The following is a 40,383-nucleotide window of genomic DNA, read 5'->3' as shown; positions in this document are numbered from 1 at the left end:
TGTGTATAAGAGACAGGACCTGATGTTGTTGCACGACAACAAGTCTGACGATGTGCTGCGCCACGTCGCCGACGGGCTGTGGTACCCGCTGTGGGACGCCAACGTTCGGCTCGACCACAGCGTGCGCACGGTGCCGGGCGCCCTGGGCGTCGCCAACAGCGACCTGGTGGCCGCGCTGGGCATGCTGGACGCGCGCCACATCGCCGGCGACGCGCAGCTGTCGGCGGAGCTGATCGACGGGGCGCGGCGCCAGTGGCGCAGCGCGATCCGGTCCAGGATGGACGAGCTCGTCGCGATGACTTACGAACGCTGGCAACGGTGTTGGCGGATCGCGCAGCGGGCCGAGCCGGACCTGAAGTCCGGCCGCGGCGGGCTGCGCGACGTCCAACTGCTCGACGCGCTCGGCATCGCGCAGCTCATCGACCGCCACGGCATGGGCCACCCGGACGCGCCGGGGGGCTCGCTGGACGCCGCATACCTGGCGCTGCTCGACGTCCGCACCGAACTGCACCGGGTATCGGGCCGCGGCCGCGACCAACTGCTGGCGCAATTCGCCGACGAGGTGAGCGCCGCGCTGGGCATCGGGGACCGATTTGCGTTGTCGCGCATGCTGTCCAGCGCCAGCCGCACCATCGCCTACCACGCCGAGACCGGGCTGCGGACCGCGCAGAACGCGCTGCCGCGACGCGGCTTCACCGCTTTGGTGCGGCGCCCGCGGCGGCGACCGCTGGACGAGGGCGTGGTCGAGTACGACGGCGAGGTGGTGCTCGCCCGCGACGCCCACCCCCAGACCGACCCCGGGCTGGTGCTGCGCGTCGCGGCCGCGTCGGCGGACACCGGCCTGCCCATCGGCGCCGGCACGCTCAAACGGCTGGCCGACAGCGCCGGCGACTTGCCGTCGCCGTGGCCGCGGGAGGCGCTGGACGACCTACTGGTCGTGCTCCTGGCGGGACCGACGACGGTGAACACGATCGAGTCGCTGGACCGAACCGGGTTGTGGGGCCGCCTCTTCCCCGAATGGGACGCGGTGCGCGACCTGCCCCCGCGTGACGTCTCGCACAAGTGGACCGTCGACCGCCACATCGTCGAAACCGCCGTCAACGCCGCCCCGCTCACCACCCGCGTGGCGCGATCCGACCTGCTTGCGCTGGGCGCCCTGCTGCACGACATCGGCAAGGGCCGCGGCACCGATCACTGCGTGCTCGGCGCGGATCTGGCGATCCCGATCGGCGAGCGGCTCGGCTTGTCGACCCAGGACACCGAGACGCTCGCCGGCATGGTTCGCCACCATCTACTGCTGCCGATCACCGCCACCCGGAGCGACCTCAACGACCCCAAGACCATCGAGTCGGTGGCCGCTGCCCTGAACGGGGACCCGCAGCTGCTCGAGCTGCTGCACGCGCTGGCCGAGGCGGATTCGAAGGCCACCGGGCCCGGGGTGTGGAGCGACTGGAAGGCGTCGCTGATCGAGGATCTGGTCCGTCGTTGCCGGTTGGTGATGGCGGGCGAGCCGCTGCCGGAAGCCGAACCGGTTGCGCCGCATTATCTTTCGCTGGCGGCCGGGCGCGGCGTGCATGTGGAGATCACACCCGGTGACCGCGAGCGCTTGACCGCGGTGATGCTCGCGCCGGACCAGCGCGGGCTGGTGTCCAAGGCCGCCGCGGTGCTGGCGCTGAACTCGTTGCGAATTCACTCGGCGCTGGCCAACATTCACGAGGGCGTGGCGATCGTCGAGTTCGTCGTGTCGCCGGTGTTCGGCTCGCCGCCCGAATCGGGCTTGCTGCGCCAGCAATTCAACGGCGCGCTGGCCGGCGACCTCGATGTCCTCGGCACGCTGGAGAGGCGCGACAGCGACGCCGTCAGCGCCGCCACCGCGCGGGCCGGCGAGATTCAGGCCGGTGTCCCCGTCACCCGGTCGACCGCCCCGCCGCGCATCCTCTGGCTCGACACCGCGACGGCCGGCCAGTTGCTCTTCGAGGTGCGCGCCATGGACCGCATGGGGCTGCTCGCGTTGCTGACCAGCGCGCTGGAACGCGCCGGCGCCGACATCGCCTGGGCCAAGGTGAACACCTTCGGGTCGACGGCGGCCGACGTCTTCTGCGTGACGGTGGATGCCAACGCCGAACCGGAGGCGCGGGCGGCGATCGAGCAGAACCTGCTGGGAGTGCTGGGCGGCCCCGCGGTCGAGGTGCTGCAGGAGCCGGTCGGCGACTAGTTCAGGAGTGCTCGGCGTTGAGCCGCCGCAGGGCCTCGATGCGGGCCTGAATCTGCTCGCGGCTCGCGGCGGCGATCGGCGGGCCCCCGCAACGGCGGCGAAGCTCGCTGTGGATCCAGCCGTGCGGCTTGCCGATGCGGTGGTGCGTGGCCGACACCAGCGTGTTGAGCTCGCGGCGCAGCTCCCGCAGCTGGCCGTGCATCGACGGCGGCGCGGAGACCGCGGCCGGCACCCCCTGCGCGGCCCGTCGCTGGAGCTGTTCGTCCTGGCGGCGGTGCAGCAGCGCCCGCATCTGCTCGGCGTCCAGCAGGCCCGGGATGCCGAGGTAGTCGGCCTCCTCGTCGCTGCCGGCCGGGGCCGCGGTGCCGAAGGACGAGCCGTCGAAGATGACCTGATCCAGCTCGGCGTCGGCGCCCAACGAGGTGAAGCCGTTGTCGGCTTCGGTTTTCTCCGTCTGCGTCCTGGTGGCGGGATCGCCGTCGAGGGGATCCTCGTCCGGGCGGTGCGGCTCCCCGAGCACGTGGTTGCGTTGCGCCTCCAGCTCGCTGGCCAGCTGCAGCAGGTTGGGCACCGACGGCAGGAAGATGCTCGCGGTCTCGCCGGGCCGGCGCGAGCGCACGAACCGGCCGATGGCCTGCGCGAAGAACAGGGGAGTCGAGGCGCTGGTGGCGTAGATGCCGACCGAGAGCCGGGGCACGTCGACGCCCTCGGAGACCATCCGCACGGCCACCAGCCAGCGGCTGCTGCCGGCGGCGAATTCGCTGATGCGAGCCGACGATCCGGGATCGTCGGACAGCACCACCGTCGGCGCCTCCGAGGTCAGCCTGGTCAGCAGGGCGGCGTAGGCGCGGGCGGCGGTGCGGTCGGAGGCGATGATCATGCCGCCCGCGTCGGGCACGTGCGCGCGCTTCTGGCGCAGCCGCTGGTCGGCGGCCGCGATCACCGCCGGCATCCATTCCCCGGCCGGGTCGAGCGCCGTCCGCCAGGCTCGCGCCGTGTGCTCGGCGGTCAGCGGCTCGCCGAGCCGCGCGGCGTGCTCCTCGCCGGCGCTGTCGCGCCAGCGCGCCTCCCCGGAGTAGGCCAGGAACACCACCGGCCGGACCACCCCGTCGGCGAGGGCCTCGGCGTAGCCGTAGGTGTGGTCGGCCCGCGACCGCCGGACCCCGTCGGCGCCCGATTCGTAGGCGACGAACGGGATCGGGCTGTCGTCGCTGCGAAACGGCGTGCCCGTCAGGGCGAGCCGGCGCGTGGCGTCGCCGAAGGCCTCGCGGATCGCGTCACCCCAGGTCTTGGCGTCCCCGCCGTGATGGATCTCGTCGAAGACGACCAGCGTCCTGCGCTGTTCGGTGCGCACCCGGTGCAGCGTCGGGTGCGCGGCGACCTGAGCGTAGGTGACCATGACGCCGTGGTACTCGCCCGACGTGTGGGCGTTGGAGTTGGAGAACTTCGGGTCCAGGGCGATGCCGTGCCGCGCCGCGGCCTGCGCCCACTGCACCTTGAGGTGCTCGGTGGGCACCACGACCGTGATCTGCTCGACGGCGCGCTGGCTCAGCAGCTCGGCGGCCACCCGCAGCGCGAACGTCGTCTTGCCGGACCCCGGGGTCGCGACGGCCAGGAAATCGCGCGGCCGGGCGGCCAGGTATTTCACCAACGCCCGGCGCTGCCACCCGCGCAGCGCCCGGCCGCTGTCGTCGACGCCGGCATCCGTGCGAGCGACCGGTTGCACGGACATTTCCCCCCATGGTGCAGTTTTCGACGAGGCCGGCGTGATTGAGCGGTGGCTGTGAAATCTAGCACGCCAACGCTTTTCGGCGCAGCAACGACTCGAGCGGGTTATCCCACCCGGCTCGCCAGGTCGCGCGCCACCAGCCACGCGTCGATGCGTCGGGCGACGTCGGCCCAGCCCGGCTCGAGCATCATGTTGTGACCCATGTCGAAGAATTCCGCCTCGGTCGCGTACGCGCGCGCCGTGGCGCGCACCGCGCCGACGCTGACGAAGCCGTCGTGGGTGGCGCCGAGCACCAGCATCGGCGTCGTCACCCGCTGCGTCTTGACCCGGCGGAACATCGGGTCGGTCATCGCCGCGCGGATGCTCTCCGGGCCGGCGCGGTGCCAACAGGATTCGACGATGTGCTCGGGCGTGTCCGCGCAGAACAAATACCCGCGCGCCAGCTTCTGCGTGCGCAGGAATCTGACCAAGGTGGGGTCGTTGAACGAGTGCACGGTCATCCACGGACGGCGCCGCCAGACGCGCAGCGAGGCCCCGAGCACACCCGACGGCGGCAGCGAGCCCACCAGCACGGCGGCCGGGGCGGTGCGGTCCTCGAGGTAGCGCTGGATCGTGTAGCCGCCGAGGGAATGGCCGATGAGCACCGGGGAGCCGCCCAGGTCGTCGGCGACCGTGCGGACGTCGTCGAGGTAGTCCTCGATCGAAACCTTGTGCAGCGGCTTGTCCGTCGGGCTGGCGCCGTGCCCGCGCAGGCTCATCGCGACCGCGCGATAGCCGGCGTCGGCGAAGTAGTCCAGGAAACCGTCGTCCCAGCACCACGCGGCGTGCCACCCGCCGTGCACGAACAGCAGCGGCACCGGATGGTCCGGGCTGCAGGCTCCCTTGTCGATCACCTCGAGCATGAGGCCATTCAAGCCCGCGCGCCGCTTCCTCGAGACTGAAACCACGCACACGTTCTGCGGCGTGTCGTGTGCGTGGTTTCAGTGTCGCGGTCGACGGGCCGCCGCGCTTGCAGTACCACTAGGCTGGCGGGGTGTTTGAATCGCTGTCCGACCGGTTGACCGGTGCCCTTCAGGGACTACGTGGCAAGGGTCGACTGACCGACGCCGACATCGAGGCCACCACTCGCGAGATCCGGCTGGCGCTGCTGGAAGCCGACGTGTCGCTGCCCGTGGTGCGCGCGTTCGTCACCAGGATCAAGGACCGCGCCAGGGGCGCGGAGGTCTCCGGGGCCCTCAACCCGGCCCAGCAGGTGGTCAAGATCGTCAACGAAGAGCTGATCGGCATCCTGGGCGGTGAGACCCGCCAGCTCGCCTTCGCCAAGACACCGCCGACCGTCGTGATGCTCGCCGGCCTGCAGGGTTCCGGCAAGACCTCGCTGGCCGGCAAGCTGGCCGCCTGGCTGCGGGGGCAGGGCCACACCCCCCTGCTGGTCGCGTGCGACCTGCAGCGTCCCGCCGCGGTGAACCAGCTGCAGGTCGTCGGCGAGCGCGCCGGCGTCCCGGTGTTCGCGCCGCATCCCGGTGAGTCCCCCGAATCCGGTCCCGGCGACCCGGTCGCCGTGGCGGCGGCGGGCCTGGCCGAGGCGCGCGCCAAGCACCACGACGTCGTCATCGTCGACACCGCCGGCCGGCTGGGCATCGACGAGGAGCTGATGAGCCAGGCCGCCGCCATCCGCGACGCCGTCAACCCCGACGAAGTGATCTTCGTCCTCGACGCGATGATCGGTCAGGACGCCGTGACCACCGCCGAGGCCTTCCGCGAGGGCGTCGGCTTCACCGGCGTCGTGCTGACCAAGCTCGACGGTGACGCCCGCGGTGGCGCCGCGTTGTCGGTCCGCGAGGTGACCGGCGTGCCAATCCTTTTCGCCTCCACCGGCGAGAAGCTGGAGGACTTCGACGTCTTCCACCCCGACCGGATGGCCAGCCGCATCCTGGGCATGGGCGACGTGCTCAGCCTGATCGAGCAGGCCGAGCAGGTCTTCGACGCCGAGCAGGCCGAGGCCGCCGCCGCCAAGATCGGCACCGGCGAGCTGACGTTGGAGGACTTCCTGGAGCAGATGCTGGCCATCCGCAAGATGGGCCCGATCGGCAACCTGCTGGGCATGCTGCCCGGCGCCGGCCAGATGAAAGACGCGCTGGCCCAGGTCGACGACAAGCAACTCGACCGGCTGCAGGCCATCATCCGCGGCATGACGCCGCAGGAGCGGGCCGACCCGAAGATCATCAACGCCTCGCGGCGGCTGCGCATCGCCAACGGGTCGGGCGTCTCGGTGTCCGACGTCAACCAGCTGGTCGACCGCTTCTTCGAGGCCCGCAAGATGATGTCGTCGATGCTCGGCGGCATGGGCATTCCCGGCATGGGCCGCAAGTCGGCGACCCGAAAGGCCAAGGGCGGCAAGGGCAAGAAGGGCAAGAAGGGCGGGCGCGGTCCGACGCCGCCCAAGAACCGCAACCCGCTCGGCGCCGGGATGCCGAACATGCCGGCCGGCTTCCCCGATCTGTCGCAGATGCCCAAGGGCCTCGACGAGCTGCCGCCCGGCCTGGCGGATTTCGATTTGTCCAAGCTCAAGTTTCCAGGCAATCCGGGACGAAACTAACCCGCCGTGCGTATGCACGTGCGAGGTGTGGGGCTGCCCGACGAGACCCCAATCGAGCTGTGGATCGTCGACGGCCGCATCAGCACCGAGCCCGTCGCGGGGGCCGACACCGTCTTTGGCTCGTCTGGGTTTCAAGGCTGGATCGTGCCCGGCCTCGTCGACGCCCACTGCCACGTCGGCCTCGGCGAGCACGGCGAGATCCCGATCGACGACGCGATCGCCCAGGCCGAAATCGAACGCGACGTCGGTGCGCTGCTGTTGCGGGACTGCGGCTCACCAACCGACACCCGCAGCCTCGACCAGCACGACGATCTGCCGCGCATCATCCGCGCCGGCAAGCACCTGGCCCGGCCCAAGCGCTATGCGGCGGGCTTCTCGCGCGAATTGGAAGACGAATGGCAGCTGCCGCAGGCGGTCGCCGAGGAGGCCAAGCGCGGGGACGGCTGGATCAAGCTGGTCGGGGACTGGATCGACCGCAGCGTCGGCGATCTCGCCCCGCTGTGGTCCGACGACGTGCTCAAGGCCGCGATCGAGACCGCGCATGCCCATGGCGCCCGGGTGACCGCGCACGTTTTCAGCGAGGACGCGCTGCCCGGCCTGATCAAGGCCGGCATCGACTGCATCGAGCACGGCACAGGCCTCACCGACGAGGCCATCGCGCTGATGCTCGAGCACGGCACCGTCCTGGTCCCCACGCTCGTCAACATCGTGGAGAACTTCCCCGGCATCGCCGAAGCGGCCGCCGCGAAGTACCCGGTCTACGCCGCCCACATGCGCGACCTGCACGCCCGCGGCCCGGACCGGATCGCCGCGGCCCGCGAGGCGGGCGTGCCGATCTACGCCGGCAGCGACGCCGGCACCATGGTCGCGCCCGGACGCATCGCCGACGAGGTCGAGGCGCTCAAGCGCATCGGGATGGGCCCGACCGAGGCGCTGGGCGCGGCGTGCTGGGACGCCCGCCGCTGGCTGCGGCGGCCGGTGTTGGACCATGGCGCGTCGGCCGACCTGCTGTGCTTCGCCGACGACCCGCGGTCCGGCCCGGCCGTGCTGCGCCGCCCTGACCTGGTGATATTGCGCGGCCAGGTGTTCCGCCCGCAGGCGTAGACGGGGAAGGGCGACACGCCCTTGGCGAAAAAGATTGCGAGTGCTTGCTATCTATGTTACGGTCGGTTCCACCACGACGACCTGGAGGAAAAAGTGGCTTACGACGTGATCATTCGTGACGGGCTGTGGTTCGACGGGACCGGCGCCGCGCCGCGCACCCGCACGCTGGGTATCCGCGACGGCGTCGTGGCCACGGTGTCGGACGCGCCGCTGGACGAGGCGGGTTGCCCCGAGGTGATCGACGCGGCCGGCAAGTGGGTGGTTCCCGGCTTCATCGACGTGCACACGCACTACGACGCCGAGGTGTTGCTGGACCCGGGCTTGCGGGAGTCCGTGCGCCACGGGGTCACCACCGTGTTGCTGGGGAACTGCTCGCTGTCGACCGTCTACGCCAGCTCCGAGGACGCCGCCGACCTGTTCAGCCGTGTCGAAGCCGTGCCGCGCGAATTCGTCTACGGCGCACTGCAAAACAAGACCTGGTCCACCGCGGCGGACTACATCAAGGCGATCGACGCCCTGCCGCTCGGGCCGAACATCGGCTCGCTGCTGGGCCATTCGGACCTGCGGACCGCGGTGCTGGGGCTCGATCGGGCCACCGACGCCGCCGGCAAGCCGACCGACGCCGAGGTGGAGAAGATGGCGGCGCTGCTCGAGGAGGCGCTCGACGCCGGCGTGCTCGGCATGTCGGGAATGGACGCGCCCATCGACAAGCTCGACGGCGAGCGCTTTCGGTCGCGGGCGCTGCCGTCCACCTTCGCGACCTGGCGCGAGCGGCGCAGGCTGATCAAGGTGCTGCGCAAGCGCGGCCGCATTCTGCAGAGCGCGCCCAACGTGGCCAAGCCGTCGACCGGGATCCTGTTCTTTCTGGCGAGCAGCCGAATCCTCAACCGGGGCAAAGGTGTTCGCATGAGCATGCTGGTTTCGGCCGACGCCAAGTCGATGCCGCTGTCGGTGTACGTCTTCGGCCCGGGGACCCGGCTGCTGAACAAACTGCTGGGCTCGAGCGTGCGGTTCCAGCATCTGCCGGTGCCGTTCGAGCTGTACTCCGACGGAATCGACCTGCCGGTCTTCGAGGAGTTCGGCGCCGGGACGGCGGCCCTGCACCTGCGGGATCAGTTGGAGCGCAACGAGTTACTGGCCGACGAGGAATACCGCCGCCAGTTCCGGCGCGAGTTCGACCGCGTCAAGCTCGGCCCGTCGTTGTGGCACCGCGACTTCCATGACGCGGTGATCGTCGAATGCCCCGATAAATCGTTGATCGGCAAGAGCTTTGGCGCCATCGCCGATGAGCGCAAGCTGCACCCGCTCGACGCCTTCCTCGACGTGCTCGTCGAGAACGGCGAGCGCAACGTCCGGTGGACGACCACCGTCGCCAACCATCGGCCCAAATTGCTGGACGCGCTCGCCAAGGAAGGCAGCGTGCACATGGGCTTCTCGGACGCCGGCGCGCACCTGCGCAACATGGCCTTCTACAACTTCCCCGTGAAGCTGCTCAAGCGGGTCCGCGACGCCCACCGGGCCGGCGCGCCGTTCATGCCCATCGAGCAGGCGGTGCACCGCCTGACCGGTGAGCTCGGGGAGTGGTTCGGGGTCGACGCCGGCACGCTGCGCCAGGGCGACCGCGCGGACTTCGTGGTGATCGACCCGAGCGGGCTCAACGAGGCGGTCGAGGGCTACTACGAGGAAGAGGTGCCCTTCTACGGGGGCCTGCGGCGCATGGTCAACCGCAACGACGACGCCGTCGTCGCGACCGGTGTCGGCGGCGCGGTCGTCTTCCGGGCGGGCCAATTCCGCGACGGCTACGGCCAAACCGTGAAATCGGGCCGCTACCTGCGCGCGGGCCAGCGGCACCGGGGCCAGGGCGCCCTGAAAATCGGGGTGTGACATGGCCAGAACCCAGCAGCAGCGTCGGGAGGAGACCGTTGGCCGGCTCCTCGACGCGTGCATCGAGACCATCATCGAGGTCGGATACGCGCGGGCGTCGGCGGCCGTGATCACCAAACGCGCGGGGGTGTCGGTGGGCGCCCTGTTCCGGCACTTCGAGACCATGGGCGACTTCATGGCGGCCACGGCGTCCGAGGTGTTGCGCCGCCAGCTCGAGACGTTCACCAAGCGGGTCGCCGAAATACCGCCGGACCGCCCGGCGCTCGAAGCCGCCCTGGCGATCCTGCGCGACGTCACCGCCGCTCCCACCAACGCCGTGCTCTACGAACTGCTGGTCGCGGCGCGCACCGACGAAAAGCTCAGGGACACCTTGCAGCACGAGCTGCGCCAGTACTCCACGAAAATCCACGAGGCCGCGCGCGCGCTGCCGGGCGCCGAGAATTTCCCCCAGGACACCTTCCCGGTGCTCGTGGCGGTGCTGACCAACGTGTTCGACGGCGCCGCGGTGGTGGAGGGGGTGCTGCCGCAGCCGCAGATCGCCGAGCAACGGATTCCGATGCTGATGACGCTGCTGTCCGCGGCCGCCCCGGGCGCGGGCCTATAGCGAGCCGATGCTGGACTGCGGGTTGAGCGCGAAGCCCCAGTCGAACAGCGTCGCCGCCTGGTCCCAGTAGCTCGGGCCGCCGGTCTTCACCAGGCCGTACATCATGGCGATGACCAGCCGCCGGCCGCCGCGGGCGGCCGCCCCCACGAAGGTCTTGCGGGCGGCGTCGGTGAAGCCGGTCTTGCCGCCGATCGCGCCGGGGTAGCGCTGCAACAGCTCGTCCTGATTGGTGATCGGTGCATCGCCGTGGTCGCCGGGGAACATCGCCGACGGCTCGGCGGTGATCTGCGCAAACACCGGATTGGCCATCGCGGCGCGGAAGATGACGGCCAGGTCGTGGGCCGTCGAGGAGCCCGACCCGCCGGGCCCGTCCAGGCCGGACGGCGTCGAGGCGTGGGTGCTCGTGGCGCCCAGCGACGCTGCCTTGGCGTTCATCTTGGCGACCGTCGCCTCCGGGCCACCCAGCATGTGCGCCAGCGTGTTGGCGGCGTCGTTGCCCGAGACCAGCAGCAGGCCGTCGAGCAGTTGGCGCGCGGTGTAGACGTGGCCCGGTTTGACGCCGACGCAGTTGCACTCCACCTGGGTGTCGGCGGTGTCGGCGACCACGGTGGAGTCCAGGCTGACCTGGTCCAGCGTCACCAGCGCGAGCAGCACCTTGATGGTGCTCGCCGGCGGGTGGGCCACGTTCTGGTCGCGGCCGGCCAGCACCTGACCGCTGTCCAGGTCGGCCACGATCCAGGTCTGGGCCGGCCCGTCCGGGATCGGCACCGAGCCGACGGGCTGCATGGCGTCGGCCCACGACGTGGGGGCGGTGGCACCCGCACCGACCGTGAACAGGGCCGCGGCGGCGGCCATGAGCTTGCGCATGGGCCGAAAGTCTAACTTCCGGGCCACCCGGGTGCGGATTTTCAGTACTGTCCCTCCCATGTTGAGCCTGGCCGAGATTTCCGACCGCCTAGAGATCCAGCAGCTGCTGGTGGACTATTCGACCGCCATTGACCAGCGCCGATTCGACGACCTCGACAAGGTGTTCACCCCGGACGCGTACATCGACTACACCGCGCTCGGGGGCATCGAGGGTCACTATCCGGAGGTCAAGAAGTGGCTGTCCGAGGTGCTGCCGAACTTCCCGGTGTACGCGCACATGCTGGGCAACTTCTCGGTGCGAATCGACGGCGACACGGCCTCGTCGCGGGTGATCTGCTTCAACCCGATGGTGCTCGGCGGCGACAAGGAGCAGGTGCTGTTCTGCGGGCTCTGGTACGACGACGAGTTCCTGCGCACGGCCGAGGGCTGGCGGATGACGCGCCGGGTGGAGGCCAAGGTCTTCCAGAAGGTCATGTGACACGGCAAGATCGAGCCGGCTCAGCCATTTCGCTATGGGAGGCACCATGAGGCGCAGCATCGTCGGGGGACTGGCTGCCGCCTTGACGGCCGGTGGCTTGATCGCCATGGCGCCACCCGCCGGCGCCGGCTGCCTGTACGGCGGGTTGTCCGTCAGTAGGTGCGACGGACCGGTTTCTCCGGACGGCACCTGGCAACGCTGCGTGGTGTTCTACTCCGCCTATGGTGGGTCGGGTTCCCGCGGCGCCACTCGCTGCGACATGATGGGTCCTGACCTGCATCCATGGGGTTCCGAATTCAGCAACCCACCCACGCACATCGACGGCTGAGCGCAAATTTCTGCTTGGGCACGGCTGTCTGGCACAATGGGCGGCTGTCCGCGGCGCGATCACGATCGCGTCCCGGTCATCACACTCGAGGCAAAACCGGATCCGGGCATCCCGCCCCGATCGCTGAATTGCAGCGTGACACACACAGGAGAGTTCGCTTAACCATGGCTGTGAAGATCAAGCTCACCCGGCTTGGCAAGATCCGCAATCCCCAGTACCGCATCGCCGTCGCCGACGCGCGCACGCGCCGCGACGGTCGCTCCATCGAGGTCATCGGCCGCTACCACCCGAAGGAAGACCCGAGCCTCATCGAGATCAACTCCGAGCGCGCCCAGTACTGGCTGTCCGTGGGCGCTCAGCCCACCGAGCCTGTGCTCAAGCTGCTGAAGATCACCGGCGACTGGCAGAAGTTCAAGGGCCTGCCCGGCGCCGAGGGCCGGTTGAAGGTCGCCCCGCCCAAGCCCAGCAAGCTCGACCTGTTCAACGCCGCGCTGGCCGAGGCCGAGGGCGGCCCGACCACCGAGGCCGCGAAGCCGAAGAAGAAGGCGCCGGCCAAGAAGGCCGCGAAGGCCGCCGAGCCTGAGGCCGCCGCCGAGGCCCCCGCCGAGCCCGCCGCTGAGACCCCGGCTGAGACCCCCGCAGAGCCCGCCGCCGAGGGCGGCGAGCAGGCCGCGCCGAGCACCGAAAGCTGACGGACGTGAGCACGGTCGTCGTTGACGCGGTGGAGCACCTGGTCCGGGGGATCGTCGACAATCCCGACGACGTCCGGGTGGACATGGTGACCAGCCGCCGAGGCCGCACTGTCGAGGTCCACGTCCATCCCGACGACCTGGGCAAGGTGATCGGCCGTGGCGGACGCACCGCGACCGCGCTGCGCACGCTGGTCGCCGGCATCGGTGGCCGCGGCATCCGCGTCGACGTGGTGGACACCGACCAGTAGCGCTGATGGAACTCCGTTGGAGTTGACCGTCGGGCGCGTCGCGAAGGCGCACGGGATCGGCGGCGAGGTCGTCGTCGAGATTCGCACCGACGATCCCGCTGCCCGATTCGCGCCCGGTAACACTCTGCGCGGCAAGGCATCTCGCGGTGGCGGGGAACGCGACTTCGTCGTCGAGAGCGCGCGCGAACACGGCGGGCGCCTGCTGGTGCGGTTGGCCGGGGTGAGCGACCGCGACTCCGCCGACGCGCTGCGCGGCACGGTGTTCGTCGTCGATTCCGACGACTTGCCTGCCATCGACGAACCGGACACCTACTACGACCACCAGCTCGAAGGGCTGCGCGTGCGCACCGTGGCGGGCCGGGACGTGGGGGTCGTCGCCGAGGTGCTGCACACCGCGGCCGGTGAGCTGCTGGCGGTGCGCCGGGGCGACGGCGGCGAGGCGTTGGTGCCGTTCGTCGGCGCGATCGTGACGTCGGTGTCGCTCGATGACCGGGTCGTGGAGATCGACCCGCCCGAGGGCCTGCTGGATCTGGCATGAGGATCGACGTCGTCACCATCTTCCCGGCCTTCCTGGACCCGCTGCGGCAATCGTTGCCCGGCAAGGCGATTCAGTCCGGGGTGGTCGACCTGCGGGTGCACGATCTGCGCGGCTGGACGCACGACGTGCACCGTTCGGTCGACGACGCGCCCTACGGGGGTGGTCCCGGGATGGTGATGAAGGCCCCGGTGTGGGGCGAGGCGCTGGACGAGATCTGCTCGGATGCAACGGTTTTGGTGGTCCCGACGCCCGCGGGCCGATTGTTCACGCAGGCCGACGCCCAGCGGTGGAGCGCCGAAGCCCACCTGGTGTTCGCCTGCGGTCGCTACGAGGGGATCGACCAGCGTGTCATCGAGGACGCCGCCCGGCGGATGCGGGTCGAAGAGGTTTCGATCGGTGACTACGTCCTGCCCGGTGGGGAGTCGGCGGCGGTGGTGATGATCGAAGCCGTGGTGCGCCTGCTCGAGGGTGTGCTCGGCAATCCGGCGTCGCATCAACAGGATTCGCACTCGCCGGCCCTGGACCGGCTGCTCGAGGGTCCCAGCTATACCCGGCCGCCGAGCTGGCGCGGGCTCGACGTGCCCGAGGTGCTGCTGTCCGGTGACCACGCGCGCGTCGCCGCGTGGCGGCGGGAGGTTTCGCTGCGGCGCACCCGCGAACGGCGCCCGGAGCTGCTGGACCCGCGGGACTAAAGCCCGCGACTAGAGCCCGCGGCGCAGCGGGTCGGTCCGGCCTTCGGGGAATATCGTCTTCACCGCCCGGGTGATGGTGTCGCGGGCGGTGGCGTCGTCCGAGGGCTGCAGGGACTGCACCACCATGATGTAGCGGCGGTCGGCGCCGATCACGCCCGTCGACAGGTGCATCCAGTCGCTGCCGATGCAGCACATCCAGCCCTGCTTGACCGCCACCGGTTCGGCGTACAGACCGTCCGGGATGCCGAAGCGCTGCGGGTAGCCGTCGAGCCCGTTCGGGGTCGACCGGGCCAGGTCGTCGACGATGACCTTCGCCTTGTCGGCGGGCAACCCGCCCGATCCGTCGAGCAGCATGTCGTAGTAGCGGATCAGGTCGGTCATCGAGCTCATGGTGTTCCACCAGCGCCCGTCGCTGGGCGGGGTGGTCGATCCGAGCCCGTAGCGCGCCGCGACCGCCGTGATGATGGCGTTCTCGCCACCCTGGCCCCAGAACCGTTCGGCCGCACCGTCGTCGGATGACTGAAGCATGACGTCCAACGCCTGCCGGTCGTCCGCGCTCAGCGCGGCCTTGCCCTGGGATTCGTGCAGCAGCAGGTCGTCGGCGATGAACAGCTTGGCCACCGACGCGGTGCCGATGACCTGGCCGTTGCCCGTGGAGACCAGCTGGTGGGTTTTGCGGTCGAGGATCGCGACCGACAGCGCGGCCCCGGCGGCGGCGGCCTCGTCGGTCGCCTGCTGCACCCGCGCCTGCAGGCCGACGGGGCCCGGGATCGCCAGTTGCGGTTCCGGCTGCGGCGGCTTGACCGCTTCGAGCATCAGCTGGGCCGCCTGCGGGGTGGGTTGGCGCAGACCGCGGTCTCCGGTGACGTACACCGGGAAGTTGTAGGCCTTGGCCTGCACCTTTGCCTCGCACCCGGCGGCCACCACCAACGCCACCGCCGCAGTGGCGGTGAACAGCATCAGCGGCCGAACGCGCATTCCTCTCCTCTGACGTGGCTCCGGGGCGCCCGAGTGCACAGGCGCTGGGCTCGTCGCGCCACCTGCCCGGCCGGTCACGCAGGGCCCGGTAGGGCGTTCTGACCCCAGTCATATGTACCATTCACCAGCGATTTCGGCTCGCTGCGAACCGCCTCGGAAGCTGTGATTTTCATGGCAACCGCCCTATCTGGCACAATTGACCAGTTGTCTCCAGCGGTTGCCGGCCGGCCGGGCCGCTTCTTCCCCTGCTGCGAGATACGCCCAAGTTGCCCCAAACCATCGGCTTGGCGACCGCCCCGAGGGGCTGTTGCCGCAGGCCGCGACCGCAAGGAAGTGTCTTCTACGATGAACCGCCTGGACTTCGTCGACCAAGCGTCGCTGCGCGACGACATCCCGGTTTTTGGCCCGGGCGACACCATCAACGTGCACGTCAAGGTCATCGAGGGCGCCAAGGAGCGCATCCAGGTGTTCAAGGGCGTGGTGATCCGCCGGCAGGGCGGCGGGGTCCGCGAGACCTTCACCGTGCGCAAGGAGAGCTACGGCGTCGGCGTCGAGCGCACCTTCCCGGTGCACTCGCCGAACATCGATCACATCGAGGTGGTGACCCGTGGCGACGTCCGCCGCGCGAAGCTGTACTACCTCCGAGAGCTGCGCGGCAAGAAGGCCAAGATCAAGGAAAAGCGCTGAGCTGGCACGGCCGGGCGGCAGTCCCGGTCGGTTTACCGCGCCACAATCTGCGCTGGCTACTCTGATCTCGTGACCGATCCCACGGACTCGCCTGAGCCCCCGTCCGCCCAGTCAGAGCCGAAGGTCTCCACCCGCATCCCGGACCCGCCCGAGGGCGGGTCGGCGACGGTTCCCGAACCGGGACGGCCGGACGCGCCGGAGCGCGCCAAGCGATCGTCACTGCGCGAAATCGCGCTGCTGGCCGTGATCGCCGTGGCGCTCTACTACGTCATGCTGACGTTCGTGGCGCGGCCCTACCTGATCCCGTCGGAGTCGATGGAGCCCACGCTGCACGGGTGCTCCGGCTGCGTCGGCGACCGGATCATGGTCGACAAGATCACCTATCGCTTCCACGCGCCCGGCCCCGGCGACGTCATCGTCTTCAAGGGGCCGCCGTCGTGGAACCTCGGCTACAAGTCGATCCGGTCCAACAACACCGCGCTGCGCTGGGCGCAGGACGCCCTGTCGTTCATCGGCTTCGTGCCGCCCGACGAGAACGACTTGGTCAAGCGGGTCATCGCGGTGGGCGGACAGACGGTGCAGTGCCGGGCCGACACCGGGCTGACGGTCAACGGCAAGCCGCTCAAGGAGCCCTACCTGGATCCGGCCACGATGATGGCCGACCCGTCGGTGTACCCCTGCCTGGGCAGCGAGTTCGGCCCGGTCACCGTGCCGCAGGGCCGGTTGTGGGTGATGGGCGACAACCGGACGCACTCGGCGGACTCGCGTGCCCACTGCACCAGCGTCCCGGCCGAGGCCCTCAAGGGCGTGTTGTGCACGGGCGACCCCACATCGGGCACCGTGCCGGTGTCGAACGTGATCGGCAAGGCGAGGTTCATCGTGTGGCCGCCCGGGCGATGGGGTGGCGTGTCGTCGGTGAACCCGCAACAGCATCAGTAGCCATGGCCACGACGTGGCCGCCGCGGACGGTGATCCGCAAGTCGTCGGGACTGCGCACCCTGGAGTCGGCCCTGTACCGCAGCGGGCTGGGACCGGTGGCCGGCGTGGACGAAGTGGGCCGCGGCGCCTGCGCGGGCCCGCTGGTGGTGGCCGCCTGCGTGCTCGGGCCGGGGAGGCTGGAAAGCCTTGCGGCCCTTGATGATTCGAAGAAGCTCACGGAGAGCGCCCGGGAGAGACTGTTCCCGCTGATCCGTCGTTACGCGCTGGCCTACCACGTGGTGTTCATACCGCCGGCCGAGGTGGACCGCCGCGGCGTGCACGTCGCCAACATCGAGGGCATGCGCCGCGCCGTCGCGGGCCTGCCGCTGCGGCCCGGTTACGTGCTCAGCGACGGGTTCCGGGTGCCCGGGCTGGCGGTGCCGTCGCTGCCGGTCATCGGCGGCGACGCGGTGGCGGCCTGCATCGCCGCGGCGAGCGTGCTGGCGAAGGTCAGCCGCGACCGGCTGATGGTCGCCATGGACGCCGACCACCCGGGATACGGGTTCGCCGAACACAAGGGCTACAGCACACCGGCGCACAGCACGGCGCTGACGCAGCTCGGCCCCTGCCCCGAACACCGCCATTCGTTCATCAACGTCCGGCGTGTGGCCATAGGGTCAGGGGGATCGGGCAGCCGCGTGGTGGCCGAATGCAAAGGGGACCCTCCGCCCGCGCGTGGCGGATGTCGGTGAGGAAAGATGGGACCAGGATTCCCCGGGCGCAACGCCCGGAAGTGTTTCTCCGAGAAGGACGTCTGAACAGATGAGTGCCGAGGATCTCGAAAAGTACGAAACCGAGATGGAGCTCTCGCTGTACCGCGAATACAAGGACATCGTGGGTCAGTTCAGCTACGTCGTGGAAACCGAGCGGCGGTTCTACCTGGCCAACAGCGTGGAGATGGTGCCGCGCAACGCCGACGGCGAGGTGTACTTCGAGCTGCGCCTGTCCGACGCCTGGGTGTGGGACATGTACCGGCCGGCGCGCTTCGTCAAGCAGGTGCGGGTCGTGACGTTCAAGGACGTCAACATCGAAGAGGTGGAAAAGCCCGAGCTGCGGCTGCCCGAATAGCCGGCGCTAGCCACCCTCGGGCGGCTGCGTGTCTTCCGCCGTCGGAAGTTCGCCGCGTCTGTCGATGACCTCCCGCGCGACGTCGGCCAGCTTGATGTTGAGCGCCTGGGAATGCCGTCGCAGCAGGTCGAACGCCTGCTCCTCGGTCATGTCGTGGAGCAGCATCAACATGCCGACCGCCTTGCCGATCTCGCGGTTGCTGAGCAGCCCCCGGCGCAGGCTGGTGGCGTCCTCGCCCTTGGCGACCGCGTTGATGGCGACGCTGGCGAACGCGGCCAGCACCGCCGCCCGCCCGGCCGCTTCGGCATCGAACATGTTGGGGGTGTCGCTGAACAGGTTGAGCGCGGCGCCCTTGCGTTTGTCGACCAGCAGCCGAAAGCCCATCGCGCCGCGCACCGGGGTTTCCTCCACCAAGACCTTCGCCAGGCGCGGCCACAGCGACGGCGTGGTCAGGTCCGGGTCGATCTGCGGGGTTTCCTCCTCGATCGCGTCGATGCAGGGCCCGTCGCCGGAACGCCGTTCCAGGTCGTCGATCTGCTGGGCCAGCCGGTCGCTCGCGCCGACCGTGACGTAGCGGTCGCCGTCGCGCACCAGCAGGCTGGCGTGGTCACACCCGCGGACCACCAGGGTGGCCGCCACGCAGATGGCCGCGTACATCTGGCCGGCGTCCGAGCCCTGGTAGATGATCTCGGCCAGCGCGGCGAACACCGTGCCGGGGTCGGCCTTTTCCCCGCCGGGCGTCGGCCGGCCCGCGACCGTGGATTCATCCCCCATGCTGTGCCTCTTTCCTGCGCCGTGACCAGCCGACCCCTCGTTTCGATCGCCGTAGATTATCGGCTTTCGACCCGGGCCTCACACGCTGTTCGGCGCGATTGCGACGAATTCCACGTGTCTTGGCTATCCGCTCGCGGACGCGGGAAACGTCACCAGTTCGTGCCCGCCGCCCGGTGACGTTGCCCACCGGTGGTTTCGTCGGGGCCCGGGCTGGAAAAAGCCTTGGGATGGGAATTACCGTCGCGGTGACCGGGCCCACCGGAGAGATCGGCATCTCAGCGGTGACGGCGCTGGAGCGAGAGCCGTCCGTCGACGCCATCATCGGGATGGCGCGCCGTCCGTTCGACCCGGCGTCGCGGGGCTGGCTGAAAACCACCTACCAGCGGGGCGACATCCTGGACCGTGAGGCCGTCGACGCCCTGGTGGCACAGGCCGACGTGGTGATCCATCTGGCCTTCATCATCATGGGATCGCGGGAGGAGAGCGCCCGCATCAACCTCGAGGGCACCCGCAACGTGTTCGAGGCGACGGTCGCCAGTGAGCGGACGCGGCGCCTGGTGTACACGTCGTCGGTGGCCGCGTACGGCTACCACGGCGACAACCCCAGCCCCCTGACCGAGGACGTCCCGGCGCGAGGGTCCGCGGAGCACTACTACTCGGCGCAGAAGGCGGCCTGTGAGGCGGCGCTCGGTGAGATCACCAAGGACTCGCCGCTCGAGGTGTTCGTGTTGCGGCCCTGCATCGTGGCCGGGCCCAACGCCACCGTGCTGGCCGACGCGATGCCGTGGAACCAGCTGCCCGGCCCGGTGCGCGCCCTGGTCAAGGCGCTGCCCATTCTCAAGCCGGTCGTCCCGGATCCGGGTTTCCCGTTGCAGCTGGTGCACCACGACGACGTCGCGAGCGCGATCGCGCTGGCGGCCACCGCGCCGGCGCCGCCCGGGGCCTACAACATCGCCGGGGACGGCGTCGTGACGGTGGCCGACGTGGTGCGCGCTTTGGGGGGCCGCCCGGTGCGGGTCCCGGCGGTTGCGGCCGCGGCCGCTTCCGCCGCGCTGTCCCGGGTGCCGCTCGTCCCGTCCATGCTGGAGTGGCTGCACACAGCGCGCACGTCGATGGTCATGGACACCACCAAAGCGCGCACCCAGCTCGGCTGGCGGCCGGTGCACTCCTCGGCCGAGACCCTGACCGCGCTGGCGTCGGCGGTGTGACGGCCCGACAACCGCGGTACGTTGGCTGCGTGAGGCTCCGGCTGCCGGGCGACGGTGAAATCGGCTAGTGCGGCACGTAACCGCGCGCCGGCGGGTGAAGCATCTCACCGCCGGGAAGGCGACCACCCGGCCGGAGACCCTCGTCGTCGAGGAGCCGCTGGAGATTCGGGTCAACGGCGCGGCGGTCACCGTCACCATGCGCACCCCTGGTGCGGATTTCGAACTGGCGCAAGGCTTTCTGCTCACCGAGGGGGTGATCGGGGGCCGCGACGACGTGCAGACCATCCGTTATTGCGGAGGTGCCGTCGACGGCACGAACACCTATAACGTGCTCGACGTGACGCTGGCCGACGGGGTGGCGCCGCCGGCGCTCGACGTGACGCGCAACTTCTACACCACCTCGTCCTGCGGGGTCTGCGGCAAGGCGTCACTCGACGCGGTCCGGCTGATCGGCCGCTTCGCGCCGGGGGCCGACGCCGCGACCGTCGCGGCGAGCACGCTGGCGGCGATGCCCGCCCAATTGCGTTCGGCCCAAAAGGTTTTCGACAGCACCGGCGGGCTGCACGCCGCGGCGCTGTTCGGCGTCGACGGCACGATGTGGGCGGTCCGCGAGGACGTCGGCAGGCACAACGCGGTCGACAAGGTCATCGGCTGGGCGCTGGAACATCGGCGGGTGCCGCTGGCGGGTTCGGTGTTGCTGGTCAGTGGGCGGGCCTCCTTCGAGTTGACGCAGAAAGCGATGCTGGCCGGGATTCCGGTGCTGGCCGCCGTGTCCGCGCCGTCGTCCCTGGCGGTCTCGCTGGCCGAGGAGTCGGGGATCACGCTGGTGGCGTTCCTGCGGGAGGACTCGATGAACGTCTACACCAGGGCGGATCGCATCGGCTGATCGCCTTCGGCCGCGTTGTGCATGGACGCGGCACTGGGGATGACCGGTCGTGGCGCGAGTCGCCAAGGCCCGCCTTGTCGGACCAATCGCGCACCGTGGCCGCATGACCACCGAAACACCCATGACCCGGGCGCAGCTGGGGGCGATGGGCGAGGCGCTCGCCGTCGACCACCTGACCCGGATGGGACTGCGCATCCTGCACCGCAATTGGCGCTGCCGCTACGGCGAACTCGACATCATCGCGTGTGACGAGACCGCCCGTACGGCGGTGTTCGTCGAGGTGAAGACCCGCACCGGTGACGGCTATGGCGGGCTGGCGTGCGCGGTCACCGAGCGCAAGGTTCGCCGGCTGCGCCGCTTGGCCGCGCTGTGGCTGGCCGGCCAGGACACGCGCTGGGCGGCGCTGCGCATCGACGTGATCCGGGTGCGGGTCGGGCGGCGGCGCACCCCCGAGATCACGCACCTGCAGGGGATCGGCTGATGGCGCTGGGTCACGCGTTCTCGGTCGCCGTGCGCGGGGTGGACGGGCAGATCGTGGAGATCGAAGCCGACATCAGCAACGGGCTGCCGGGCGTGCATCTGGTGGGTCTGCCCGACGCGGCGCTGCAGGAGTCCCGCGACCGGGTGCGGGCGGCGGTGAGCAACTGCGGCAACGACTGGCCCATGTCGCGGCTCACGCTCGCGCTGTCCCCGGCGACGCTGCCCAAGATGGGGTCGGTCTACGACATCGCCCTGGCCGCCGCCGTCCTGTCGGCGCAACGGAAAACCCCGTGGGACCGCCTGGAGAAGACGGTGCTGCTGGGCGAGCTGTCGCTGGACGGTCGGGTGCGCCCGGTGCGCGGCGTGCTGCCCGCGGTGCTGGCGGCCAAGCGCGACGGCTGGCCGGCCGTCGTCGTCCCCGCGGAGAACCTGGCCGAGGCCAGCCTGGTCGACGGCATCGACGTCTGGGGGGTGCGCACGCTGCGGCAACTGCAGCGGTGGCTCGGCGGGTCCGCCGCCTTGGACGACAGGATCACCACGAGGGCCACTGAGCCGGAGCCCTCGGCGGATCTGGCCGACGTGGTCGGTCAGACCCAGGCGCGGTTCGCGGTGGAAGTGGCCGCGGCCGGGTCGCACCACCTCATGCTCACCGGGCCGCCGGGCATCGGCAAAACCATGCTCGCGCAACGGCTTCCGGGCCTGCTGCCGCCCCTGTCGGAGAGCGAGTCGCTGGAGGTCACCGCCATCCATTCGGTGGCCGGGCTGCTGTCGGGGGACACGCCGTTGATCACCACGCCGCCTTTCGTGGCGCCGCATCACACCTCCAGCGTGGCCGCGCTCGTCGGCGGCGGTTCGGGCATGGCGCGCCCGGGCGCGGTCAGCCGAGCGCACCGCGGGGTGCTCTTCCTCGACGAGTGCGCCGAGATCAGCGTCCACGTGCTGGAAGCGTTGCGAACCCCGTTGGAGGACGGGGAGGTTCGCCTCGCCCGGCGCGACGGGGTGGCGTGTTATCCGGCCCGGTTCCAGCTGGTGATGGCCGCCAATCTGTGCCCGTGCGCGCCCGCCGACCCGCAGGACTGCATGTGTGCGGCGGCGGTCAAGCGCCGCTACCTGGGCAAGCTGTCCGGGCCCCTGATGGACCGGGTGGACCTGCGGGTGGAAATGCACGGGGTGCGCGCGGGCGCGTTCTCGGGTGGCCAAGCCGAGTCGACGGCGCAGGTCCGCCATCGGGTGGCGCAGGCCCGCGCGGCCGCGGCCGCGCGGTGGCTACCGCACGGGTCTCGCACCAACGCGGAGGTCAGCGGGGCGCTGCTGCGCCGCAAGTTCCGTCCCGGCACCGCCGCGATGACCCCGCTGCAACAGGCGCTGGATCGTGGCCTGCTCAGCATCCGGGGCCTGGACCGCACCCTGCGGGTCGCGTGGACTTTGACCGACCTGGCGGGCGGGGTGGCGCCCGGGCCCGAGGAGGTCGCGGCCGCGCTCAGCTTTCGGCAGCCGGGAGCCCACCGATGAGCGCCGGCCGCCGGTCACCAGTACGCCTTCGTCAGCCAGTCGTTGTGGCCGCCCCGGACCGCGATCGCGACGGTCACCAGGATGGCGAAGGCCCGCGCGAACTGCGCCATCGCGCGGCCGGCCTCGCCGCGCCGTTCCATGTCGCGCAGCGCGACGCACGCGAGGACGCCGCTCAGGATCGGGATCGGCAGGCCGCACCAGCTGATCAGGCTCAGGGCGAACGCGGTGATCGCCCACGGGTTCACCGGCCGGGCGGGCGCGGCGAGCCGCGTCGGCGGGCAGATGATCATTGTTCGCTCCTTTCGTCGCCGGCTGCGCGATGGCGAATGGGGGGCCACGACAACACATTCGCGTATGGGGCTCAACGGATTCTTGGTGGATTCTTGGGACCTGGAGCATGGCGATGCTGACCGCGGTCGACGACCCTGCGCTGCGCGCCTGGGCGTACCTGTCCCGGGTGGCGGAGCCGCCCTGCGCCGAGCTCGCCACCCTGGTGCGACGCGTGGGCCCGGTGGAGGCGGCCGACCGCGTCCGCCGCGGGCACCTGGACGACGACCTGGCGCGGCACACCGAGGCCAGACGCGAAATCGACTGCGCAGCAGCCGATCTGGACCTGATTGCCGGGCGCGGGGGGCGGTTGATCACGCCCGGCGACGACGAGTGGCCGGTGCTCGCGTTCGCCGCGTTCGCCAGCGGCCCGGCGCGCGGCCGCGGTGGGGCGCCGCTGGTGTTGTGGGCGCAAGGCCCGGTCCGGCTCGACGAGGCCGCGCACCGCGCGGCCGCGGTGGTGGGAACCCGGGCCGCGACGGCTTACGGCGAGCGGGTGGCCGACGACCTGGCGGTCGGGCTGGTGCAACGCGACGTGGCCGTCGTCTCCGGCGGCGCCTACGGCATCGACGGCGCCGCGCACCGGGCGGCGCTGGCCGCCGACGGAATCACCGTGGCCGTTCTCGCCGGCGGGCTCGACATTCCGTATCCCAGTGGCCACTCGGCCCTGCTGCATCGCATCGGCCAACACGGGCTGGTCTTCACCGAGTACCCGCCCGGTGTGCGGCCGGCGCGGCACCGATTCCTGACCCGCAATCGCCTGGTGGCCGCCGTGGCCGGGGCCGCGGTGGTGGTGGAAGCGGGCCTGCGCAGCGGCGCGGCCAACACCGCCGCCTGGGCGCGCGCGCTGGGCAGGGTGGTGGCCGCCGTGCCCGGGCCCGTGACCTCATCGGCGTCGGCCGGATGCCACGCGCTGCTGCGTGACGGCGCCGAACTGGTCACCCGGGCCGACCACATCGTCGAGCTCATCGGCCGCATTGGCGAGCTGGCGGCCGAGGAACCGCGCCCGGCGACGGCGCTCGACGGGCTCGGCGACGCCGAGCGCCGGGTCTACGAGGCGCTGCCGGGCCGCGGCGCCGCCACCATCGAGCAGCTCGCGGTCGCCTCGGGGCTGGCGCCCGAGCGGGTGCTCGGGCCGCTGGCGATTCTCGAGCTGGCGGGGTTGGTGCGCCGCCAGGAGGGCAGGTGGCGACTTGTCCGGGCCACCGGCGGCCAAGCTGCGGTGACGGCGCGACTCGTATAGTCGACGGGGGTCGCAGGGAACAGGAGGACAAGTGGCGGGTCGACCTCTGCAACGCTTCGAGGTTGTCGATACCAAGGAGCTCACACCGCACATGGTCGCGGTCGTGCTGGGCAGCAAGGACTTCGACGCCTTCGTGCCCAGCAAGTTCACCGACTCCTACGTCAAGTTGGCGTTCGTCGCCGACGACGTCGACGTCGAGGCCTTGCCCCAGCCGTTGACCCTGGACAGCTTCGCCGGCCTGCCCCCCGAGAAGCGGCCGTCGGTGCGGACCATGACGGTCCGCCACGTCGACCCGGCGGCCCGCGAGATCACCCTGAACATCGTCGTGCACGGCGAGCACGGCATCGCCGGCCAATGGGCCGCGTCGGCCGAGCCCGGCCAGCGGATCTTCCTGATGGGCCCCGGCGGGGCCTACACTCCCGACCCGGCCGCCGATTGGCACCTGCTCGCCGGTGACGAATCGGCGCTGCCCGCCATTGCCGCGGCTTTGGAAGCGTTGCCCGCCAACGCGGTTGGCAAGGCGTTCATCGAGGTGGCGGGCCAGGAAGACGAGATCGGGTTGACCGCGCCGGAGGGCGTCGAGGTGCACTGGGTGTATCGCGGCGGGCGAGCCGACCTGGTCCCCGAGGACCGCGCCGGTGACCACGCCCCGCTGATCGAGGCCGTCACCACCACGCCGTGGCTGCCCGGGCAGGTGCACGTCTTCATCCACGGCGAGGCGCAAAGCGTGATGCACAACCTGCGGCCCTACATCCGCAAGGAGCGTGGCGTGGACGCGAGGTGGGCGTCGTCCATCTCCGGTTACTGGCGCCGCGGGCGCACCGAAGAGACCTTCCGGCAATGGAAGAAGGAACTGGCCGAGGCGGAGGCCGGGACCTCGTAGCGGGTTCGTCGGCCCGACCGCGGGCTGGCATCCTCTACTTCCATGGCGCATTTCGGGGACTACCAGAACGAGATCTACCTGCGCGGGCTGGGCGGAGTGGTGCCCCAGTTCCCGATGGCCTTCGCGGAGCTGGAGGCCAAGGCCGCAACGGCGCTGCCGCCGTCGGTGTGGTCCTACGTGGCGGGCGGCGCCGGCAACGAGCGCACCCAGCGGGCCAATTGCGAGGCCTTCGACCGGTGGGGGCTGATCCCGCGCATGTTCGTCGGCGCCGCCGAACGCGACCTGTCCGTCGAGCTGTTCGGCCTGACGCTGCCGGCACCGGTGTTCATGGCGCCCATCGGCGTCATCGGCATCTGCGCCCAAGACGGCCACGGCGACCTGGCCACCGCGCGGGCGGCCGCGGCCACCGGCGTCCCGATGGTCGCCTCCACGCTGACCGTCGACCCGATGGAAGACGTCGCCGCCGCCCTGGGCGACACCCCGGGTTTCTTCCAGCTGTACACGCCCAACGACCGCGAGATGGCCGCCAGCCTGGTGCAGCGCGCCGAAGCGGCCGGATTCAAGGGCATCGTCGTCACCCTCGACACCTGGGTGACGGGCTGGCGCCCCCGCGACCTGAGCACCTCCAACTTTCCCCAGCTGCGCGGGCACTGCCTGGCCAACTACACCAGCGACCCGGTCTTCCGCGCGAGCCTGTCACGCCCGCCCGAGGAGGACCCGCAGGGCGCCGTGCTGCGCTGGGTGCAGCTCTTCGGCAACGCGCTCACGTGGAATGACCTGCCCTGGCTGCGTTCGCTCACCGATCTGCCGCTGCTCGTCAAAGGCATCTGCCACCCCGACGACGCCCAGCGCGCCAGGGACGGCGGCGTCGACGGCATTTACTGCTCCAACCACGGCGGCCGGCAGGCCAACGGCGGCCTGCCCGCGCTCGACTGCCTGCCGGGCGTGGTCGAGGCGGCCGACGGCCTTCCGGTGTTGTTCGACTCCGGCGTGCGCAGCGGAGCCGACATCATCAAGGCGCTCGCGCTGGGCGCGACCGCGGTGGGCATCGGCCGGCCCTACGCGTACGGGCTGGCGCTCGGCGGGGTCGACGGCATCGTGCACGTGCTGCGGATGATGCTGGCCGAAGCCGACCTGATCATGGCCGTCGACGGGTATCCCGAGCTGAAAGATCTCACCCCGGACACGCTGCGGCGCGTCGACTGAGCGAAACCGGCGGCGCCTGCCAACGTTTCAGCTGTGGAGGCCGTCCTCGAGGAGTTCGACCAGTACCTGGAGCTGCAATGCGGCCGGTCGGCGCACACGCGCCGGGCCTACCTCGGCGACCTGCGCTCGCTGTTCGCTTTCCTCGAGGACCGCGGCGCCGGGCTCGACGGGCTGAGCCTGCTTCTGTTGCGGTCGTGGTTGTCGGCCGCGGCCACGGCCGGCGCGGCCCGCACGACGCTGGCCCGTCGCACCTCGGCGGTCAAGGCCTTCACCGCGTGGGCGGTGCGGCGCGGCCTGCTGACGGGCGATCCCGCGGCCCGGCTGCAGGTGCCGAAGGCGCACCGCACCCTGCCGGCGGTGCTGCGCCAAGACCAGGCGCTCGATGCGATGGCCGCCGCGAAATCTGGTGCCCAACAAGGGGATCCGATGGCGTTGCGGGACCGGCTGATCGTCGAGATGTTGTACGCCACCGGGATCCGGGTCAGCGAGCTGTGCGGCCTGGACATCGACGACGTGGACGCCCACCACCGGCTGATCCGGGTGCTCGGCAAGGGCAACAAGCAGCGCACGGTGCCGTTCGGGACGCCGGCCGCCGAGGCGCTGCGCGCCTGGCTGGACGAGGGCCGGCCCGCCCTGGCGACGGCCACCTCGGGGCGGGCCCTGCTGCTGGGCGCGCGGGGCCGGCGGCTCGACGTGCGCCAGGCCCGCACCGTCGTTCACCAGACCGTCGCGGCGGTGGACGGCGCACCCGACATGGGGCCGCACGGCCTGCGGCACAGCGCGGCGACGCACCTGCTCGAAGGCGGGGCCGACCTGCGGGTGGTCCAGGAGTTGCTAGGCCATTCCAGCCTGGCGACCACGCAGCTCTACACCCATGTCGCCGTCTCCCGGCTGCGGGCGGTGCACGATCAGGCGCACCCGCGTGCCTGAGCGCGGGCGGCGACCTCAGCCCCGCAACGGCTTGAGCCGGATCGGCGTCGACTTCACCAGGCCCACCGGATCGACGTAGTGGGCGCCGGACGCCGGACCCCACATCGCGCCCCAGTGCAGGCAGGCCGCGGCCGGGCAGCCCGCGTGCCCGGCGTCCAGCGTGCCGATCACGGTCGCCGCGGTCACCGACTGACCCACCGACACCGCCGCCCGGACCGGCTCGTAGCTGGTCCGCAACCCGCCCGGGTGCGCCAGCGACACCACCGGCCGGCCGGCCAGCTGCCCGGCGAACACCACGGTGGCATCGCCCGCGGCGTACACGCGCTGACCAGGCGCGCCGGGCAGGTCGACCCCGCGGTGCCCGGGCTTCCAGTCCGGTGCCGGGGCGTCGAATCCGCGGGCGACGGGCGGGGCGGGCCGCAGCGGCCAATCCAGCCGAGGACCGTCCGCAATTGCCGGCGCCGCGCTGAGCACCGCCAGACCCAGCAGCGGCCAGAAAACCCGTCGCATCGGCTCAGTTCATCGCCGGGCGGTCCCCCGCACCACTCAGCCCGCCCGGTGCTGTGCAAAACCACCTGCTGAGTCGGTGTAAACTGCTGGTCGCAGCTCGTTCGCGGGCTGACTTCGCGCGTCTGCACCGCGTCTCCCGTATCACTAGGAGTTCGCACCGCATGCCGAGCGGTCCCCTGACGGGGTTCGGCATCGCAGCAGGCGCCAGGGCCCGGCTTCACCCGACGCCGGGCGACAACCGAAACAAAGGAATGGCATCACCATGGCCGTCGTGACCATGAAACAGCTGCTGGACAGCGGCACCCACTTCGGGCACCAGACCCGGCGCTGGAACCCCAAGATGAAGCGGTTCATCTTCACCGACCGCAACGGCATCTACATCATCGACCTGCAGCAGACGCTGACCTTCATCGACAAGGCGTACGAGTTCGTCAAGGAGACCGTCGCCCACGGGGGGTCGGTGCTGTTCGTCGGCACCAAGAAGCAGGCGCAGGAATCGGTCGCCGCCGAGGCGACCCGCGTCGGCATGCCGTACGTGAACCAGCGCTGGCTGGGCGGCATGCTCACCAACTTCTCGACCGTGCACAAGCGGTTGCAGCGCCTCAAAGAGCTCGAGGCGATGGAGCAGACCGGCGGCTTCGAGGGTCGCACCAAGAAGGAAATCCTGATGCTGACCCGGGAGAAGAACAAGCTGGAGCGCAGCCTGGGCGGTATCCGCGACATGGCCAAGGTGCCCTCGGCCATCTGGGTCGTCGACACCAACAAGGAGCACATCGCCGTCGGCGAGGCCCGCAAGCTTGGTATCCCGGTCATCGCGATCCTGGACACCAACTGCGACCCCGACGAGGTCGACTACCCGATCCCGGGCAACGACGACGCGATCCGCTCGGCCGCGCTGCTGACCAAGGTGATCGCCTCCGCGGTCGCCGAGGGGTTGCAGGCCCGCGCCGGGGTCGGCCGCGGCGACGGCAAGCCCGAGGCTTCGGATTCGCTGGCCGCCGAGCCGCTGCCCGAATGGGAGCAGGAACTGCTGGCCTCCGCTGCCGCCAGCGCCCCCACCGACGCGGGCGCACCCGAATCGACAACAGACCCTTCATAGGAAGGTTGACCATTGGCCAACTTCACCGCCGCCGACGTCAAGAAGCTTCGGGAGCTCACCGGCGCCGGCATGCTCGACTGCAAGAACGCGCTGGCCGAGAGTGACGGCGACTTCGACAAGGCCGTCGAGGCGTTGCGCATCAAGGGCGCCAAGGACGTCGGCAAGCGCGCCGAGCGCGCCACGGCCGAGGGTCTGGTCGCGACCAAGGGCGGCGCGCTCATCGAGCTGAACTCCGAGACCGACTTCGTCGCCAAGAACGCCGAGTTCCAGAAGCTCGCCGACGACATCGTCGCCGCGGCCGCCGACTCCAAGGCCACCGACGTCGACGCGCTCAAGGCCGCCACGACCGGTGGCAAGACGGTCGAGCAGGCCATCGCCGACCTGTCGGCGAAGATCGGCGAGAAGCTCGAGCTGCGCCGCGTCGCGTTCTTCGACGGCACCGTCGAGGCCTACCTGCACAAGCGTGCGGCCGACCTGCCGCCGGCCGTCGGTGTGCTGGTGGAATACACCGGTTCCGACGCGGAGGCCGCGCATTCCGTCGCGCTGCAGATCGCCGCGCTCAAGGCGCGCTACCTGTCGCGTGCGGACGTTCCCGAGGACGTGGTGGCCAGCGAGCGCCGCATCGCCGAGGAGACGGCCAAGGCCGAGGGCAAGCCCGAGCAGGCGCTGCCCAAGATCATCGAGGGCCGGCTGAACGGTTTCTTCAAGGACGCGGTGCTGCTGGAGCAGCCGTCGGTGTCCGACAGCAAGAAGACGGTCAAGGCGCTGCTCGACGAGGCCGGGGTGAGCGTCACGCGGTTCGTGCGCTTCGAGGTGGGCCAGGCCTAAGCCCCGCGCCTAGGCGGGTTAGCGTCGATCCATGCGACATGTGCACGCGTTCGGCGACGACGCCCTCGGTGATCTGGACGCGGTCGGCCTCGCCCACGCGATACAAGCCGGCTGGGTCAGCAGGGCGGAGGTGGTCGAGGCCGCCATCGCCCGCACCGAGGCCGTCGACCCGTTGCTCAACGGCCTGGCCTACGCCGCCTTTCAGCAGGCCCGAACGGCGGCGCCGGCGCAAGGTTTCTTTGACGGCGTGCCGACGTTCCTCAAGGACAACGTCGACATCGCCGGCCAGCCGACGATGCACGGCACCGACGCGTGGACGCCGTGGAACGCCACCTCCGACGGCGAGTTCACCCGCCTGTTCCTGGCCACCGGGCTGGCGCCCGTCGGCAAGACGCAGCTGTCGGAATTCGGTTTCAGCGCGTCGGCCGAGCACCCCCGCCTGGGGCCGGTCCGCAACCCGTGGAACACCGATTACAGCGCCGGCGCGTCGTCATCGGGCTCGGGGGCCTTCGTCGCCGCGGGCGTGGTGCCGATCGCCCACGCCAACGACGGGGGCGGATCGATCCGCATTCCCGCGGCCTGCAACGGCCTCGTGGGCCTGAAGCCGTCGCGCGGGCGGCTGCCGCTGGACCCGCACCTGCGCCGGATGCCGGTGGGCATCGTCGCCAACGGTGTCCTGACCCGTTCGGTGCGCGACACCGCGGCGTTCTACCGGGAGGCCGAACGCATTTGGCGCAACCCGAAACTGGCGCCGATCGGCGACGTCACCGGCCCGGGCAGGCAGCGGTTGCGGATCGCGGTGGTGACCCGCTCGGTCCAGCGCGAATGCAGCCCTCAGGTGCGGGAGCTGACGCTGAAATCGGCCGGGCTGCTCGAGGAGTTGGGCCACCGCGTCGAGCACCTGGACGAGCCCCCGGTGCCGGCCAGCTTCGTCGACGATTTCGTCCTGTACTGGGGATTTTTGGCGCTGGCCCAGGTGCGCAGCGGGCGGCACCTGTTCGGCAAGACCTTCGACCGCACCCGGTTGGACAGCCTCACGCTCGGCCTGGAGCGGCACACCGCCCGAAACCTGCACCGGCTCCCGCCGGCGATCATGCGGCTGCGCCGGATTCGCCGGCGCACCGCGCGGCTGTTCGGCACCTACGATGCGGTGCTGACCCCGACGCTCGCCGAAGAGACGCCGAGGATCGGGTATCTCGCCCCCACCGACTACCGCCAGGTGATGGACCGGCTGACCGACTGGGTCGCGTTCACGCCGCTGCAGAACGTCACCGGCGAACCGGCGCTCTCGGTTCCGCTGGAGCAGTCAGAAGACGGCATGCCGGTGGGCATGATGCTCTCCGCCGACCTCGGCCAGGAGGCGCTGCTGCTCGAGCTGGCCTACGAACTCGAGCAGGCACGGCCCTGGGCGCGCATCCAGGCGGCGTGATCAGCCGTCGGAGCCGAGCTTGTCGAGCATCCGCTTGAATTCGCGCTGCTGAGGTTCGGTCAGCTTGGCCAGGATGCGGGCGTCGGCGGTGCGCACCGCGCCCTCCGCCCGCTTCAGCAACGCGCGGCCCTGGCCGGTCAGCGTGGCGGGCAGCGCGCGACCGCTGGACACCGATGTCGGACGCTCCACGGCGCCAATGTCTTCCAGCTTGCGCAACACCGTGTTCATCGCCTGCGGCGTGACGCTCGCCTGCCGGGACAATTCGGCGCTGGACATGCCCGGAGCTATGGAAAGCATTCGCATGCAGACGAATTCGGGCAGGGTCAGCCCGAGCGGGCCCAACACGGCGGAAACCTCGGGTCGCAGCAAACTCGCCACCCGGTACAGCAGGTAACCGAGCGGGGCGTCTTCGGCCTGAACCATGTCAACCATATTGACATACTTCGCGCGATCACTGGGACCTTCGGCGCACAAAGTCCTGATTGCCGGCCCGGCAGACGGGTAACCCAAGTTCTTATGCCCAAGACGACGAAAGGCGGCAAGCCGAAGAAAGACGAATTGCCGAGCACTTTGCGGCGTTCCAACGCCAAAGCGCAACGTACGTTCGCCAAGACGCATGACGCGGCCGCCGACGAATACGGCAGCGAAGAGCGCGCCCACCGGGTGGCCTATTCGGCCCTCAAGCACAGCTTCGAAAAGGTCGGCGACCATTGGGAGCCCAAGGCGAAGAAGGGCCCGTCCGACGAGCGCGCCAAGAGCGGTGGCCCACGCGCCTCGGGCGAGACCGCCGAGGGCGTGGACGCGAACGCCAGCAAGAAGCATCTGCTCGACCTGGCCCGGCGGCTCGAGATCAGGGGCCGGTCGACGATGAGCAAGGCGGAGCTGGTCGACGCGATCAAGAAGCACAACCGCAGGGTGCGCGGCCGCTGAGAAACGTGTCCTGCGACTCGTTTAGACCAAGGGCCACCGGGCATCCCGACAGCCATGGTTGCGTCCACCACCCGAAGTCAGTTGCGCCAGTGCCTCAACGATGTGGACTTCCCGGCGGACAAGCAGGACCTGCTTGACGCCGCCGGCCGCAACGGCTGCGACGACGACACGATCCGCACGCTGCGGGGCATTCCGCCCGAGACCTACAACAACGCCGCCCAGGTGGCCGCGTCGGTCACCATCGCCGACGATCGCGACACCCAGGGCAGGGCCGCGGCGCGTCGCACCCACACCAAGCCGGGCCTGGCCGAGAGCGCGAAGGACATCGGAGTCCAGAGCCCCATCGTCGAAGAACTCGGCGAGAACCGCGGCTCCTAATAGCCTGCCGCGCTAGAGAATTGGCCGCCCTCCGGTCACGGCCACCCGCGCGCCGGAGATGTAGCTGGCGTCGTCGCAGGCCAGCAGCACATAGACGGGTGCGAGCTCGGCGGGTTGGCCGGCACGCCCCAGCGGGGTGTTGTCACCGAACGATTCGACGCTGTCCGGCGGCATGGTCGAGGGGATCAGGGGCGTCCATATCGGACCGGGGGCCACGCTGTTAACCCGAATTCCCTTTTCGCCCAACAGCTGAGCGAGGCTGGCCGAGAAGTTCGCGATCGCGGCCTTGGTCGCCGCGTACGGCGCAAGCGTGGGGTTGGGCGTATCCGAGTTGACCGACGAACTGCCGATGATCGACGACCCTGCGCCCATGTGCGGCACGGCCGCCTTGGCGAGGTAGAAGTAAGCGCCGACGTTGAGCCGGAACGTGTAATCCCATTCCTCATCGGTGATTTCGTCGAGGCTCTTGTGCATCATCTGGTAGGCGGCGTTGTTGACCAGGATGTCGATGCCGCCGAGTTCCTGCACGGCGCGATCGACCACGGCGCGGCAGTGCGCCGCATCCGACAGGTCCCCGCGCACCAGCACGCACTTGCGCCCCGCATCCTCCACGTAGCGGGCGACGTCGCGGGCGTCGTCGTCCTCGTAGAGATAGGAGATCAGCACGTCGGCGCCCTCGCGCGCGAACGCGATCGCGACCGCGCGACCGATGCCGCTGTCCCCGCCGGTGATGATCGCCCGCTTGCCCGTGAGTTTTCCCGAGCCCTGATAAGTGTTTTCGCCGCAATCGGGAACCGGCGTCATCTTCGCCTGCACTCCCGGGGCGGTTTGTTGCTGAGGTGCAAAGCCCATCGGTTTCCCCTTATTCGTGATCGAGAAATATTGCCGGCAAACGCGCGCGGTTTACCGTTGGCTTGGGCCCGCGGTGGGAACGTCGGGATCGTCGTCGGCCGGCGGTTCGGGGTCACGCCATTCTTCGGCGCGGCTCGACCTGTTACCGCGCAGCGTGCCCTCCAATTCGTGCTTGAGTTCCTCGTCCTCGCGCGGACTGTGCTTCGAGCTGCCGCGTTCCATGACGGCCCCTTTCGTCCTCGTCGCCTTCGCCTGGCTCCGACTACCCGCCTGGGCTGGGGCTAATCGCTCGTCCCGGGGGCCGCGGTGGCCGGCGGCGCGTCGATGCTGCGACGTGAATAGCGATACGGATGTGAATAACTGATGCGAAAGATGCTGTCCAACAAAACAACCGCGTTCCGGCAGCTAACGGCCCGGAAATTGCGAATTTACGCGAACGCACATGTTTAGAGCGGACGGCTAATGGATATGTGGCGCCTAGTGCGTATTGCCCTTACGGGGGGCGATTGTTCGACACGAAAGGAATGAGCAATGAAGGTCAGCAAGACGGCCGTCAAGACCGCTGCCGCTGCCGGGGGTATCGCGGTGGCAAGCGTTTTCGCCGCGGCGACGGCGTCCGCCGCACCGCCCAACATCCAGGGTTTCGGCACCAGCGAGCAACTCGTCGACGGGCCGCTGGTCACCAACTACACGGTGAGCAACCTGCAGCCCAGCAACGTCGCCATCCCCGGGTACACGCCCAAGGGAACGCTCTACCAGGCTGACGTCACCGCCCGGTCGGACGGCGGGCTGGTGACCCCGATGGTCAACGACTTCATCGCGCGCGGCCCCAACGGCCAGAACTACCGCGTGATCGACAAGGTGGGGGCGCCGAACGGCCTCAACCCCGCACCCATCCCGCAGGGCAGCGAGTCCACCGGGACGCTGTACTTCGACGTGACCGGCGCGCCCCCGAACGGCGTCGTCTACAACGACGGACTGCAGGACATCCTGATGTGGACGTCGAACGTGCCGAGCGCCGCTGCGCCGGGGGCCCCGAGCCCTAGCCCGAGCCCCGCGCCCGGTGCTCCGCCCAGCCCGACACACACCTAATCCGGCTTGCGGAAAAGCTCCCCGCGTCGCGTGCGACGCGGGGAGGTCCGCTTTTAAGGGCCCGGGTGTTGCATCGTGTGGGCGCGAATCGGGTACCCGGCAGCTATGAGTAACCCCGATCACAGGCCGGCCGACGTTCGCAAGCAGGCGCAACGGAACGCGGAGCGAGCGCGTTCGACCATGGAGGAGAAGCGCAGCGATCAGCGGGGTGGGGTCAGCGGCTGGGTCGCCGAGCGCGCGGGCAGGTGGGACCTCAGCGGGCAGGACGAGAAGACCCTGCAGCGGCAGAAGTATCTGTGGAATGTGCTGGTGGACTATTGGTTTCGCATGGAAATCGACGGCTGGGAGAACATCCCGGAACCGCCGGCGCTGCTGATCGGGATCCACTCCGGCGCTCCCTTCGTATGGGATGCCTGGACCGTCGGCCTGCAATGGTGGCGGCGGTTCGGGCAGGAACGCCCGCTGCACGGCACCGCTCACGACGCGTTGATGGCGATCCCGGTGATCGGCCGGTATTTCCGCTCGATGGGGGTGCTGCCGGCCGCCCCCGACGCGATCGCCACCGCCTTGGCCGAAGGGCGGGACGTGGCGCTGTGGCCCGGCGGGGAGGTGGATTCGCTGCGCCCGTGGACCGAGCGTGACCAGGCCAACCTGGCGGGCCGAAAAGGCTTCGTGAAGATGGCCATTCGGGCCGGCGTGCCGATCGTGCCGATCGCCACGGTCGGCGGCGGCGACGCCATGCCGGTGCTGATCCGCGGCGACAAGCTGTCGAAAGCCCTACAGCTGGACCGCCTGCTTCGCCTCAAGGTGTTCCCCTTGGCGGTTTCCCTGCCGTGGGGGATCGCCCCGGCGGCGCTGCCGCAGCTGCCGCTACCGGCCAAGATCAGGACCCGGTTCATGCCTCCCGTGGAGCTCGACCACGATCCGGCGCGCGCGGATGACGAGTCCTACATCGACCGCAAGTACAACGAGGTCCAGGACGCCATTCAGGATGGAATGGACGCGCTCGCACGCAAGCGCGCCTTCCCACTGTTCGGCTGAAAGGTGTACTGCCACAAGAAGATCAACTCGCCGGCGTCAACCCCGGGTCGGGCGCGGGCTGAGTCGTCGCCCCCGTGGGCGTCGTCGCCGCCTCGCTGACGATCCATTCCGGATGCGGGGGAGTCGCCGCCTGGTAACCGACGCCCCGGACGGTGCCGATCATCGACTGATGCTCGGCACCGAGCTTGGCGCGCAGGCGCCGGACGTGGACGTCGACGGAACGGACCCGGCCGTTGCAGTCATAGCCCCACGCCTCGTGCATCAGGCGGGTGCGGGTGAACGGCCGGCCGGCGTGCTGCACCAGGAAACTCAGCAGCTTGAACTCGGTCAGCGTCAGACCCAGGTCCTTGCCCTGAAGCGACCCGGTGAAACTCGTCGGGTGCAACAGCAAGGGCCCGTATCTCAGGCTGCCGTCCACGGCGCTGCGCCGGTGGGCGATCGCGCGTCCCAGCCGCTCCTGCAGCTCGTCCGCGTCGGCGCCGGGTGGCACGACATCGTCGACGGTCCAGTCCCCGCCGACGGCCACCTCGCCGGCCGGTGCCACCAGGGCCACCACCGCGGTGGCGGGTGCGTCCGTCGTCAGGCGACGGCACGCGGTCTGGGCCGCCGCGGCGTCGCCACGAGCGTCGACTATCGCCACGTCCCCGCAATTGGCCGGGCCGTGTCCGTCATCGGTGAGCGGTGCGCGCCGCATGGTCCGCGCGAACGAATTCAGGTGCGGCAGAACGCGATCGAAGTCGTCCGCGTCGGTCAGCAACAGCACGTCCAAACGACATCTCCGAAACTTGTGGTTCTGCCAGCGCAGCGCTGAATACCCGCTCGTCGGGAAACTATGCAAGCCCCCCAAAAAGGTCGATGGGCCCGGTCCGTGTGCACAGACCGAGCCCATCCTCCCAGCAAGCTACTGATTGGCCTTCTGGCGCTGCTCAGCCGCCTCGGCGCCGCCTCGCGCCGCCTCGGCCTCGGCTTCCTTCTTCGCCGCGTCGCGCTGTGCCTCCGCCTTGTCCTGCTGGGCCTGGCCCTCGCGGGTGAGGTCGTCACGACCCGCCACCGCGCCAACGGCCTCCTTCGCCTTGCCCTTGACGTCCTCGACGACGCCCTTGACGGCTTCAGCAGGTCCCGAGTTGTTGTCCGCCATGGATCAGTTCCTCCTAGTAGGCGTACTTTGAGCGATCCGCCGGCCGCCACGCGGCCGGTCCGGTCCTACGGCGAGGCCGGCCCTTGTTTCTCAAGACCGAAGATTCCCGCCGCGATGGTGCGGATTCCCCCAGTCGGCCGTCGCTCAAACATCCGTGGTCCGACGGGCGTCCGCCGCCGGTGTCAGCTGGGCCGATAGCCGCGAAAAGCCGCCAGCATCGCCAACTCTGCGCATAACGCACCCCACCGGCACCGCGTTGTGCTGCGATGAGGCAGGATGTGAAATGCCGTTCCGGATGAGCTCACGCCGGGATGGCACTCTCATGCGAGGAGCCTGATGACGGAGTCCAGGGAGCCCACGGCGCCGGAGAATGGATCAGTTGCCGGGCAGTCGCGCACGCGGCCCAAGTACTCCAGGGTCCTGCTGAAGCTGGGCGGCGAAATGTTCGGCGGCGGCCAGGTCGGGCTGGATCCCGACGTCGTGGCACGGGTGGCCCGCCAGATCGCCGAGGTGGTCCGCGACGGTGTTCAGGTCGCGGTCGTCATCGGTGGCGGCAACTTCTTCCGGGGCGCGCAGCTGCAGCAGCGCGGCATGGAACGCACCCGTTCGGACTACATGGGCATGCTCGGCACCGTGATGAACAGCCTGGCGCTGCAGGACTTTCTGGAAAAGGAAGGCATCGTCACGCGCGTGCAGACCGCGATCACCATGGGGCAGGTCGCCGAGCCCTACCTACCGCTGCGGGCGGTTCGCCACCTGGAGAAGGGCAGGGTGGTGATCTTCGGGGCCGGCATGGGGCTGCCGTACTTCTCCACCGACACCACGGCCGCGCAGCGGGCGCTTGAGATCGGCGCGGAGGTGGTCTTGATGGCCAAGGCGGTGGACGGGGTGTTCTCGGCGGACCCGCGGGTGAATCCGCAGGCCGAGCTGATCGCCGCGATCAGTCACCGCGAGGTGATCGACCGGGGGCTGCGAGTGGCCGATGCCACGGCGTTCAGTCTGTGCATGGACAATGGCATGCCGATCCTGGTGTTCAACCTGCTGACCAATGGCAATATCGCCCGCGCGGTCGCCGGTGAGAAAATCGGGACACTGGTCACCACCTGAGGGGAAGAGCGAAGAAATGCGCGCTGGCGACGATGCAGAACGCAGTGATGAGGAGGAGCGGCGCAAATGATTGACGAGGCTCTCTTCGACGCTGAAGAGAAAATGGAGAAGGCCGTAGCGGTGGCCCGTGACGACTTGTCAACCATTCGGACCGGCCGCGCCAACCCGGGCATGTTCTCCCGGATCGCCATCGACTACTACGGCGCCACCACCCCCATCACGCAGCTGGCCAGCATCAATGTGCCCGAGGCGCGGCTCGTCGTCATCAAGCCCTACGAGGCCAGCCAGCTGGGCGCCATCGAAACGGCGATCCGCAACTCCGATCTGGGCGTCAACCCCACCAACGACGGCACCCTGATCCGGGTGGCCGTGCCGCAGCTCACCGAGGAACGCCGCCGCGAGCTGGTCAAGCAGGCCAAGGGCAAGGGCGAGGACGCCAAGGTTTCGGTGCGCAACATCCGCCGCAAGGCGATGGAGGAGCTGCACCGCATCCGCAAGGACGGCGAGGCGGGCGAGGACGAGGTCGGTCGGGCGGAGAAAGACCTCGACAAGACCACGCACCAGTACGTCACCCAGATCGAAGACCTGGTCAAGCACAAAGAAGGCGAGCTGCTGGAGGTCTAGCGGCCCCCAGTAGCTGAGTTCACCCAGGTCCGTGGCAACCACCGGCGCAGCCAGCCCGCCCGACGAGCCGGCGCGTGAGGCTGAGGAAACCACGTCGCCGCCGGCCAAGAAGACGTCCCGGGCGGGACGCGACCTGCGCGCCGCCATCGCCGTGGGCACGGGCATCGGCGGCGTCCTCATCGTGACGCTGGTGTTCGCGCCGCGCTTCTGGGTGGCCATCGTCGCGATCGCCATTCCGGTCGCGACCCACGAGGTGGTGCGGCGGCTGCGCGAGGCCGGCTACGTGATCCCGCTGATCCCGCTGCTGATCGGCGGTCAGGCCACCGTCTGGCTGACGTGGCCCTACCACGCCGCCGGCGCCCTGGGCGGCTTCGGCGCCACCGTGGTGGTCTGCAACGTCTGGCGGCTGTTCATGCAGGACAACCGCAAACGGCCCGAGCCGTTCGCCGGGTCGCCGTCGGCCAACTACCTGCGCGACGCCTCCGCGACCGTGTTCCTGGCCGCCTGGGTGCCGCTGTTCGCCTCGTTCGGCGTCCTGCTGGTCTACCCGCAGGACGGCGCGGGCCGGGTCTTCTGCCTGATGGTCACCGTCGTCGCCTCCGACGTGGGCGGCTACGCGGTGGGCGTGCTGCTCGGCAAGCACCCGATGGTTCCGGCGATCAGCCCGAAGAAATCCTGGGAGGGGTTCGCCGGTTCGCTCTTCTTCGGCATCACCGCGGCGATCCTGACCGCGACTCTCCTGGCGGGCAAACCGCCCTGGATCGGCGCGCTGCTGGGTGTCGTGCTGGTCCTCACCTGCACGCTGGGCGATCTGGTCGAGTCGCAGATCAAGCGCGACCTGGGCATCAAGGACATGGGCCGGCTGCTGCCCGGCCACGGCGGCCTGATGGACCGGCTCGACGGCGTGCTCCCGTCGGCGGTCGCCGCGTGGATCATCCTGACGCTGCTTTCCTAGGTTTTCCGGCCAGCCCCTGAGGTGGCCGATACTGGACGGGTCATGGTCCAACAACTGGTCTTCACCGAACCCCGCCCCAGCAGGCCGCCGCGGCACCTGGCCGACCTCGACGCGGCCGGCCGCGCGTCCGCCGTCGCGGAGCTGGGCCTGCCCGCCTTCCGCGCCAAGCAGCTCGCGCAGCAGTACTACGGCCGGCTGATCGCCGATCCGCGCGAGATGACCGACCTGCCGGCGGCCGTGCGGGACCGGATCGCCGAGGCGATGTTCCCGCACCTGCTGACGTCGGCCGCCGAGGTGACGTGCGACGCCGGACAAACCCGAAAGACGTTGTGGCGCGGCACCGATGGGACGACGTTCGAGTCGGTGCTGATGCGCTACCCGCAGCGCAACACCGTGTGCATCTCGTCACAGGCCGGCTGCGGCATGGCCTGCCCGTTCTGCGCGACCGGGCAGGGCGGCCTGACCCGCAACCTGTCCACCGCGGAGATCCTGGAGCAGGTCCGGTCCGCGGCGGTCGCCCTGCGCGACGACTTCGGCGATCGGCTGTCCAACGTCGTGTTCATGGGCATGGGGGAGCCGCTGGCCAACTACGCCCGGGTGCTGGCCGCGGTGCGGGGCATCACCGAACCGCCGCCGCACGGCTTCGGCATCTCGGCCCGCTCGGTCACCGTCTCGACGGTCGGCCTGGCGCCGGCAATCCGCAAACTCGCCGACGAACGGCTCGGGGTGACGCTGGCGCTGTCGTTGCACGCGCCCGACGACGAACTGCGCGACACCCTCGTGCCGGTCAACAACCGGTGGAAGATCGCCGAGGCGCTCGACGCCGCCCGCTACTACGCCGACGTCACGGGCCGCCGGGTTTCGGTGGAGTACGCGTTGATCCGCGACGTCAACGACCAGCCGTGGCGGGCCGATGCGCTGGGCAAACGGCTGCACCGGGCGCTCGGCCCGCTGGTGCACGTGAACCTGATTCCGCTCAACCCGACTCCGGGCAGTGCGTGGGACGCCAGCCCCAAGCCGGTGGAGCGGGAGTTCGTGCGGCGGGTGCGGGCGCAGGGCGTCTCGTGCACGGTGCGGGACACCCGCGGGCGCGAGATCAGTGCCGCCTGCGGACAGCTGGCCGCCGAAGGCGGACAGCTGGCCGCCGAAGGCTGAACCGGGACGGCGTCCACCACGTCTAACAGGCATAGACCAGCAAACGAGGTGACGCCATGATTGTTCGGTTCCTGACCCCGCTCCGGCTGTCTCTTATACACATCTCC

The 40,383-nt window shown here is 70.1% G+C and carries 44 protein-coding genes and 2 pseudogenes; 34 read left to right on the top strand and 12 right to left on the bottom strand.

The genetic code is table 11. The annotated features are described in order from the left end of the window. Positions 1-2,215, top strand: a 2,215-nt coding sequence (locus WU80_RS13120) for a [protein-PII] uridylyltransferase (RefSeq protein ID WP_055405768.1), incomplete at its 5' end; no start/stop codon positions are given. A 1-nt stretch (position 2,216) separates the two neighbouring features. Here WU80_RS13120 and WU80_RS13115 read toward each other — a convergent pair. Together WU80_RS13115 and WU80_RS13110 are read right to left on the bottom strand one after the other, a co-directional pair. Then, positions 2,217-3,947 carry a DEAD/DEAH box helicase gene (locus tag WU80_RS13115; RefSeq protein ID WP_055404845.1) on the bottom strand — a complete coding sequence of 577 codons (1,731 nt, stop codon included), beginning with the start codon at positions 3,945-3,947 and terminating at the stop codon, positions 2,217-2,219. A gap of 101 nt (positions 3,948-4,048) precedes the next feature. After that, complete coding sequence (locus WU80_RS13110; protein ID WP_055404846.1) at positions 4,049-4,846, bottom strand: alpha/beta hydrolase; 798 nt, start codon at positions 4,844-4,846, stop codon at positions 4,049-4,051. A 131-nt stretch (positions 4,847-4,977) separates the two neighbouring features. On the opposite strand from WU80_RS13110, the gene ffh reads away from it, so the two are divergent. From ffh to WU80_RS13090, 4 genes are read left to right on the top strand one after another with little or no spacing between them, the layout of a single operon-like run. Further along, positions 4,978-6,543 carry a signal recognition particle protein gene (ffh, locus tag WU80_RS13105; RefSeq protein ID WP_055403261.1) on the top strand — a complete coding sequence of 522 codons (1,566 nt, stop codon included), beginning with the start codon at positions 4,978-4,980 and terminating at the stop codon, positions 6,541-6,543. Positions 6,544-6,555: 12 nt separating this feature from the next. Beyond that, entirely contained in the window at positions 6,556-7,647 is a 1,092-nt protein-coding gene (locus WU80_RS13100) for an amidohydrolase family protein (protein WP_156349544.1), read from the top strand. 33 nt (positions 7,648-7,680) lie between these two features. Then, positions 7,681-9,531: an amidohydrolase family protein gene (locus WU80_RS13095; protein ID WP_156349543.1), complete on the top strand. Its 1,851-nt coding sequence runs from the start codon at positions 7,681-7,683 to the stop codon at positions 9,529-9,531. Position 9,532: 1 nt separating this feature from the next. Continuing rightward, on the top strand, positions 9,533-10,135 hold the full coding sequence (locus WU80_RS13090) for a TetR/AcrR family transcriptional regulator (protein ID WP_055403259.1): 603 nt from the start codon (positions 9,533-9,535) through the stop codon (positions 10,133-10,135). Here WU80_RS13090 and WU80_RS13085 read toward each other — a convergent pair. Beyond that, positions 10,130-11,002 (bottom strand): D-alanyl-D-alanine carboxypeptidase family protein, encoded by an 873-nt coding sequence (locus tag WU80_RS13085; RefSeq protein WP_055403258.1) that lies wholly within the window; start codon positions 11,000-11,002, stop codon positions 10,130-10,132. The genes WU80_RS13090 and WU80_RS13085 overlap by 6 nt on opposite strands. Before the next feature lie 58 nt (positions 11,003-11,060). Between WU80_RS13085 and WU80_RS13080 the strand changes: the two genes are divergently transcribed. The 6 genes from WU80_RS13080 (at position 11,061) to trmD (ending at position 13,978) form a co-directional block, all read left to right on the top strand. After that, entirely contained in the window at positions 11,061-11,480 is a 420-nt protein-coding gene (locus WU80_RS13080) for a nuclear transport factor 2 family protein (protein WP_055403257.1), read from the top strand. Between the two features lie 46 nt (positions 11,481-11,526). Further along, positions 11,527-11,808: a hypothetical protein gene (locus WU80_RS13075; RefSeq protein ID WP_055403256.1), complete on the top strand. Its 282-nt coding sequence runs from the start codon at positions 11,527-11,529 to the stop codon at positions 11,806-11,808. A 164-nt stretch (positions 11,809-11,972) separates the two neighbouring features. Then, positions 11,973-12,500 (top strand): 30S ribosomal protein S16, encoded by a 528-nt coding sequence (rpsP, locus tag WU80_RS13070; protein WP_055403255.1) that lies wholly within the window; start codon positions 11,973-11,975, stop codon positions 12,498-12,500. A gap of 5 nt (positions 12,501-12,505) precedes the next feature. Next, on the top strand, positions 12,506-12,748 hold the full coding sequence (locus WU80_RS13065; RefSeq protein ID WP_003878715.1) for an RNA-binding protein: 243 nt from the start codon (positions 12,506-12,508) through the stop codon (positions 12,746-12,748). Positions 12,749-12,764: 16 nt separating this feature from the next. After that, a complete protein-coding gene (gene rimM / locus WU80_RS13060; RefSeq protein WP_055403254.1) occupies positions 12,765-13,286 on the top strand; it encodes a ribosome maturation factor RimM in 522 nt (173 codons plus the stop codon). After that, the gene (gene trmD, locus WU80_RS13055) at positions 13,283-13,978 is read left to right on the top strand and encodes a tRNA (guanosine(37)-N1)-methyltransferase TrmD (protein WP_055403253.1); all 696 of its coding nucleotides are present in this window, start codon (positions 13,283-13,285) and stop codon (positions 13,976-13,978) included. Before rimM ends, trmD begins: the two co-directional genes overlap by 4 nt. Before the next feature lie 9 nt (positions 13,979-13,987). Here the strand turns inward: trmD and WU80_RS13050 are convergent, their stop codons facing one another. Continuing rightward, positions 13,988-14,956: a hypothetical protein gene (locus WU80_RS13050; protein WP_055403252.1), complete on the bottom strand. Its 969-nt coding sequence runs from the start codon at positions 14,954-14,956 to the stop codon at positions 13,988-13,990. 345 nt (positions 14,957-15,301) lie between these two features. Between WU80_RS13050 and rplS the strand changes: the two genes are divergently transcribed. From rplS to WU80_RS13030, 4 genes and pseudogenes are all read left to right on the top strand, one after another. Further along, positions 15,302-15,643, top strand: coding sequence for a 50S ribosomal protein L19 (rplS, locus tag WU80_RS13045; RefSeq protein ID WP_055403251.1), 342 nt, complete (start codon positions 15,302-15,304; stop codon positions 15,641-15,643). Positions 15,644-15,712: 69 nt separating this feature from the next. Further along, positions 15,713-16,582: a signal peptidase I gene (gene lepB / locus WU80_RS13040; protein ID WP_055403250.1), complete on the top strand. Its 870-nt coding sequence runs from the start codon at positions 15,713-15,715 to the stop codon at positions 16,580-16,582. 2 nt (positions 16,583-16,584) lie between these two features. Next, positions 16,585-17,347, top strand: a pseudogene (locus tag WU80_RS13035) (ribonuclease HII); the annotation flags it as partial. A gap of 36 nt (positions 17,348-17,383) precedes the next feature. Beyond that, entirely contained in the window at positions 17,384-17,689 is a 306-nt protein-coding gene (locus tag WU80_RS13030) for a DUF2469 domain-containing protein (RefSeq protein WP_007171389.1), read from the top strand. Between the two features lie 6 nt (positions 17,690-17,695). Here the strand turns inward: WU80_RS13030 and WU80_RS13025 are convergent, their stop codons facing one another. Beyond that, a complete protein-coding gene (locus tag WU80_RS13025) occupies positions 17,696-18,463 on the bottom strand; it encodes a GAF and ANTAR domain-containing protein (RefSeq protein ID WP_055403248.1) in 768 nt (255 codons plus the stop codon). Between the two features lie 227 nt (positions 18,464-18,690). On the opposite strand from WU80_RS13025, the gene WU80_RS13020 reads away from it, so the two are divergent. The 4 genes from WU80_RS13020 to WU80_RS13005 all read left to right on the top strand — a co-directional run bounded on the left by WU80_RS13020 (position 18,691) and on the right by WU80_RS13005 (position 22,549). Then, a complete protein-coding gene (locus WU80_RS13020; protein ID WP_055403247.1) occupies positions 18,691-19,671 on the top strand; it encodes an NAD-dependent epimerase/dehydratase family protein in 981 nt (326 codons plus the stop codon). Positions 19,672-19,738: 67 nt separating this feature from the next. After that, positions 19,739-20,557, top strand: coding sequence for a formate dehydrogenase accessory sulfurtransferase FdhD (fdhD, locus tag WU80_RS13015; protein WP_055403246.1), 819 nt, complete (start codon positions 19,739-19,741; stop codon positions 20,555-20,557). Positions 20,558-20,660: 103 nt separating this feature from the next. Further along, complete coding sequence (locus WU80_RS13010; protein WP_055403245.1) at positions 20,661-21,038, top strand: YraN family protein; 378 nt, start codon at positions 20,661-20,663, stop codon at positions 21,036-21,038. Further along, positions 21,038-22,549: a YifB family Mg chelatase-like AAA ATPase gene (locus tag WU80_RS13005; RefSeq protein WP_055403244.1), complete on the top strand. Its 1,512-nt coding sequence runs from the start codon at positions 21,038-21,040 to the stop codon at positions 22,547-22,549. Before WU80_RS13010 ends, WU80_RS13005 begins: the two co-directional genes overlap by 1 nt. 14 nt (positions 22,550-22,563) lie before the next feature. Here the strand turns inward: WU80_RS13005 and WU80_RS13000 are convergent, their stop codons facing one another. Then, on the bottom strand, positions 22,564-22,839 hold the full coding sequence (locus tag WU80_RS13000) for a DUF4190 domain-containing protein (protein WP_055403243.1): 276 nt from the start codon (positions 22,837-22,839) through the stop codon (positions 22,564-22,566). A 113-nt stretch (positions 22,840-22,952) separates the two neighbouring features. Between WU80_RS13000 and dprA the strand changes: the two genes are divergently transcribed. The 4 genes from dprA to WU80_RS12980 are packed head-to-tail and all read left to right on the top strand — an operon-like array spanning position 22,953 to position 27,138. After that, positions 22,953-24,119 carry a DNA-processing protein DprA gene (gene dprA, locus WU80_RS12995; protein ID WP_156349542.1) on the top strand — a complete coding sequence of 389 codons (1,167 nt, stop codon included), beginning with the start codon at positions 22,953-22,955 and terminating at the stop codon, positions 24,117-24,119. A gap of 31 nt (positions 24,120-24,150) precedes the next feature. Then, positions 24,151-25,002 (top strand): siderophore-interacting protein, encoded by an 852-nt coding sequence (locus tag WU80_RS12990; protein WP_055403241.1) that lies wholly within the window; start codon positions 24,151-24,153, stop codon positions 25,000-25,002. 42 nt (positions 25,003-25,044) lie between these two features. Further along, positions 25,045-26,208, top strand: a complete 1,164-nt coding sequence (locus tag WU80_RS12985; RefSeq protein WP_055403240.1) for a lactate 2-monooxygenase — start codon at positions 25,045-25,047, stop codon at positions 26,206-26,208. Between the two features lie 33 nt (positions 26,209-26,241). Beyond that, on the top strand, positions 26,242-27,138 hold the full coding sequence (locus WU80_RS12980) for a tyrosine recombinase XerC (protein ID WP_055403239.1): 897 nt from the start codon (positions 26,242-26,244) through the stop codon (positions 27,136-27,138). A gap of 24 nt (positions 27,139-27,162) precedes the next feature. Here the strand turns inward: WU80_RS12980 and WU80_RS12975 are convergent. Next, positions 27,163-27,633 (bottom strand): annotated as a pseudogene (locus WU80_RS12975) (M23 family metallopeptidase); the annotation flags it as partial. 277 nt (positions 27,634-27,910) lie between these two features. Between WU80_RS12975 and rpsB the strand changes: the two are divergent. The 3 genes from rpsB to WU80_RS12960 are packed head-to-tail and all read left to right on the top strand — an operon-like array spanning position 27,911 to position 31,004. Continuing rightward, positions 27,911-28,747 (top strand): 30S ribosomal protein S2, encoded by an 837-nt coding sequence (gene rpsB, locus WU80_RS12970; RefSeq protein WP_055403237.1) that lies wholly within the window; start codon positions 27,911-27,913, stop codon positions 28,745-28,747. A 12-nt stretch (positions 28,748-28,759) separates the two neighbouring features. After that, positions 28,760-29,575, top strand: a complete 816-nt coding sequence (gene tsf / locus WU80_RS12965) for a translation elongation factor Ts (RefSeq protein WP_055403236.1) — start codon at positions 28,760-28,762, stop codon at positions 29,573-29,575. 31 nt (positions 29,576-29,606) lie between these two features. After that, positions 29,607-31,004, top strand: a complete 1,398-nt coding sequence (locus WU80_RS12960; RefSeq protein WP_055403235.1) for an amidase — start codon at positions 29,607-29,609, stop codon at positions 31,002-31,004. Here WU80_RS12960 and WU80_RS12955 read toward each other — a convergent pair whose 3' ends face one another. Continuing rightward, positions 31,005-31,427, bottom strand: coding sequence for a MarR family winged helix-turn-helix transcriptional regulator (locus WU80_RS12955; protein WP_055403234.1), 423 nt, complete (start codon positions 31,425-31,427; stop codon positions 31,005-31,007). A 93-nt stretch (positions 31,428-31,520) separates the two neighbouring features. Between WU80_RS12955 and WU80_RS12950 the strand changes: the two genes are divergently transcribed. Together WU80_RS12950 and WU80_RS12945 are read left to right on the top strand one after the other, a co-directional pair. After that, positions 31,521-31,934: a ChaB family protein gene (locus tag WU80_RS12950; RefSeq protein ID WP_055403233.1), complete on the top strand. Its 414-nt coding sequence runs from the start codon at positions 31,521-31,523 to the stop codon at positions 31,932-31,934. 54 nt (positions 31,935-31,988) lie between these two features. Beyond that, on the top strand, positions 31,989-32,312 hold the full coding sequence (locus WU80_RS12945; RefSeq protein ID WP_055403232.1) for a DUF2795 domain-containing protein: 324 nt from the start codon (positions 31,989-31,991) through the stop codon (positions 32,310-32,312). A gap of 12 nt (positions 32,313-32,324) precedes the next feature. On the opposite strand, the gene WU80_RS12940 is transcribed toward WU80_RS12945, so the two are convergent. Beyond that, positions 32,325-33,164, bottom strand: a complete 840-nt coding sequence (locus WU80_RS12940) for an SDR family oxidoreductase (RefSeq protein WP_055403231.1) — start codon at positions 33,162-33,164, stop codon at positions 32,325-32,327. Between the two features lie 51 nt (positions 33,165-33,215). Beyond that, a complete protein-coding gene (locus WU80_RS26105; RefSeq protein WP_197281239.1) occupies positions 33,216-33,386 on the bottom strand; it encodes a hypothetical protein in 171 nt (56 codons plus the stop codon). 309 nt (positions 33,387-33,695) lie between these two features. Between WU80_RS26105 and WU80_RS12935 the strand changes: the two genes are divergently transcribed. Continuing rightward, on the top strand, positions 33,696-34,256 hold the full coding sequence (locus WU80_RS12935; RefSeq protein ID WP_055403230.1) for an MPT63 family protein: 561 nt from the start codon (positions 33,696-33,698) through the stop codon (positions 34,254-34,256). A 105-nt stretch (positions 34,257-34,361) separates the two neighbouring features. Continuing rightward, the gene (locus WU80_RS12930) at positions 34,362-35,297 is read left to right on the top strand and encodes a lysophospholipid acyltransferase family protein (RefSeq protein WP_055403229.1); all 936 of its coding nucleotides are present in this window, start codon (positions 34,362-34,364) and stop codon (positions 35,295-35,297) included. 22 nt (positions 35,298-35,319) lie between these two features. Here WU80_RS12930 and WU80_RS12925 read toward each other — a convergent pair whose 3' ends face one another. Together WU80_RS12925 and WU80_RS12920 are read right to left on the bottom strand one after the other, a co-directional pair. After that, positions 35,320-36,066: a response regulator transcription factor gene (locus tag WU80_RS12925; protein WP_055403228.1), complete on the bottom strand. Its 747-nt coding sequence runs from the start codon at positions 36,064-36,066 to the stop codon at positions 35,320-35,322. A gap of 132 nt (positions 36,067-36,198) precedes the next feature. Continuing rightward, positions 36,199-36,435, bottom strand: coding sequence for a CsbD family protein (locus WU80_RS12920; protein WP_055403227.1), 237 nt, complete (start codon positions 36,433-36,435; stop codon positions 36,199-36,201). A 336-nt stretch (positions 36,436-36,771) separates the two neighbouring features. On the opposite strand from WU80_RS12920, the gene pyrH reads away from it, so the two are divergent. The 4 genes from pyrH to rlmN all read left to right on the top strand — a co-directional run bounded on the left by pyrH (position 36,772) and on the right by rlmN (position 40,276). Beyond that, positions 36,772-37,542 (top strand): UMP kinase, encoded by a 771-nt coding sequence (gene pyrH / locus WU80_RS12915; RefSeq protein WP_055403226.1) that lies wholly within the window; start codon positions 36,772-36,774, stop codon positions 37,540-37,542. A 66-nt stretch (positions 37,543-37,608) separates the two neighbouring features. Continuing rightward, positions 37,609-38,166, top strand: coding sequence for a ribosome recycling factor (gene frr / locus WU80_RS12910; protein ID WP_055403225.1), 558 nt, complete (start codon positions 37,609-37,611; stop codon positions 38,164-38,166). Positions 38,167-38,197: 31 nt separating this feature from the next. After that, a complete protein-coding gene (locus WU80_RS12905) occupies positions 38,198-39,121 on the top strand; it encodes a phosphatidate cytidylyltransferase (protein WP_082459849.1) in 924 nt (307 codons plus the stop codon). A 42-nt stretch (positions 39,122-39,163) separates the two neighbouring features. Then, complete coding sequence (rlmN, locus tag WU80_RS12900; RefSeq protein ID WP_055403223.1) at positions 39,164-40,276, top strand: 23S rRNA (adenine(2503)-C(2))-methyltransferase RlmN; 1,113 nt, start codon at positions 39,164-39,166, stop codon at positions 40,274-40,276. Positions 40,277-40,383 lie beyond the last annotated feature (107 nt).

The sequence above is a fragment of the Mycobacterium sp. UM_11 genome (genome assembly GCF_001414075.1).
Taxonomy (GTDB): Bacteria; Actinomycetota; Actinomycetes; order Mycobacteriales; family Mycobacteriaceae; genus Mycobacterium.
Note: the sequence above shows the minus strand (reverse complement) of the source record. Positions and strands in the feature narration are given on the sequence as shown.

Bases quoted from the DNA above. Each gene is read 5' to 3' on its own strand.
- rlmN (WP_055403223.1), top strand. From the start codon at position 39,164: ATGGTCCAACAACTGGTCTTCACCGAACCCCGCCCCAGCAGGCCGCCG.
- WU80_RS13020 (WP_055403247.1), top strand. From the start codon at position 18,691: ATGGGAATTACCGTCGCGGTGACCGGGCCCACCGGAGAGATCGGCATC.
- rplS (WP_055403251.1), top strand. From the start codon at position 15,302: ATGAACCGCCTGGACTTCGTCGACCAAGCGTCGCTGCGCGACGACATC.
- WU80_RS13010 (WP_055403245.1), top strand. From the start codon at position 20,661: ATGACCACCGAAACACCCATGACCCGGGCGCAGCTGGGGGCGATGGGC.
- WU80_RS12930 (WP_055403229.1), top strand. From the start codon at position 34,362: ATGAGTAACCCCGATCACAGGCCGGCCGACGTTCGCAAGCAGGCGCAA.
- WU80_RS13100 (WP_156349544.1), top strand. From the start codon at position 6,556: ATGCACGTGCGAGGTGTGGGGCTGCCCGACGAGACCCCAATCGAGCTG.
- rpsP (WP_055403255.1), top strand. From the start codon at position 11,973: ATGGCTGTGAAGATCAAGCTCACCCGGCTTGGCAAGATCCGCAATCCC.
- WU80_RS13050 (WP_055403252.1), bottom strand. From the start codon at position 14,956: ATGCGCGTTCGGCCGCTGATGCTGTTCACCGCCACTGCGGCGGTGGCG.
- WU80_RS12950 (WP_055403233.1), top strand. From the start codon at position 31,521: ATGCCCAAGACGACGAAAGGCGGCAAGCCGAAGAAAGACGAATTGCCG.
- trmD (WP_055403253.1), top strand. From the start codon at position 13,283: ATGAGGATCGACGTCGTCACCATCTTCCCGGCCTTCCTGGACCCGCTG.
- WU80_RS12955 (WP_055403234.1), bottom strand. From the start codon at position 31,427: ATGGTTCAGGCCGAAGACGCCCCGCTCGGTTACCTGCTGTACCGGGTG.
- pyrH (WP_055403226.1), top strand. From the start codon at position 36,772: ATGACGGAGTCCAGGGAGCCCACGGCGCCGGAGAATGGATCAGTTGCC.
- WU80_RS12935 (WP_055403230.1), top strand. From the start codon at position 33,696: ATGAAGGTCAGCAAGACGGCCGTCAAGACCGCTGCCGCTGCCGGGGGT.
- WU80_RS13085 (WP_055403258.1), bottom strand. From the start codon at position 11,002: ATGCGCAAGCTCATGGCCGCCGCCGCGGCCCTGTTCACGGTCGGTGCG.
- WU80_RS13090 (WP_055403259.1), top strand. From the start codon at position 9,533: ATGGCCAGAACCCAGCAGCAGCGTCGGGAGGAGACCGTTGGCCGGCTC.
- WU80_RS13030 (WP_007171389.1), top strand. From the start codon at position 17,384: ATGAGTGCCGAGGATCTCGAAAAGTACGAAACCGAGATGGAGCTCTCG.
- WU80_RS12960 (WP_055403235.1), top strand. From the start codon at position 29,607: ATGCGACATGTGCACGCGTTCGGCGACGACGCCCTCGGTGATCTGGAC.
- WU80_RS13075 (WP_055403256.1), top strand. From the start codon at position 11,527: ATGAGGCGCAGCATCGTCGGGGGACTGGCTGCCGCCTTGACGGCCGGT.
- WU80_RS12940 (WP_055403231.1), bottom strand. From the start codon at position 33,164: ATGGGCTTTGCACCTCAGCAACAAACCGCCCCGGGAGTGCAGGCGAAG.
- WU80_RS26105 (WP_197281239.1), bottom strand. From the start codon at position 33,386: ATGGAACGCGGCAGCTCGAAGCACAGTCCGCGCGAGGACGAGGAACTC.
- WU80_RS13115 (WP_055404845.1), bottom strand. From the start codon at position 3,947: ATGTCCGTGCAACCGGTCGCTCGCACGGATGCCGGCGTCGACGACAGC.
- frr (WP_055403225.1), top strand. From the start codon at position 37,609: ATGATTGACGAGGCTCTCTTCGACGCTGAAGAGAAAATGGAGAAGGCC.
- rpsB (WP_055403237.1), top strand. From the start codon at position 27,911: ATGGCCGTCGTGACCATGAAACAGCTGCTGGACAGCGGCACCCACTTC.
- WU80_RS12920 (WP_055403227.1), bottom strand. From the start codon at position 36,435: ATGGCGGACAACAACTCGGGACCTGCTGAAGCCGTCAAGGGCGTCGTC.
- WU80_RS13080 (WP_055403257.1), top strand. From the start codon at position 11,061: ATGTTGAGCCTGGCCGAGATTTCCGACCGCCTAGAGATCCAGCAGCTG.
- WU80_RS12985 (WP_055403240.1), top strand. From the start codon at position 25,045: ATGGCGCATTTCGGGGACTACCAGAACGAGATCTACCTGCGCGGGCTG.
- WU80_RS13000 (WP_055403243.1), bottom strand. From the start codon at position 22,839: ATGATCATCTGCCCGCCGACGCGGCTCGCCGCGCCCGCCCGGCCGGTG.
- WU80_RS12945 (WP_055403232.1), top strand. From the start codon at position 31,989: ATGGTTGCGTCCACCACCCGAAGTCAGTTGCGCCAGTGCCTCAACGAT.
- dprA (WP_156349542.1), top strand. From the start codon at position 22,953: ATGCTGACCGCGGTCGACGACCCTGCGCTGCGCGCCTGGGCGTACCTG.
- WU80_RS13005 (WP_055403244.1), top strand. From the start codon at position 21,038: ATGGCGCTGGGTCACGCGTTCTCGGTCGCCGTGCGCGGGGTGGACGGG.
- WU80_RS13110 (WP_055404846.1), bottom strand. From the start codon at position 4,846: ATGCTCGAGGTGATCGACAAGGGAGCCTGCAGCCCGGACCATCCGGTG.
- WU80_RS13025 (WP_055403248.1), bottom strand. From the start codon at position 18,463: ATGGGGGATGAATCCACGGTCGCGGGCCGGCCGACGCCCGGCGGGGAA.